Below are 42203 nucleotides of genomic sequence, written 5' to 3'. Positions count from 1 at the left end.
AGTCTCCCCTTCTCTACTCCCGCACTCACGCACTTCCGCACTCACGCACTCACTCACGCACTCCTTTCCCCTCCGCCGCGGAACGCATACATTCCCCGCGGTTTACCAACCCCATGGGGCCGTCCTCCCGGGCGGCCCTTGTCATTGGCGGAAACATCAGCAGCTGAACATGGCCGACCTTACCGAAGACCTGAACACGTACCGCAACCGGCTCGACGAGCTGGGGAGGTTTCTTTGACCTCGATGCCCGTCAGGAAAAGCTGAAGGGACTCGAGGCCCGCATGGCCGATCCGTCGTTCTGGAACGACCAGGAAAAGGCCCGCGAGATCATCAACGAAGTCAACCAGCTCAAGGGGTGGGTAGAGCCCTGGCAGCAGATGTCGGCCAAGGTAAACGACCTGGGCGAGATGCTGGAGCTGCTGGAGATGGAGCCCGACGAAGGGCTGGCGGCCGAGGTGGAGCGCGACGTCCAGGGCATCGGACCCGCGCTCGAGGCGCTGGAGCTCAAGAACATGCTTCAGCAGCCCGACGACCACCGCGACGCCCTCATCACCATCCACCCCGGCGCCGGCGGCACCGAAAGCCAGGACTGGGCCGAGATGCTGCTGCGCATGTACACCCGCTTCGGCGAGCTCAACGGCTTCGAGGTGGAGCTGCTCGACCTGCAGGAGGGCGAAGAGGCGGGGATCAAGGACGCCACGCTGGAGGTCCGCGGCCAGTACGCGTACGGATTCCTCAAGGCCGAGCGCGGCGTGCACCGGCTCGTCCGCATCTCGCCGTTCGACAGCGCCGCGCGCCGCCACACCAGCTTCGTCTCGGTGTTCGTGTCGCCCGCGGTCGACGACACCATCGAGATCGAGGTGCGCGAGGAAGACATCGAGATGGACGTGTACCGCGCGTCCGGCGCCGGCGGGCAGCACGTCAACAAGACGTCGTCCGCCGTCCGGCTGCGCCACCTGCCGTCCGGCATCGTCGTGGCCTGCCAGCAGGAGCGCTCGCAGCACAAGAACCGCGCGACGGCCATGAAGATGCTCAAGGCGCGCCTGTACCAGCGCGCGCTCGAAGAGCAGGAGGCGGAAAAGGCCAAGCTCGAGTCCACCAAGTCCGACATCGCCTTCGGCAGCCAGATCCGCTCGTACGTCTTTCAGCCGTACACCATGGTCAACGACCACCGTACCGAGCTCAAGATCCCCGACGTGCAAAAGGTGATGGACGGCGACCTGCAGCCCTTCATCCACGCGTACCTGCGGCAGTACGGGGCGGTGCACAGCGATGGCCAGTGAGCCGATGACGATGGACAGCACCCCCGAGCAGGCCGACGAGCGCCTGGCGGACGACCGCGTCGTCGCCGACCGAGTCGCCAAGCTGGCGCGGCTGCGCGAGCGCGGCGTAGAGCCGTACGCCTATTCGTACGATCCCACGCACGCCGCCGCGGCGGCGCTCGCCGCGTTCGAGGCGCACGAGGCGGAGCACGGCGAGGCGGAGCTGGCGGAGCGCGTGCGGGTGGCCGGCCGCATCGTCAGCAAGCGGACGATGGGGAAGAGCACCTTCGGGCACGTCGCCGACCGCACGGGCAGGATCCAGCTGTACTTTCGCGTCAACGACCTGCCGGACTCGTACGCGCTGCTGGACCTGGTGGACCTGGGCGACTGGATCGGCGCCGAGGGCACGCTCTTCCGCACCCGCACCGGCGAGGTGTCGCTCAAGGTCGCCTCGTTCGTCCTGCTGGCCAAGTCGCTGCGCCCCCTGCCGCTGGGCAAGGAAGAGGTGGACGCCGAGACGGGCGAGCGGCGCGTGTACAGCGGCTTTACCGACGTGGAGGCGCGCTACCGGCAGCGCTACGCCGACCTGGCCGTGAACCCCGAGGTGCGCGACACCTTCGTCCTGCGCGCAAAGGTGGTGACCGCGCTGCGCCGCTTTCTGGACGACCGCGGCTTCGTGGAGGTGGAGACGCCGGTGCTGCAGCCGCTGTACGGCGGCGCGCTGGCCCGGCCGTTCGACACGCACCACAACGCGCTCGACATGCCGCTGTACCTGCGCATCTCGGACGAGCTGTACCTCAAGCGGCTCATCGTGGGCGGCATGGAGCGCGTGTACGAGATCGCCAAGAACTTCCGCAACGAGGGGCTCAGCCGGTTTCACAACCCCGAGTTCACCATGCTGGAGTTCTACGCCGCGTACTGGGACTACGAAGACGTCATGCGGATGACGGAGGAGCTGCTGGCCCACGTGGTGGACCGGGTGCTCGGCGGCGGCCCCGTGCGCTTTGGCGAGCACGAGATCCACTTTGCCGCGCCCTTCGCCCGCTACACCATGTACGAGGCCATCCAGGCGTTCGGCGGGCCCGACGTGCCGTCGCTGGACGACGAGGGGCTGCGCGCGGCGGTGCTCGCGATTCCCGATCTCAAGGACCGCGCGAAGGTGATCGGGGAAATCCACACGATGGGGCGGGGCAAGCTGATCGACGAGCTGTTCGGCGCGTACGCCGAGCCCAGGCTCATCCAGCCCACCTTCATCACCGACTATCCGCGCGAGATGTCGCCGCTGGCCAAGCCCAAGCGGGGCGATCCCGAGCTGACGGAGCGGTTCGAGCTGATGGTGGCCGGCAAGGAATTGCTGAACGCGTACAGCGAGCTGAACGATCCCATCGACCAGCGCCAGCGCTTCGAGGCGCAGAAGCGCCTGGCCGCCGCGGGCGACGACGAGACGCAGCCGCTGGACGAGGACTTCCTGCGCGCCATGGAGTACGGCATGCCCCCCACCGGCGGGTTCGGGATGGGGATCGACCGGCTGGTGATGATTTTGGCCGGGCAGCCCTCCGTCCGCGACGTGATCCTGTTCCCCACGATGAGGCCGGAATGACGAGGGGACAGGTGACAGGGGACAGGTTACAAGGGACAGGGTACAAGGTACAGGGAAGGGGATCGGCTTCCGGGCGCGTTCCCGCTTGCTATTCCCTATTCCCTGTTCCCTATTCCCTCTCCGGAGGCCCGTCGTGAAGCTCGAATGGCGCGTCGCGCGCCGCTACCTCGCCAGCCGCCGGGGCACGCGCTTCCTGTCGCTCATCACCCTCATCGCCATCGGCGGCGTGGCGGTGGGCGTCACGGCGCTCATCGTGGTCACCGCGGTGATGAACGGGCTGCAGTCCGAGCTGCGCAAGGGCATCCTGGGCGTAAACCCGCACGTCTTCGTCCTTACCTACGGCGAGGGAATGCGGATGGACGGCTGGGAGGCGCCGCTGCAAAAGGTGCGCGGCGTGGACGGGGTGATCGCCGCCGCACCCTTCGTGCACACCGAGGTGGGGCTGCAGAACCGCGGCAAGTACGCCGAGGCCGCCGTGCTGCGCGGCCTGGACGTCTCCGCGCGCGGCGCGGCGGTCACCGACATCCCCGGCATCCTCAAGGAGAACCGCATCGACCTGCAGCGCACCCGCAGCGGCCTTCCGGGGCTGGCGGCGGGGCAGACGCTGGGCGCGCGGCTGGGCCTCATCCCCGGCGACACGGTGACCCTCATCTCGTTCACCAACGCGCGGGTGGGGGCCATGGGGATCGTCCCCAAGATGGAGATGTTCGAGTACGTCGGGGGATTCCGCACCGGGATGTGGGAGTACGACAACAAGTTCGCCTACACCTCGCTGGCGGCCGCGCAGGACCTGGCCGGCCTGGGCGGCGCCGTCAGCGGGCTCGAGGTGCGGACGGACGACCCCTACCGCGCCCGCGAGGTGTCGGCGGGGATCGAAAAGGCGCTGGGCATCCCGTACCGCACCGACGACTGGATGAACATGAACGCCTCCCTCTTCTCCGCGCTGAAGCTCGAGAAGCTGGCGCTGACGCTCATCCTGCTGCTCATCGTGATCGTGGCCGCGTTCAACATCGTCTCCACGCTGGTGATGGTGGTGACCGACAAGACGCGCGAGATCGGCGTGCTGAAGTCCATGGGGATGACGTCCAGGCGCATCCTGCGCCTGTTCATGGTGCAGGGGCTGGTGATCGGCATCGTGGGCGCGCTGATCGGCGGGTCGCTGGGCGGGCTGGTGACGTACGTGGTGGACCGCTTCAAGCTCATCAGCATCCCCGGCGAGATCTACTTCATCAGCCACCTGCCGGTGAAGATCGATCCGCTGGACCTGGTGTTCATCGTCCTGGCCACCATCGTGATCTCGTTTCTGGCAACGGTGTATCCGGCATGGCAGGCGGCCCGCATGGACCCGGTAGAGGCGATCCGCCATGAGTAGCGCGTTTCCTTCGGCCGATGCCGCGCTCCCCGCGGTGGAGGTGGCGCCGTCCATCGTCGCGCGCGGCGTGCGCAAGAGCTACGTGGGCGGCGACGGCACCCGCCTGCAGGTGCTGGACGGCGTCGATCTCGAAGTCCGCCCGGGCGAGATGGTGTCCGTCATCGGGCAGAGCGGCTCGGGGAAGTCCACGCTGCTGCACGTGCTGGGCGCGCTGGACCACGCCGACGCGGGCGAGGTGTTCGTGGGCGGGCGCAAGATCGCCAGCCTCAGGGAGGAGGCGCTGGCGGAGCTGCGCAGCCGCAACGTGGGCTTCGTGTTCCAGTTCCACCACCTGCTGCGCGAGTTCACGGCGCTCGAGAACGTGATGATGCCGCAGCTGATCGCCGGCACCGCCGAGGGCGACGCGCGGCGGCGGGCCGAGGAGCTGCTGGGGCAGATCGGGCTGGCGGCGCGCGCCACGCACAAGCCGGCGCAGCTTTCCGGCGGCGAGCAGCAGCGCGTGGCGGTGGCGCGGGCGCTGGCCAACCGCCCCCTGGCGCTGCTGGCCGACGAGCCGTCGGGGAACCTGGACCCGGAGACCAGCGAGAAGCTGCACGACATGCTGTTCGCCGTCTGCCGGGAGGAAGGGGCGGCCATGGTGCTGGTGACGCACGACCTGGGGCTTGCCGCACGGGCGGACCGCGTCCTGCGGTTGCACGGGGGGCAGCTGGTCTCGGCGGGGCCGGAGGTTTCCGGGCCCGCGCAGGCGGGGGAGTAGGAGGGGAGGGACATGGTCTGCGAGAACTGCGGCAAGAACGAGGCGGCGATCCACCTCACCCAGATCCAGAACAACGAGATGTCCACGCGGCACCTCTGCGAGCCCTGCGCCGAGCAGATGGGGCTTTCGTCCGGGGCGCCCGCCAACGCGCCCCTGGCCGACTTCATCGCGCAGATGGGCAAGGCCATCGCCACCGAGACCGTGGCGGCGGCCGGCACCTGCCCCAGCTGCGGGCTGAACCTGGCCGACTTCAAGAAGACGGGCCGGCTGGGGTGCGCGCGCTGCTACAGCGTGTTCGACACCTCGCTGCGCGGGCTGCTGCGCAAGCTGCACGGCGGCACCCAGCACACCGGCAAGGTCTACCTGCCCCCCCACCCCAGCGAGTCGGACCGCACCGCGCGGGTGGTGAGCCTGCGCCGCAGCCTCTCTCGCGCGGTCGAGAACGAGGACTTCGAGCGCGCGGCCGGCCTGCGCGACCAGATCCGCCGGCTGGAAGCCGGCCAGGAGGCCTGAGCGATGCCCGACGGAAACGGGTTCCTGGGGGCCATGCCCGACGCCGGGCTGGCGTGGCTGCGGGCCGACGGCCCCCACGCCGACATCGTGCTCTCCACCCGCATTCGCCTTGCGCGCAACCTGCAGAACTTTCGCTTCGGCACGCGGGCGGACCGCGACGACCGGCGCGAGGTGCTGCGGATGACGCTGGAGACGGCCGGCGTGACTTCGTCGCTCAGCGGCGGGCGCCAGCTGGTCGTCAGCGAGCTGCAGCAGGCCGAGCGGCAGCTGCTGCTGGAGCGGCATCTGGTCAGCCGCGAGCTGGTGGGGAGCGGCGGCCACGCCACCCCCACGCACACCGCCCTGCTGATGGCGCCGGGTGAGGCGCTGAGCGTGATGGTGAACGAGGAAGACCACCTGCGCCTGCAGAACATCGTGGGCGGCTTTCGCCTGCGCGACGCCTGGCGCGACGTGGAGCGGCTGGACGACGAGCTGGGCCAGCAGCTGCCGTACGCCTTTCACACCGAGTTCGGCTACCTGACGTCGTGCCCCACCAACGTCGGCACCGGGCTGCGCGCCAGCGTGCTGATGCACCTGCCGGGGCTGGTGCTGACGCAGGAGATCGGCAAGGTGCTGCAGGGGATCAGCCAGGTGGGATTGACCTTCCGCGGGCTGTACGGCGAGGGCTCGGAGGTGGTGGGCAACTTCTTCCAGATCAGCAACCAGACCACGCTGGGAAAGACGGAGGAGGACCTGATCGACCACCTGCAGCGCATCGTGCAGCAGGTGGTGCAGTACGAGACGCAGGCGCGCAGCGTGCTGCTGCGCGACGCGCCCGTGGTCATCGAGGACAAGGTGTGGCGGGCGTACGGGCTGCTGCGGCACGCGCGCTCCACCAGCTTCGAAGAGGTGATGAACCTGCTGAGCGGCGTGCGGCTGGGCGTGGGGCTGAAACTCATCCCCGACCTCAGTGTATACACGCTCAACCGGATCATGATCTTCACCCAGTCCGCCCACCTGGAGCAGGTCGCGGGTTCCGCGCTCCCCGAGGGCGACGCCGACGTTCAGCGGGCAGCGTACGTGCGTGCGGTGCTCAGTTCAGAAAGACCGGGAGAGAGTCCACCGACTGGCGCGAGCCATGCGTAAGGCTTGCCCTTTAGCCGTAGTGGGTCGCGTCTCGCCCGGAACCGAGGTCCTGAAAAGATGAACTACAACTTCACCGACCGCGTGCGGAAGGTGCTGGCGATGGCCCGCGAAGAGGCCATCCGGCTCCAGCACGACTACGTCGGCACCGAACACATCCTGCTGGGCCTCATCCGTGAGGGCGAGGGGGTGGCGGCCGCCGTCCTCAACAACCTGAACGTGGACCTCGACCAGGTGCAGGAAAAGGTCGAAGAGTCCGTGCGCCGCGGCAAGGCGACCATCGCCCTGGGCGAGCTGCCGTACACGTCGCGCGCCAAGAAGGTGCTGGAGTTCGCCATGGCCGAGGCCCGCGAGCTCAACCACAGCTACGTGGGCACCGAGCACCTGCTCCTGGGCCTCCTCCGCGAAGAAAAGGGGATCGCGGCCGAGGTGCTGGGGCAGCTGGGGGTAACGCTCGAGGACGCGCGCCGCGAGACGCTGAAGCTGCTGGGCAGCGAGCCGTCCGCCGCGCCCACCAGCAGCGCGCCCGCGGCCGGCGGGGCCACCGGCGGCACGGGCGCCAAGGGCGAAAAGAAGAGCAAGACCCCCGCGCTGGACCACTTCTGCCGCGACCTGACCGAGCTGGCGCGCCAGGGCGACCTGGACCCCACCATCGGGCGCGCCGAAGAGATCGAGCGCGTGATGGAGATCCTGTCGCGGCGCAAGAAGAACAACCCGGTCCTGATCGGCGAGCCCGGCGTGGGCAAGACGGCGATCGTCGAGGGGCTGGCGCAGCTGATCGCCGAGAACAAGTGCCCCGACAGCCTGCGCGACTACCGGGTGCTCAGCCTCGACATGGCCGCCGTCATCGCCGGCACCAAGTACCGCGGCCAGTTCGAGGAGCGGCTCAAGGCGGTGATGAACGAGATCAGCCAGAACAAGAACATCATCCTGTTCATCGACGAGCTGCACACGCTGGTCGGCGCGGGCGCGGCCGAGGGCGCCATCGACGCCAGCAACATGCTGAAGCCGGCGCTGGCCCGCGGCGAGCTGCAGTGCGTGGGCGCCAGCACGCTCAACGAGTACCGCAAGTACATCGAAAAGGACGGCGCCCTGGAGCGCCGCTTCCAGACGGTGAACGTGGAGCCGCCCTCGATCGACGAGGCCATCCAGATCGTGCAGGGGCTGCGCGGCCACTACGAGGACCACCACCGCATCCGCATCACCGACGAGGTGATCGAGGCGGCGGTCAAGCTGTCGGAGCGCTACATCACCGACCGGTTCCTGCCCGACAAGGCCATCGACGTGATCGACGAGGCCGGCGCCCGCGCCCGCCTGCAGACCCAGGTGCCGCCGCCCGAGGTGGAGGACCTGAAGAAGCAGCTGGACGCCATCGCCGGCAAGAAGGACGAGGCCATCCGCGACCAGGACTTCGAGCGGGCGGCGGAGCTGCGCGACCACGAGCGCGAGCTGCAGCGCAAGATCCAGGAGCGCGAGAAGAGCTGGGAGGAAGAGCGCAAGACCAACCGTCCCGCGCTCAGCGAAGAGGACGTGGCGTTCATCGTCAGCCGCTGGACGGGCATTCCCGTGACGCGCCTGAAGCAGGCCGAGACGGCCCGCCTGGTGAACATGGAGGAGGAGCTGCACAAGCGGGTGGTGGGGCAGGAGCGTGCCCTGCAGGCCATCAGCCGGGCCATCCGCCGCAGCCGCGCGGGGCTCAAGGACCCCAAGCGCCCCATCGGCTCGTTCGTCTTCGCGGGCCCCACGGGCGTGGGCAAGACCGAGCTGGCGCGCGCCCTGGCCGAGTTCCTGTTCGCCGACCGCAACGCGCTGATCCGCGTGGACATGTCGGAGTACATGGAAAAGTTCAGCGTGTCACGGCTCATTGGCGCCCCTCCGGGGTACGTGGGCTACGAGGACAGCGGAACGCTCACCAAGGCGGTGCGGCGCAAGCCCTACTCGGTGGTGCTGCTGGACGAGATCGAGAAGGCGCACCCGGACGTGTTCAACCTGCTGCTGCAGGTGCTGGACGAAGGCCACCTGACCGACAACTACGGCCGGGTGATCGACTTCAAGAACACGGTGGTCATCATGACCAGCAACCTGGGCGCCCGCGACATCGGCAAGGGGCCGGGGCTGGGCTTCCACTCGCCCAGCGCGATGACGCAGTTCGACCGGATGGAGCAGAAGGTCAAGGAGGAGATCGAGCGGGCGTTCAACCCGGAGTTCATCAACCGGCTGGACGACACCATCGTGTTCCATCCGCTGACCAAGGAGCAGATCGGGTCCATCATCCACAACCTGCTGAGGGACGTGGAGGACCGCCTGAAGGAGGAGGAGCTGACGCTGAAGCTGACCGACGAGGCCGTGGAGTTCATGGTGGAGCACGGCTACGACGAGAAGTTCGGTGCGCGGCCCCTGCGCCGGGCCATCCAGCGGTACCTGGAGGACCCGCTTTCGGAGAAGATCCTGACGTCGGAGTACAGCCCCGGCGACGAGATCGAGGTGTCCGTCGCCGAGGACAAGCAGGCGCTCGCCTTCCGGGTGCCGTCGAAAACCCAGACCGTTTGATACGCAGCGTGTCTCACTTCTTTCGGGGAAGGGCCGCCACGGCGGCCCTCCTCTCGTTCGCCCTTTGCGGCCTGAGTTTCCGCGCCGCCCACGCCCAGGACCCCGCTCCCGCTGAACAGCCCGCTCCGGCGGGCTTCGTGGTGGACACGGTGGAGGTGCGCGGGGGCCAGCGCATTCCCGACGAGGGCGTGCGCGCCACGGCGGGGGTGCGCGCCGGAAGCGTGGTGAACGCCCAGCTGGTGCAGGGCGCCATTCGCCAGCTGATGGCCACGGGCAACTACGAGTCGGTGCAGGTGTACGTGCGCGGCGCCGAGCAGGGGCGCGGCGCGCTGATCCTGGCCGTCGCCGAGCGGCCCCTGGTGGCCGAGGTGCGCTTCGAGGGGCTGCGCAGCGTCTCGGGGAGCACCGTGCGCGACTCGGCGGGGCTCAAGGAGGGCGCGCCGCTGGACCCGCAGCGGGTGGCGGCGGCGCAGAAGCTGACCCGCGACCTGCTGGCGGCCAAGGGGATCCAGCTGGTCTCCATCGACACCTCGTTTACGCCGGTGCAGGGGGGGCAGCGCCTGACCTTTACGGTGCGCGAGGGGAACCGCCTGTCGCTGGCCGACGTGGAGTTCACGGGGAACACCGCGTTCAGCGACGAGACGCTGCAGGAAGCCATCTCGACGCGGCAGGAGGGCTTCTGGTGGTTCCGCAGCGGCCGCTTCGACCGCGAGGCGTTCGAGGAGGACCTGCGCACGCGGCTGCCGGCGTTCTACGGCGAAAACGGCTACATCGACTTCGCGGTGGTGCGCGACACGCTGCTGGTGGACCCGCAGACGGGGAAGGCGCAGCTGCTGGTGGAAGTGCAGGAGGGGCCGCAGTACCGCCTGGGCGAGTTCAACGTGCAGGGCAACTCGCGGTTCCCCAGCGAGGCGCTGATGTCCATGTTCACCACGCAGCGCCGCTCGGTGCTGGGGCTGCCCTTCGGCAGCAGCCGCGAGCGCGAGGCGGGCGAGGTGTTCGACCAGCCGGCGCTGGCCAAGGCGGCGGCCGACATCGAGGCGCAGTACCGCAACGAGGGGTACCTGTTCGCGCAGGTCATCCCCACCACCGAGCGGGTGCCGGCGGCCGCGCCGGGCGAGCAGCCGCGGGTGAACGTGACGCTGGCGGTGTCGGAGCAGCAGCCGTTCTACATCCGCAGCATCTCGTTCCGCGGCAACACCACCACGCACGAGAACGTGATCCGCGAGCGGCTGTGGATCGTCCCCGGCGACGTGTACAACGAGGCGCGGCTCATCCAGAGCTACCAGGCCATCGGCGGCCTGGGCTTCTTCGAGGTGCCGATGCCGATGCCCAACATCCAGCCCGACCCGGAGTCGGGCCAGGTGGACATCGTCTTCAACATCCAGGAAAAGCAGACCGGCAGCGTGAACTTCGGCACGGTGTTCGGCGGGGGCGCGTACGGCGACCGCCGCAGCCGCTTTGCCGGGTTCCTGCAGTACGGCCAGCCCAACCTGTTCGGACAGGGCAAGCAGATCAACCTGCGCGGCGAGTACGGCTACGGCCGCAGCACGCTGGAGGCCAGCTACACGGACCCCGCCATCGGGGGCGGGCGCAACTCGGGCTCGCTGTCGGTGTTCCGCTCGGGCGACCGGTTCGTGCGCTTCGGCAACGGGCGGCGGCTGCGGACGGGCGCCTCGGTGCAGCTGGGCTTTCCGGTGCCGGGGAGCCTGCGCACGCGGGCGTTCATCGGGTACTCGCTGTCGCGGACGGAGTACCTGACCGAGGAGGAGAACTGCGAGATCGCCACCGCGAGCATCTTCTGCCTTCCGGACGCCACGGCCAGCAGCCTGTCGGGCTCGGTGTCGCGCGACACCAAGAACCACCCGCTGTTCCCCACCAGCGGCACGCGCCAGAACGTGACGCTGGAGCAGACGGGCGGCCCGCTGGGCGGCAACGGCAACTACCAGCGGCTGACGACACAGGCGGAGTGGTGGGTGCCCACGGGGCGCCTGGGCTCGGGCCCGCGGGCCAGCCAGATGGCGCTGGGGCTTTCGGCCCGGGCGGGCGCCATCTTCGGCGACGTGGGGCTGTTCCCCTTCGAGCGCTTTCACGTGGGCGGCGTGATGTTCGGCCAGCCGCTGCGCGGCTACCAGGAGTCGACCATCGGGCCGCGCGGCTACAACGCGCAGTGCGGCGACAACCTGGAGCTGGCCTGCCTGGGCGACGCGTTCTTCACCGTGTCGGGCGAGTACGCGCTGCGCCTGACGGACGCGCTGTCGGTGTCGCTGTTCGGCGACGCGGGCAACGTGTTCGGCAGCGTGGGGCAGTTCAACACGGCGCAGCTGTACCGCGGCGCCGGCGTGGGCGTGACGCTGGTGACCCCGTTCCTGGGCGCCATCGGCATCGACGCGGCGTACGGCTTCGACCGGCCCGACCCGGGCTGGGAGATCCACTTCAAGCTGGGGAACCAGTAGTTCCCCCGCGAACCCTGAGGATGTAGAGGACCGATGAAGCGTATTGTCTCGTTCGTGTTCGCGGGTGTGATGGCGGCGGTCGCGGCCGTTCCGGCCCAGGCGCAGCAGCTCAAGATCGGCTACGTGAACTCGCAGCGCATTCTGGCCCAGACGCCGGCGTTCGCCGACGTGCGCGCCACGCTGGAGCGCGAGTTCACTCCGCTGCGCGCGGAGATCGACAGCCTGGAGGCCCGCCTGGGCCGCGCCGACGAGGAGTTCCGCGCGCAGGCCGGCACCCTGACCGAGGCGGCCCGCACCCAGCGCCAGCAGGCGCTGCAGCAGCAGCTGGCCCAGTACCAGCAGCGCGGGCAGGCCATTCAGCAGCAGCTGCAGCAGCGCGAGCAGCAGCTGGTGGCGCCGGTGATGGAGCGCATTCGCGGCATCATGGAGGAAGTTCGCCGCGCGGGGAACTACTCGTTCATCATGGACCCGCCCGAAGGGCTGGTGGTGGCGGTGGACCCGGCGCTGGACGTGACCGACGACGTGATCCGCCGGCTGGGCGGCACGCCGGCGGCGAATCCGTAACGCCTTCGGACGCCAGCGGTTTGCGGGCGCAGGCGCGCTCCGCTAGCTTCGGTGCCCGCGACATTCGTGTCGCGGGCACTTTGCGTTGCGGTCACGGGGGCATGCGGGATTGCCGGATCGTGGTGCGTTCGGCTGAAGTCGGCGCGACCCGCAAGGCGCCCCCTCCGCTCGCCTGGGCTCGCACCTCCCCCAAAACTGCTGGGGGAGGTTGGGTAGGCAGGGGATTGGGTGGTGCGAGCGAGATCGGTCTGCGCCCGCAGGCGCCCCCTCCGCTCGCTTAGGCTCGCACCTCCCCCAAAACTGCTGGGGGAGGTTGCCGTGGGGCAGGGATGGGGATTGCGCTGCGTCCGCGGGCGCCCCCCTCCCCGGCCCTCCCCCGCAAACAGCGCAGGGGAGGGTGACGCGAGACACAGGCTGCCGAAGCGAGATCGAATTCTCCTCTCCCCCATGCAGTTTATGGGGGAGAGGCCGGGAGAGGGGGGGCCCTCTCGGACGCAGTTCGATTCAAGTCGCCGAGCCACGGCCCCATCGGCAATCCCAACCTCCCCCAGCAGTTTTGGGGGAGGTGGCGAGCCTAAGCGAGCCGGAGGGGGCGCCCGCGGGCGCAGATCGATGTGATTGGCTTAGCCATGAGCTCGACGATCGCTGGTCCGAAAAGCGAAACACCATCAACCACGCTGCACGCAGGACGGAATGCCGGAGCTGACGATCGCCGAGGTGGCGCGGATCGCGGAGGGGGAGGTGGAGCGCGGCGACCCGGCGCGCAAAGTGCGCGGAATGGCCCCGCTGGACGAAGCGGGGCCCGACGACCTGTCGTTCGTTGCCGAAGCCCGCTACCACGCCTACATTCACGCGTCCCGCGCCGCGGCGGTGCTGCTGGCCCGCGACGCGGCGGTGGAGATCCCGGAGGGGATGGCGGCGGTGCGGGTGGACGACCCCCGCCGCGCCCTGGCCCGCGTGCTGGGCGTCCTGTATCCGCCGCCGGCCGCGGAACCGGGAATCCACCCCACCGCCGTCGTAGGAGACGGCGCGGTCGTGGATCCCACGGCGTCCGTCGGCGCGTACGCGGTGGTCGGGGACGGGACGCGGGTGGGGGAGCGCGCGCGCATCCACCCCCACGTGGTCATTGGCCGGGGGTGCGAGATCGGGGCCGAGGTGGTGCTGCATCCCCACGTGACGCTGTACGACGACGTGACGGTGGGGGCGCGCTCCGTGGTGCACAGCGGGGCGCGGCTGGGGTCCGACGGGTTCGGCTTCGTGCCGGAGCGCGGCGGGCTGAAGAAGGTGCCGCAGGTGGGCGGGTGCCGCATCGGGGAAGACGTGGAGATCGGCGCCAACACCACCATCGACCGCGGCTCCATCGGCGACACCACGGTGGGGCGGGGAACCAAGATCGACAACCTGGTGCAGATCGGGCACAACTGCCGCATCGGCAGCCACGTGATCATCGTGTCGCAGGTGGGGATCTCGGGAAGCACGCGGGTGGGGGACGGCGCGGTGCTGGGCGGGCAGGCGGGGGTGCAGGGACACATCGAGATCGGCGCGGGCGCCAGGGTGGGGGGCCAGGCCGGGGTCACGGCCAGCGTCCCCGCGGGGGCGACGGTGTCGGGGTACCCGGCGCGGCCGCACCGCGAGGCCATGCGCATCCAGGCGGCCGTGTTCGGGCTGCCCAAGCTGGTGCAGCGCCTGAAGGCGCTGGAGAAGGCGGTTTTCGGCCGGGGCGCGGAGGGCGCCCGGGCCGGTTCGCACGCTACGGATCAGGCCGGCGGGGAGCCGCCGCGGGACGCATAGATGCCGACGACACCACCACTGCCACGACAGAACACCATCGTACGCCCGGGCGAGATCCAGGGCGTGGGGCTGCACACGGGCGCGGAGGTGCGCATGCGCATCCATCCCGCCCCGGTGGACACGGGGATCGTGTTCCGCCGCACGGACCTGCCGGGCAGCCCCGACATCCCCGCCAACCTGGCCCACGTGGTGGGCACGGACCTGGGCACCTCCATTGGGCAGGGCGAGGCCCGGCTGCACACGGTGGAGCACCTGCTGAGCGCGCTGGTGGCGCGGGAGATCGACAACGCGTTCGTGGAGGTGGACGGGGTGGAGCTCCCGGCCGCCGACGGCAGCGCGCGCGAGTTCGCGCGCATGCTGGACGGGTGCGGGCTCCAGGAGCAGGACGCGCCGGCCAAGTACCTGACGGTGGACCAGACCTTCTCGCTCTCCAAGGACCGCTCGGAGTACGTGGTGGCGCCGGCGCAGGACTACCGCGTCAGCGCGACCATCGAGTTCGACCACCCCCTCATCGGCCGCCAGTTCGCCTCGTTCCGGGTGGCGGACCCCTCGTTCGCCACCGAGGTGCTGCCGGCGCGCACCTTCGGCTTTCTGCGCGACGTCGAGGCCATGCGGGGGCGCGGGCTGGCCATGGGCGGCTCGCAGGACAACGCGGTGGTGCTCACGGAGGACGGGGTGCTCGAGGGGACGCAGCTGCGCTTTCCCGACGAGTTCGTGCGCCACAAGGCGCTGGACGTGGTGGGCGACCTGGCGCTGGTGGGCGCGCGCATCCGCGGGCACGTGATCGCCGAGCGGCCGGGGCACCTGGGGAACGTGGCGCTGGCCAAGGAACTGGTGGCGCGGGCCGAGAAAAAGGCGCTGGCGCGGCCGATCCTGAACATCGAGCAGATCTCGCAGTACCTGCCGCACCGCTACCCCTTCCTCCTCGTCGACCGGGTGGTGGAGTTCGAGGAGCGCAAGCGGATCGTGGGGCTGAAGAACGTGACCATCAACGAGCCGTTCTTCGTGGGCCACTTTCCCGGCCGGCCGGTGATGCCCGGGGTGCTGATCATCGAGGCGATGGCGCAGGTGGGCGGGCTGCTGGTGCTGGAGCAGATGGAGAACCTGGACGACAAGGTGGTCTACTTCATGTCGCTGGACAACGTGAAGTGGCGCCGGCCGGTGACCCCGGGCGACCAGATCCGGTTCGAGGTGGTGGTGCTGCAGATCCGGGGCGCCACCTGCCGCATGCGCGGGGTGGGGACGGTGGACGGGCACGTGGTGGCGGAGGCCGAGATGATGGCGCGGGTGGTGGACAAGTGAGCGTGGAGACGTCGAGCGTGCCGATGACGGGGACGCAGGTGCATCCCACCGCCCTGGTGGACGACGGGGCCGAGCTGGGCGAGGGCGTGGTGGTGGGCCCCTTCGCCATCATCGGCCCCGGGGTTACGGTGGGCGCGGGGACGCGCATCGCCAGCCACGTGCTCATCGAGCGCGACACCGAGGTGGGCGAGGGGTGCGTCATCAGCCACGGGGCGGTGCTGGGGACGGATCCGCAGGACCTGAAGTACCGCGGCGAGCCCACCCGGCTGCTGGTGGGCGACCGCACGGTCATCCGCGAGTACGCCACGCTCAACCGCGGCACGTCGGCGCTGGGCTACACGCGGGTGGGAAGCGACTGCATGCTGATGAGCTACGTGCACGTGGCCCACGACTGCCAGCTGGGCGACCACGTGATCCTGAGCAACGCCGTGAACATGGCGGGGCACGTGACCATCGGCGACTGGGCCATCATCGGCGGGATGACGCCGATTCACCAGTTCGTGCGGATCGGCGCGCACGCGTTCATCGGCGGGCAGTCGCGCATCAGCAAGGACATCCCGCCGTACGTAAAGGCGGCGGGGATCCCGGTGCAGCTGTACGGGCTGAACTCGGTGGGGCTGCAGCGGCGCGGGATCTCGGAAGAGACGCGGCGCGAGTTGAAGCGTGCGTACCGGCTGTTCTTCGGCTCCACCCACAACACCACGCAGGCGCTGGCGCGGGCGCGCGAGGAGCTGCGGGCGCTGCCGGAGGTGGAGGCGTTCCTCTCGTTCTTCGAGACGTCGGAGCGCGGGGTCTCGGTCTGATGAAGGCGGGGGTGCTGGGGGTCGGCAGCCTGGGCTACCACCACGCGCGCATCCTGCGCGAGGTGCCCGGCGCCGAGATGGCGGGGGTGTACGACGACGACGCGGCGCGGCGGGAGAAGGTGGCGGCGGAGCTGGGGGTGCACGCCTTCCGCTCCCGGGACGAGCTGCTGGAGGCGGTGGACGCGGCGGTGATCGCGGTGCCCACGACGGCGCACGCGGAGGTGGCGCTGGCGGCGATCGACGCGGGGGTGCACCTGCTGATCGAAAAGCCGATCGCCCACACGCTGGCCGAGGCGGAGGCGATCGTGGACGCGGCGGCGGCGCGCAAGCTGGTCGTGGCCACGGGGCACGTGGAGCGCTTCAACGGCGCGCTGCGGGCCTGCGAGCCGTACCTGGAGGATCCGCGCTTCATCGAGTCGCACCGGCTGGCGCCGTTCAACCCGCGGGGAACGGACGTGGCGGTGGTGCTGGACCTGATGATCCACGACATCGACCTGGTGCTGAGCCTGGTGGGGCGCGGGGTTGAGGGGGTGGACGCGGTGGGCGTGCCGGTGCTGACGCCGGGGGCGGACATCGCCAACGCGCGCATCAGCTTCGATGGCGGCGCGGTGGCCAACATCACGGCCAGCCGGGTGAGCTTCGAACGGATGCGGAAGATCCGCTTCTTCCAGAACTCGGGGTACATGTCGCTGGACCTTGCCGCTGGGACGGGCGAGTTCCTGCGGCTGAAGCCGGGCGCGAAGCTGCCGGAGGGCGAGGTGGGGGTGGCGGCGCTGCTGGGGCTGGTGGAGCGCATCGAGCTCAAGGGCGATGGCGCGGAGCCGCTGCGCGCGGAGCTGGAGGCGTGGGTGCGCGCGGTGCGTGGCGAGGCGCCGCTGGTCGTCAGCGGCGAGGACGGGCGCGACGCGCTGGCGGTGGCGCTGCGCATCATGGAGCGCATCGAGCAGCACGCGGCCGCGGGGATGGCGGTACGGGGTTGAGGCGAGTGCACATCGACCAGCCGACGAGGGTGATGGATGCCGGTCCCCGTTCGTTTCGGGCATCGTGCAGTCCGCATGCGGGAGCGAATGAATTCGCCGCTGGAACGACGCAAAGTCCGCCTGCGCGGACTCGGCGGCCCGGCTTCGTGCGGCATTCCACGCACCTGAGCGTCCGCAACCCGTGACGGAGGCGGGGTCCGGGGCGCGGCATCCCACGATTTTCATCTCGGCGGGGGAGGAGTCGGGGGACCTGCACGGGGCGGCGCTCGCGCGGGCGCTGCGGGAGCGGTTTCCGCACGCGCGGCTCATCGGGCTGGGCGGGGCGCGGATGCAGGCGGAGGGGGTAAAGCTGCTGGCGGGGCTCAACGAGCTGGCGGTGATGGGCTTCGCCGAGGTCATCCGCCACCTGCCGTTCTTCATCCGCCTGCGCAAAGAGGTGTTCGCCACCCTCGCGGCGGAGCGGGTGGACCTTGTGATCCCCATCGACTACCCCGGCTTCAACCTGCGCCTGGCGCGGCACGCAAAGGCGTCGGGCATTCCCGTGCTGTACTACATCGCGCCGCAGGTGTGGGCGTGGCACAAGAGCCGGGTGCGCGACCTGGCCCGCGACGCGGACGAGGTGGCGGTGGTGCTCCCGTTCGAGGAGGACTTCCTTCGCCGCGGCGGGGTGAACGCGCGCTTCGTGGGGCATCCGCTGCTGGACCGGCCCGATCCCCCGCAGCCGCGCGACGTGTGGGCGCGGGCGAACGGGCTCCATCCCGACCGGCCGATCCTGGCGCTGTTCCCCGGCTCGCGCGCGCAGGAGGTGCGGCGGCACCTGGAGCTGTTCCAGGCGGCGGCGGACCTCGTCGTCGCGCGGCGGCCGGATGCGCAGCCGGTGGTGGGCGTGCCGGGCGGCATCGACCGCGCGCTGTACGCGGGGGCGCGCTGGGCGCTGGTGGAGAGCGCGGGCGGGCTGCTGGCCTACGCCACGGCCGCCCTCGCCAAGAGCGGGACGACGACGCTGGAGGCGGGGCTGGCGCTGACGCCGCTGGTGGTGGTCTACCGGATGAACGCGGCCAGCTACGCGCTGGCCAGGCGGGTGGTGAAGGTGCCGCACATCGCCCTGGCCAACCTGATCGCGGAGGACCGCGTCGCCCCGGAGTTCGTGCAGGACGCGGCCACGCCGGAGGCCCTGGCGGACGCCGTGCTGCCGCTGCTGGACGCGGATTCGGACGAGCGGAAGCGGATGATCGCGGGATTCGCCAAGGTGCGCGACCGGCTGGGCGGGCCGGGGGCATCGCGGCGGGTGGCGGAGCTGGCGGGCGAGTTGCTGGCGAAGGGCGGGGCGGAGCGGTAACGCGAGCGGGTGTGTGTCGGGGCGGGTGCCGCGCGGGAGGCCACCCCGGGTTGAAACCACCCCGGGTTGAAACCCGGGGCTGGAAATGCCATAAGCCCCGCCCTGGGCTCGCGGAGCTCGCCCGGCGGGGCTTCACCCGCACGTGCGCCCCTACGCCGCCGCCACCCGCGGGTGCATCGCGCGGGAAGACTCTGTCATTCCGAGGGAGCGCCGCGATAAAACCGCCGTTCGCTCCGGGCCTTGGCGCGACAGAGGAATCTACTCACCCAACCTGGTGGATCGCCCGCGCGCACCGGTCCCGCGGTCACGAAGCCCTTCTTTCCGGATCTCGATGGCCGATCAGCCCACCCCTGACAACTCCGCCGCCGCCGCGCTGAAGGAGCTGCCGTCGGAGATGACGACGCGGCTGCCGTGGCACCAGTCGGCGCTGGCGGCGGTGGGGGGCGCGGGGCTGGACGGCATCATGGGCTCGTGCCGCTACCGCACGGAGGGCGAGGAAAACTTTCGCCAGTTCTGGAGGGAAGGGAAGCCGGTCGTGTTCACGCTGTGGCACGGGCGGCTTTTGCCGTGCACCTATCACCACCGCCACCAGGGCGTGGTCACGCTGGTAAGCCTGCACCGCGACGGCGAGTACATCACCCGGGCGGTGCGGCGCTGGGGATACACGGCGGTGCGCGGCTCCACCAGCCGCGGCGGCCTTGAGGCGCTGCGCGAGCTCATCCGCCACGTAAAGCAGGGCCGCTCGCTGGCCATCACCCCGGACGGGCCGCGCGGGCCGCGGGAAAAGATGAAGCCCGGCCCCGTCATCATCGCCCAGCGAACGGGGGCGCCTATCATCCCGGTGGCGTCGGCGGCCAGCCGCGGATGGTTCTTTGGCGGATGGGACAGGTTCCTGATCCCGCAGCCCTTTGCGCGCTGCCAGATCGCGTACGGCGAGCCCGTCTTCGTCCCCCGCCACGCCGACGAGGCGCAGATCCACGCGGTGATGCAGGACGTGGAGGCGCGGCTGGGCGGGCTGATGCGGCGGGTGGAGGAGCGGTGGTGAACGTCGGCGTCGCGTTCCCGACGGGCCCTCTCCCCCGACCAGCCTTTCGCTCGTTCCTCGCGACGGCGGTCGACCCCTCCCCCAACCCCGGGGGAGGGGTGGCGCGGGCCCGGCTTTCCGGAGCGCAATCGAATTCTCCCCCTCTCCCACGCAGCGGGGGAGGGGGCCGGGGGGAGGGGGCCCCGTCGGACGCAGTTCGATGTAGTTCGACGAACCGCAGACCTTCGGCTCCCCCAACCTCCCCCAGGGTTTTTTGGGGGAGGTGCGAGCCTAGGCGAGCGGAGGGGGCGTCCGTCGGATGCAGTTCGATGTCGTTCGACGCATGAAGCGCCCCGACGAGCTCGCGCGCGAGGTGTGGGCGGGCGGCGGGGGCGTGGCGGGGGCGGCGCTGCGGCTGCTGCTGGCGCCGGCGGAGGCGGGGTACGCGGCGGTCACCGGCGCGCGGAACGGGGCGTACGACCGCGGCTGGCTCCGCAGCGAGCGCGTGGAGGTGCCGGTGATCAGCATCGGCAACATCTCCGTCGGCGGGGCGGGGAAGACGCCGTTCGCGGCCTCGATCGCCCGGCGGCTGGTCGAGTGGGGGCGCCTCCCGGCCATCGCGCTGCGCGGATACGGCGAGGACGAGATCCTGCTGCACCGCGAGCTGAACCCCGACGTCCCCGTCTTTCGCGGCAAACGGCGCGTGGAGGCGGCGCGCGCGGCGGCCGCGGCCGGGCGCGACGTGGTGGTGCTGGACGACGCCTTTCAGCACCGGGCGCTGGCGCGGGACCTGGACGTCGTCTTGGTGCCGGTGGAAGGCTGGGAGCCGCGCCCGCGCCTGGTGCCCCGCGGACCCTGGCGCGAGAGCCCGCGGGCGCTCGCCCGCGCGGACGTGGTGGTGCTGACGCGAAAGAGCGCGGACGCGGCGCGCGCGGCGGCGGTGGAGGCGGAGGTGGCGCGGCTGCATCCGCGGGTGCCGATCGTGCGGTGCGCGCTGCTGCCCTCTCGTCTCGCTCCGCTGCACGGGGGCGATGCGCTGCACGTCGGCGCGCTGGCGGGGCGGCGGGTGCTGGCGGTGGCGGCGCTGGCGATCCCGGACCCGTTCATCCACCACCTGCGCGAGGCGGGCGCGGAGGTGGAGGCGCTCACCTATCCCGATCATCATCCCTTCGGCAATGACGATGCGGCGAACCTCATGGCGCGGGCAGGCGGGCGGATGATGGTGATGACCCACAAGGACGCGGTAAAGCTGCGCGCGCTGCTCCCGCCCTCCGCCCCGGCCTACGTGCTGGAGCAGAGCGTGGCGATGGAGAGTGGCGCGGATGCGCTGGATGCGGCGCTGCGGCGCGCGCTGGAGGCGCGCCGATGATGCGCGCGGACGTGGTGGTGGTGGGAAGCGGGATCGCGGGACTTTCGTTCGCGCTCAAGGCGGCGAAGTTCGGCACGGTGGCGCTCATCACCAAGAAAAGCCGGCCCGAAAGCAGCACCAACTGGGCGCAGGGCGGGATCGCGGCGGTGTTCGGCGAGGACGACTCGGCGGCGCTGCACATGGAGGACACGCTGGTGGCTGGCGCCGGCCTGTGCCACCCCGACGCGGTGGACGTGCTGGTGCGCGAGGGGCCGGAGCGCGTCCGCGACCTGATGGACCTGGGCGTCCGCTTTACCCGCGAGCAGGGCGACCTGTCGCTGGGGCTGGAGGGCGGCCACTCGCGCCGGCGCATCGTGCGCGCGGACGACCTGACGGGGCGCGAGATCGAACGCGCGCTGCTGGCCGCCGCGGCGGAGACAGGGAACGTGCGCGTCTTCGAGAACCACCAGGCCGTGGACCTGCTGACGGCGACGGATCCCGGCACGCTGGGCGAGCGCTGCTGCGGCGTGCTGGTGCTGGACACGGAGACGGGGGAGATGATCCCCTTTCTGGCGCGCGCGGTGATGCTGGCCACCGGCGGCTGCGGGCAGGTCTACCGCCACACCACCAATCCGTCGATCGCGACGGGGGACGGGGTGGCGATGGCGTACCGGGCGGGGGCCAAGGTGGCGAACATGGAGTTCATCCAGTTCCACCCCACGGCGCTGTATCCCGCCCGCGAGCGCACCTTTCTGATCAGCGAGGCGGTGCGCGGCGAGGGCGCGGTGCTGCGGCGCCGCGACGGCTCCACCTTCATGGACGGCTACCATCCGCTCGCCTCGCTGGCCCCGCGCGACGTGGTGGCGCGCGCCATCGACCGCGAGATGAAGCGCACCGGCGACCCGCACGTGCTGCTGGACTGCTCGGCGATCCCCGAGCACGAGATCCGCCAGCGCTTTCCCAACATCCTGCGCGAGACGGCGGAGCGGGGAACGGACATGCTGCGCGAGCCGCTCCCCGTCGTTCCCGCGGCGCACTACCTGTGCGGCGGCGTGCTGACGGACACGCACGGCCGCACCTCCGTCCCCGGCCTGTACGCCGCGGGTGAAACGGCGTGCACGGGCGTCCACGGCGCCAACCGCCTGGCCAGCAACAGCTTGCTCGAGGCGGTGGTGTTCGCCCACCGCGCCTCGGAGCGGCTGGGCCCGCAGCTGCAGGTCACCCGGCCGCTGGAGCCGGAGCAGCTTTCCCTCCCCAGCGGCACCGGTGAGGTCGATGGCGCGCTGCTGCTGCGCGACCGCGAAGAGATCACCAACGTGATGTGGGACCTGGTCGGCATCGTCCGCAGCGACGAGCGGCTGGCCATGGCCGAAGCGCGTCTGCGGCAGATCTCACTGCACGTCAACGGCATGTGGGCCGACGCGCGCCCCACGGTGGAGCTGGTGGAGCTGCGCAACCTCATCCAGACGGCGCTGCTCGTCGTCCGCTGCGCCATCCAGCGCAAGGAAAGCCGCGGCCTGAACTACAACGTGGACCACCCCTACCGCGACAACGAGCACTGCCTGGCCGACACCATCGTTGTGCGGTGAGCCTTTGTCATCTCACAAGGGATTGATCGATGAAGCGGCTCCGCATCTACGTAGATACGTCCGTCATCGGCGGGTGCCTGGAACCAAAGTTTGCGCAGGATTCACTCGCGTTGCTGGAGAATGCCAGATCTGGCTCGCTGATCCTGCTCATCTCTGCGATCACTCGCAGGGAACTGGAGCAAGCTCCTCCTGCAGTGCAGCAAATCCTTTGACGAGATTCCCGCGGACGCACGCGAGGAAGTACTCGTAACTGGTGAAGCATTGGATCTGGCGAATGCCTATATTGAGGCGAAGGTCATCGGTCCAGGGATGATGTCTGATGCTCAGCATATTGCCACGGCCACGGTGCACCACGCCGACGTCCTGGTGAGCTGGAATTTCAAGCACATCGTAAACCTGGCGCGCGTACATGGGTATAATTCCGTGAACATCGGGGAAGGATACCCACAACTTGAGATTCGCACTCCTCGCGAGGTAATTCACCATGTCGACGACAGAGAAGACGATTGATGCGGTCGGTCTCATGCGTGAGATCCGGGAGCGGATGAGCCGTGAGATGGAGGGGATGAGCAAGGACGAGATCCTCCGCTACCTCAACGAAGGCCAAGTTCCCACGACGCACGAGAAGGACGATGCGCAACGAAATCATGCCGCCTGACCATTGACATAGGCTGCGTTGTGAAGATCGTCGTGGCGGCGGTGGGGAAGGCGAAGGGCGCCGTGGGCGAGGCCATCGGAGAGTACGAGGCCCGCGCGCGGCGCTATTTTGCAGGACGGCCGACACGATCGTTGTGCGATAGCACGAAAGCTGCGAGATTTGAGTGTCCATCTTGGTCACAGCAGGAGATGATCGATGTCGCAGATGATCACGGATGAAGAACTCGCGGCTGCAGAGGCTGAGTCGGCTGTGCTGCAGCTTCCGAAAGAACATCGTGCACGGATCGCCGCCCGGCTTCTTGAAAGCCTGGAGGAAGAGACGCGTGTCGAACAAGCCTGGGCTGCTGAAATCCGTGAGCGGATCCGCGCGTTTAGAGCAGGCGAGATGAAGGCGATTCCGCTTGAGCAAGCGCTGGAGGAGGCGGAGGAACTACTTCGGTGAAGGTGCGGGTTCAACTCACTGAACCAGCGCAAGAGGAGCACCTTGAAGCACTTCGCTTCTATCGCTGACAGCCTGCAGATCGCGAAATCCTTCAATCGCGAGTTCAAGCGTGAAATAGCGCTCCTGCGGGAACGCCCCTGGATAGGTTCACCACATATCGAAGGCACGCGGCGAAAGGTGTTCGCGCACTTCCCGTACTCTTTTGTCTACGTGCTTCAGGACAGTCTGCTTACGATCCACGCGGTCGCACACCATAGCCGCGACCCTGAATACTGGCTGGACCGCGTCAGGCAGCGCCACGACCGATGAAGATCGTCGTGGCGGTGGTGGGGAAGGCGAAGGGCGCCGTGGGCGAGGCCATCGGAGAGTACGAGGCCCGCGCGCGGCGCTATTTTGCGTTCGAATCGCACGAGGTGAAGGAGGAGCAGTACCGCGGCAAGGGCGACGCGCCCCGCGTCCGCGACGAGGAGGGAAAGCGGCTTCTGGCGCGCGTCCCCGCCGGCGCGGAGATCGTGGCGCTGCACGAGACGGGGCGCGCGTGGGACTCGCACCGGCTGGCGGCGTACCTGGCGGAGCTGCAGGTGCGCGCCAGTCCCGGAACCGCGTTCCTCATCGGCGGGGCGTACGGGCTGTCGGACGAGATCCTGGCGCGCGCCAGCCACACGCTTGCGCTCGGCGCGATGACGCTGCCACACGAGCTGGCCCGGCTGGTGCTAGCGGAGCAGTTGTACCGCGCGGGGACCATCAATCGCGGCGAGCCGTACCACAAGGGCAGGGAATAGGGACTGTGCGTCGTGCGGAGACGCGAACACAAAGCAGCAGGGACTGGATGGCGGAGACGAAACTGACCGCGGAAGAAGCGCAGGCGCTCCGGACCGTGCTCTGCGCGGTGGTGGTCAAGCGCCGAACGGGTGAACTCGGAATCATTCATGGGGCGGAGCGGTTCGTGTCCACGCACCGGATCTTGAAACAGGCTGATCGGGATGCGCTCGACGGCGCCGCTCGCAAGCTCGGCCTGGGGTCCATCCGGGAGTACGCCGGATAACGCGCCTTCGAATCGGCGCGCATTTGCGCCGCGGGCCCTCTGGACCCCCGGAGGCGGGCATGGACCCTCCCGCGCCCGAGATCTTTGGTTTACGGGCATTCTCAAAAGCCGTGATTTCGGGTCGATGGACGAAAATTCGGTCCGGTGAGCGATTGGTGTTCTTCGAGGTTGCTCCGGAACCGGCGATCCTGTAATCTGTAACACGTGCGGTTGCATCTTTCCGGCGGATGAACGGTGGCCGGTGACTACTGACGGAGATGGCACCCTGACGCTCACGATCGAGGTCCGGCCGCTGGGGGGATCGCGGCTGGTGGATGACTACCGCGCCGGCAGGCCCGAGGCGGCGCGCTTCTTTTCCGGGCACCCGGGCGACCTGCGGGCGTTCCGCGCCAAGCTGGACGAGGTGGGCCGCCGCTTTGGCCGCGCCGAGCGGGAGAACGCCGCCGCGGCCGTGCGTCCCACATCCGCGAGTGCTGCGGCGCGGCTGGCGCGCTTCGTGGAAGAGGGCGGGGCGATGGTGACCACCGGCCAGCAGGCGGGGCTGTTCACCGGGCCCATGTACACCATCCACAAGATCCTCACCGCCATCCGCTTGGCCCAGGCGCTGGAGGAGCGGCTGGGCGTGGTGGTCCTTCCCGTCTTCTGGGCCGCCTCCGAAGACCACGATTTCGACGAGGCGAACCACACCTATTTCGCCGACGGGGCGGGGAGGCTGCGCCGCCTTGCCGTCGCCGCCACGGACGCGCGCCCCGTGCCGATGAGCGAAATGCGGCTGGGACCGGACGTGGAATTCCTCTCAAGTGAACTGCTGGAAGCCGTTGGCATCATTGACGGTAACAGCGTTGATCTAAGAGGGTTTCTGGCTCCCTATCAGCCGGGCAGGACGGTGGCGGAGGCGTTCCGCGGGACCATCGAGCGGCTGTTCGCGGGGTTCGACCTGCTGGTGACGGACGCGGCCGATCCGCACGTGAAGCACGGGTCGCTCCCCGTGCTGCTGGGCGACGTGGAGCGCGCGGCGGAGCATGAGCGCCTGCTGCGCGAGCGGACGGAGCAGATCGAAGCGGCGGGGTACCGCGCGCCGGTGACGGTTCGCCAGGCCGCGGCCAACGTCTTCTTTCACGGCCCCGCCGGACGCGAGCGGCTGGCGAAGACCCGCGACGGGTGGATCGCCCGCGACGCGCGGATCCGCTTTACGCCGGAAGAGGCGGCGGAGCGCATCCGGGCGGAGCCGGGGGCGTTCAGCCCCAACGTGTTCCTGCGCCCGGTGGCGGAATCGGCCGTTTTTCCCACGCTGGCGTACGTGGGCGGGCCGGCGGAGACGGCGTACTTCGCGCAGATCGCGCCGCTGTTCCAGGCGTTCGGCATCATCCCCCCCATCGCCTACCCCCGCTTTTCCGCGCGGCTGGTGCCCGGCGTAGTGGCGCAGAAGGCGGCGGAGCTGGGGGTGACGGACGAGGAGCTGCGGCTGGCGGAGGACGAGCTTGCGTCGCTGCTGGCGCGGCGCAGGCTGCCGGCGGAGGTCGACGAGCGGCTACGCGTGCTGCGGACGGCGCTGGTGGAGGGCTTCGGCGGGGTGATGGACGCGGCGCGCGGGATCGACCCGAACCTGGACGGCGCAATCGGTTCGCGGCGCAACCGGGCGCTGATCGAGGTGGCCGACGCGGAGGCCAAGATCCTGTCGCACGCGCGGAAGAACGATCGCGGCATCACCGACGACCTGCCGCTGGTGCGCAACCACCTGATGCCCCTGGGAACCCCACAGGAGCGCGTGCTGAACGTGCTTCCCTACCTGGCCATGCAGCCCACGCTGCTGCACGACATCGCGGCGCGGATGGAGGTGCGCTTCGCCGCGGGCGGAGGCGATGACGATTCGCCGCCGGGTGGCGCGGTCCATGCACCCGCCCGCGCGCAGCCGGCGGGCACCGCGTCCGACCGGATGAGCTGATCCTGAACCGCCCGCCGGGTATCTCCCCGCGCGGGCGTTCTTCCACTGGATTTCGATGAGCCGCGACCCCCAGGGGCCCACTCCGCCGTTCGATCCCCTCGCGCCGGATCCCGACGCCACGCTGCCCATGCTGCCGCCCGATCCGGAGGCCGTGGAATCGGGCGCGCTCTCGTCCGACGTGGACGACGAGGCGGTCGAGCCCGCGGCCGTGGTGCCCAAGGCGGAGCGCTCGTCCACCGCCGCGTCGGCGATGGTGGCGGCGGGCATCCTGCTGAGCCGCGTGGCGGGGCTGGTGCGGCTGAGCGTGTTCGCGCACTACTTCGGCACCTCCAAGTACGCGGACGTGTTCAGCGCCGGCCTGCGCATGCCCAACGTGCTGCAGAATCTGCTGGGCGAGGGCACGCTGAGCGCGTCGTTCATCCCCGTCTACTCCGAGCTCATCCACCAGGACCGCAAGAAGGAGGCGGGGCAGGTGGCCGGCGCCATCTTCGCCCTGCTGCTGGCGGCGGCGGGCGCGCTGGCGCTCATCGGCGTGGCGCTGGCGCCGCTGCTCGTCTCCCTCTTCCTCCCCGGGTTCGAGGGCGAGCGGCGGGATCTCACCATCCAGGTGGTGCGCATCATCTTTCCCATGACGGGAATCCTGGTGCTTTCCGCCTGGTCGCTGGGCATTCTGAACAGCCACCGCAACTTCTTTCTCTCGTACTTCGCGCCCGTCGTCTGGAACGCGGCGATGATCGCCACCCTCATCGCGTTCGGCGGGCGGCTGAGCCCGGAGCGGCTGGTGATGGCGCTGGCGTGGGGCGCGCTGGCCGGCGGGGCGCTGCAGTTCCTGGTGCAGCTGCCCCGGGTACTCAAGCTGAACCGCGAGATCAAGGTGCGGTGGGCGCCGCGCATGCCGCAGGTGCGCGAGACGCTGCGCAACGCCGGCCCCGCGGTGATGGGCAAGGGCGTGGTGCAGATCAGCGCCTACCTGGACAACGTGCTGGCGTCGTTCCTCGCCGCCGGCGCGGTAAGCACGCTGCAGTACGCGCAGACGCTGTACATCCTCCCCATCAGCCTGTTCGGCATGTCCGTCGCCGCGGCGGAGCTGCCGGAGCTGGCCCGGCAGCGCGCCAGCGGGGGCGAGGTGCTGCGGGCGCGCGCCTCGGCGGGGCTGGAGCGCATCGCCTTTTACGTGGTGCCGTCGTTCATCGCGTTCGCGCTGCTGGGCGACGTGGTGATCGCCATGCTGCTGCAGCGCGGCGAGTTCGACCGTGCCGACACGCTGCTGGTGTACCTGACGCTGCTGGGCTTTTCGCTGGGCCTGGTGGCCACCACCGCGTCGCGGCTGCTTTCGTCCACCTTCTTTGCCCTGCGCGACACAAAGACGCCGGCGCGCTACGCCACCCTGCGCGTGGCGATCTCGCTGGTGCTGGCGATCGTGCTGATGCTGCAGTTCGAGAGCATCACGGTGGCGGGGTTCCGGACGCCGGACGGCGTTTTCAGCGGGCTGCGCATCGGTGGGGCGCCGCTGGGGGCGGTGGGGCTGGCGCTGGGGAGTGGTGTGGGCGCGTGGGTGGAGTGGTACCTGCTCAAGCGCTCGCTGCGGCAGAAGATCGGGCCCGTGGGCGCCGGGGCGGGGCCGCTGGGGCGGATGTTCATTGCCGCGCTGGCCGGCGCCGCACTCGCGTGGGGAATGCGCATCCTGCTTCCCAACGACCTGCCGACGCTGATCTCGGGCGTGCTGGTGCTGGGAGTCTACGGCGCCACCTACTTCGCGGTGGCGGCCGCGCTGGGGCTGGACCAGGCCGGCGCCATCTTCCGCCGCATCAAGGGGATGCTGGGGCGGCGGTAGATTGTGGATGAGGGGTGATGCGTCGGGGCGGCATCACCTCGGCAGGGTTCGAATCGGCGGTTGTCGGCGGTTGAAACCGCGGGCGAGCCGCCGAGTCCGCTCCAGGAGCGAATGAATTCGCCGCTGGAAAAGCGCAAAATCCGCCTGCGCGGATTGTAGCCGTGGGTGCCGAGCGCCGCGGCGGACGCGGAAGCCGACGACGGTAGATTCCTCAGTCGCGCCCGGGGATCATGCCACGACAAGGCTCCGTGCGGCGCTCCTTCGGAATGACATCCCAATGCTCGCGGGTCGCGCCCGTGGACGCACCGGCGCGCGGGATGCCGCACACGGCCGGGCCGCCGAGTCCGCGCAGGCGGACGTTGTGCCGTTCCAGCCGCGATTCAATCGCCCGGGAGAGTGCCCGCGCCACGAAGTGGAGCTCGATGAACCCGGATCCGAATCACACCCTCACCCAATCCATCCGCCGCGCGTTGATCGACGCGGCGGAATCGGCGTACGAGGACGCCGGCATCCAGGGCCTGTGCGCGGAAGGGCGCTGGGAAGCCGCCGTATCCGCGATGCGCACGGTCGATCTGGAGGCGGTGGTGCAGGGGGTCGGCGCCTCCACGGAGGCCTCCTCATCGGCCGAATCTGTCCCATTCACCGCATCTCCCGCGCACTGAGGGCATCCACGGCGGCAACGTCTGTCCACGTGTGTCCAGAATCGGCCCACGTGTGACCGGAACGGCGCGGACGGTGTATCATGGAATCCTGTGATCCCGATCGTCCGCAGCCGCCTGACGCGTTGATGTCCACCGAAGCAGCCAGCCAGCTCGACGCCAAGCTCCGCACCCTGACCACGCAGCCCGGCGTGTACCTGATGAAGGACGCCGAGGGGGTCATCATCTACGTGGGCAAGGCCAAGTCGCTGCGCTCGCGCGTTCGCTCGTACTTTCAGGGCGGGGCGCAGCACGGCATCAAGACCCGCGAGATGGTGCGCCGGGTGGTGGACTTCGACACCATCGTGGTGCGCAGCGAGGCCGAGGCGCTGATCCTCGAGAACAACCTCATCAAGGAAAACCGCCCCCGCTTCAACATCAACCTGCGCGACGACAAGACCTACCCGTACATCAAGGTCACCGACGAGGCGTTTCCCCGCGTCTACGTCACGCGCCGCCTGGTGAAGGACGGCGGCCGCTACTTTGGCCCGTACACCGACGTGCGGCGCATGCGGCAGGCGCTGGAGCTGGTGAAGCGGCTGTACACGGTGCGCAGCTGCCACTACGATCTTCCGAAGGAGGTACCCGCGCGGCCGTGCCTGGACTATCACATCGGCCGCTGCAAGGCGCCCTGCGTGGCGTTTCAGACACCCGACGAGTACAGGGGGATGGTGGACGAGATCACCGAGGTGCTGGGTGGGCACACGCGGCTGGTGGCGCGGCGCCTGAAGGCCGAGATGCAGAAGGCGGCCGAGGAGATGAACTTCGAGCGCGCCGGCGAGCTGCGCGACGCCATCCGCCAGCTGGAGTCGCTGGAGCACCGCCAGCAGGTGGTGGACGTCACCGGCTCCGACCGCGACATCGTGGGGTTCGCCCGCGACGGGGCCGAGGCGTGCGGCGTGGTGCTGCAGATTCGCGAAGGCAAGCTGCTGGGCCGCGAGGCGCAGTTCCTTACCAACCTGGTGGATGAGGACGACGCGGAGGCGCTGTCGACCTTTGCCACGCGCATCTTCGCCGACCGCCTGTCGCGCGACCCGGAGGGGATGCCGCCGGAGATCTTCTTCGGGATGGACTTCGCCGACCGGCCGGTGCTGGAGGAGCTGCTGCGGGGGCAGGCCCGGCGCGCGGTGCGCCTGCACGTGCCCCAGCGCGGCGAAAAGGTGCAGCTGGTGGCGCTGGCGGACCAGAACGCGCGCCACCTGCTGGAAGAGCGCAAGCTGATGGGGAACGCCGCGGCCGAGCGGGCCCCCGACGCGCTGTACGAGCTGCAGGAGGTGCTTGAGCTGCCGCTGGTGCCGCGCACCATGGTGTGCTTCGACATCTCGCACACGCAGGGGACGGAGGTGGTGGCGTCCGCCGTCTTCTTCGAGAACGGCGAGCCCGCCAAGGGCGAGTACCGCAAGATGAAGATTCGCGGCGAGTGGGGAAACGACGACTTCGCCAGCATGCACGAGGCGGTGACGCGCTGGTTCAGCCGCCGGGTGGAAGAGGGAAAGCCGCTGCCTGACCTGGCGGTGATCGACGGCGGCAAGGGGCAGCTGAGCGCCGCCCGCAAGGCGCTGGAGACGCTGGACTTTCCGCAGCAGGCGGTGATCGGGCTGGCCAAGAAGGAGGAGGAGATCTTTCTTCCCGGCCGCTCCGACAGCATTCGCCTGCCGCGCCGCAGCCACGCCCTGCGCATGCTGCAGCGCCTGCGCGACGAGGCGCACCGCTTTGCCATCACCTACAATCGCAAGCTGCGGACGAAGCGCACCATCCGCTCGGAGCTGGCCACCATCCCCGGCGTGGGCCCGTCGCGCCAGAAGGCCCTGCTGGCCAGGTTCGGCTCCATGCGCGGCGTGGCCGCCGCCTCCGAGGCCGAGATCGCGGCGCTCCCGGGCTTCGGGGCGGGGCTGGCGAGGAAGGTGCTGGAGTCCGTGCGGGGTCCGGAACCCGGCCCCGGCGCGGGCTGATGCACGCGGGCTGAAGCCCGCGGCTGGGACGGCCATAAGCCCGCCTGGCTCGTTCCTCGCCAGGCGGGGCTCCACCTGCCCGGGTTTGTCGTCGGTCGGCTCGCCCGGCGTGGAGCGCGCGTTATGCGCCGTCGAGCCCCTTGACGATCCGTTCACTCTGTTCTACTTTGAGAGGCGTTGTGAGTCCTGGCGGCCCACTCCCGTCCGAGGGTGAGCAAATGGTGATGCTGGAATCCCTTCTCGATGAAGTACAGGCCACCAACGACCGGTTGGTCAGGTCCATCGACCAATTCCAAGCCGAGCTGACCGCCTTCGGCGATTGGGCGCGCACCGCGGGCTATCCGTATCCCACGACAACCTCTGCCGTGCGTACCGATGAGCAGCCTCTCCGACCTGGGCCAGCGCGTCGCGGACCTGTATAAGGAGATCGTGACCACGACCGTCAGGTTCGAGAGCCTGAGCCGGGAGACGACCACCGTCATTACGGAGGCCAGGACCGCGATTCAACGGATCGACGAGCGGATGCAGCAGATGCACCTGGACCATGTCCGGGAGCGCGCCGAACTGTCCAGCCAGATCAAGGCGCTCGATGCGCGTCTGGACGCGCTCAGCGAAAGCGCGCTGCACGCGGTCGCGCGTGACGCCGCGCGGCAGGCCATGCACACCATCCTGAACGACGGCGAAGCGTCTCCCGCGGCACTCCGTTCCACCCCAAATGGAGAGCCCAGAGGCGCCGGCAAACTGCTGCCCCTCGGCCAATAAGCTTCGGCCGAAACTCGAACCCCGTTCCGCGCGCGCAGGCGAGCGGAGACGGGGCTTCTGGCATTTCCAGCCGCGGGCTTCAACCCGCGTGCAACACGTGCGATGCGACGCCGGTCTACACCCCCGCGGCCGCGGGCTGGGGGACGTGCGTCAGCCAGCCGTGCGTATCGGGGACGCGGCCGCGGACGGTGTCCAGGAAGCGCTTCTGGATGGCGCGCGTCACCGGCCCCATCCGCCCTTCGCCGATGGTGATGCGGTCCACGCTGCGGATGGGCGTCACCTCGCTGGCCGTGCCGGTAAAGAACAGCTCGTCCGCCAGGTACAGCGTCTCGCGCGGCACGCCCCCCTCGCGGGTGGGAATGCCCAGGTCCTCCGCGATCTTCAGGATGCTGTCGCGGGTGATGCCGTTCAGGTTCGTCCCGTCCAGCGCCGGGGTGGTCAGCACGCCGTCGCGCACCAGGAACACGTTCTGTCCCGTCCCCTCGCTCACCAGGCCGCCGGGCCCCAGCGCAATGGCGTCCGCGTAGCCGTCCTCGATGGCCTCCAGCCGCCCCAGCTGCGAGTTCAGGTAGTTGCCCGCCGCCTTGGCGCCCGCCGGAAAGGTGTTGGGCTCCTGCCGCTGCCAGCTGCTGATCTTTACGTCCACGCCGTTCTCCAGCGCGCCCTCGCCCAGGTAGGTGCCCCACGGCCAGCAGGCGACGTAGATTTCCAGCGTGCTCCCCAGCGGCGACAGGCCCGCCGAGCCGTACCCCCGCACCACCATGGGGCGGATGTAGCACTCGCGCACGCCGTTGCGCGCCACGATCTCCAGGCACGCCTCCGCGACCTGCGGAATGCGGTCGCCGATCTCCATCCGGTAGATCTTGCTGGAGTCCTTCAGCCGCCGCAGGTGCGCGTCCAGCCGAAAGACGGCGGGGCCGTCCGGCGTGTCGTAGCAGCGAATCCCCTCGAACAGCGACGAGCCGAACTGCATGGAGTGCGCAAGGACGTGCACGGTGGCGTCCTGCCACCGGATCCATTCTCCGTCGTGCCAGATCCACTCGGTCTGCGGCATGTTGTGCGTCGCCATTGTTCTGCTCGGCTGGGATTTTCGTCTCGCCCCGCGCCCCGCGGGGTGCGACAAGTTGTGGCGCGGACGCGCGCGGGGCCAGCCCACCCCCCACGGTCTCGACAAAAGCCGCCTGAAAGTGCGAAATTGATCCGCACCCCGACGGGGCCTCGCCCGGCGATCGCGTACGCTCAACGGTCCGCGGGCGCGGCGTGTCACTGCAAGCGGCCTCGATCGTTGGAGGGAGTCAGGACGCCCGTCCCGCCGCCGGAATCCCGTCTGCCACCGTGGCGCATCCGCCCGCGTACGCTTCGTGCGGTGCGCACCCGCCGGACGCGGGAACTGACGACGAATGGACAACGGGAGAGGGCCGGGATGAAGATCGCCGTTCTGATGGGTGGGACGAGTGCGGAGCGGGACGTGTCGCTGGCGTCCGGGCTGGCCATCACAAAGGCCCTGCGCGAGCGGGGACACGAGGTATCGGTGGTGGATACCGCCGCCGGCTTCGTCGCCCAGGCAGAGGAGCAGGACCTGCTGCCGGGCGGCGTGAAGAGCGCGCCGCCGGAGAACCTGGACCGCGCGCTCCCCCTCATCGACATAGGGCAGATCGAGCAGCTTCGGAACGCGGAAATCGCCTTCCTGGCCCTGCACGGCGGCGACGGCGAGGACGGCACGGTGCAGGCGCTGCTGGAGCTGGTCGGCGTGCCGTACACGGGTTCGGGGCCGCTGGGCTCCGGCATCGCGATGGACAAGGACGTCACCAAGCGCCTGCTGCGCGACAGCCAGGTGCCCACGCTGCCGTGGCGGGTGGCCCGCTGGCCGGACTTCACCTACGATCCGGACACCATCGAGGATCTGGTGGGCATGCCCTGCATCGTAAAGCCGGCGCGCGGCGGGAGCAGCGTGGGCATCCACGTGGTCAACGACCGCGCCGAGCTGGAGGCCGCCGTGCGCGACGCCTCCCAGTACGACCGCGAGGTGATGATCGAGCGCTTCGCCAAGGGGCGCGAGCTCACGGTGGGCATCCTGGACGACCAGGCCCTGCCGCCGGTGGAGATCCGCCCCAAGAAGGGGATCTACGACTACGAGAGCAAGTACACGCCGGGGATGACGGAGTACCTGTGCCCGGCGCCGCTGGACGAGGAGGTGGTGGCGCAGGTGCAGGCCTACGCGCTGCGCGCCTTCAAGGTGCTCAAGCTGCGCGGGTACGCGCGCATCGACTTCATCCTGGCCAAGGAGCAGCTGTTCTGCCTGGAGGCCAACACCCTGCCGGGGATGACGGCCACCAGCCTGCTGCCCAAGGGCGCGGCGGCCACGGGGATCGATTTTCCCGAGCTCTGCGACCGCATCGTGCGGCAGGCGGCGCGCTGACCACGGGGCGCGGACCGGAGCGGCGGGACCGGGGTAGAGAACCACGAGCGCCGGGGAGCCCCCCGGCCGCGCCGCCTTCTTGCAAGCGCACGCCTTTCTGACGCAATGGCTTACCGGGATACGTACGGGGGCTTCGGCGGGTTTTCGATGACCCCCTGGGTAAAGCGGCTGCTGATCGCCAACACGGCCCTGTACGTGGCCGTGCTGCTGGGGCGTTTCGTCATCCCCGGCAACCTTGTCCTCGACTGGTTCGCGTTTCAGCCCGCCGATTTTCTGACCCGTCCCTGGACGGTGGTCACGTACGCGTTTTTCCACGCCGGCGTGATGCACCTGCTGGGGAACATGCTGATGCTGTTCTTCTTCGGGCCGCCGCTGGAAGAGCGCTGGGGGTCGCGCGCGTTCCTGCGCGTGTACCTGATCGCCGCCGCCGGCGGGGCGCTGTTCTCGGTGCTGTTCGCGTTCCTGGACCCCGCCACGTACATCGTGGGTGCGTCAGGGGCCACGCTGGGCCTGATGCTGGCGTTCGCCATGATCTGGCCCGACATGGAGATCCACATATGGGGGATCTTTCCGGTCAAGGCCAAGTGGCTGGTGGCGGCGCTCATCTTCATCAACCTGGCCACGGCCCTGGAGGGGTCTGGCTCGGGGGTGGCGGTGCTGGCGCACCTGGGTGGCATGGCGGCCGCCTTCCTGTACCTCAAGAGCCCGTGGGCGCCGCACGCCTGGGGCGAGCTGCCGCAGACGTCGCGCCGGCCCGCGCAGAAGCGGGGTGGAACGGCGCTGGTGCCCTGGGGCGGCAAGAAGACGGCGGCCGCGGCCTCGCAGCAGACGGCGACGGTGACGCAGGCCCGGCCGGCGGCCGCCCGCAAGGGCAAGTCGCAGGAGCGCGAGCTGCTGGACGACGTGGACCGCATCCTGGACAAGATCAGCGCCCAGGGCCTCAGCTCGCTCACCGAGGAAGAGCGCAAGCGCCTGGACGAGGTCAGCCGCCGCTACCGCACCAACTGACGGCGGGGCGGGGAACGGGGGGCTGATCCAGGCCCATCCTCCAGCTGCTCCCGGTCACAAGAGAGGCCCGCCCCTGCACACGCAGGGGCGGGCCTCTCGCCTATCCACAAAAGACTTGCCTCACGCAGCGGCGCAGAAGCGCCGAGAGAAGAGGGAAGCGGTTCTCTCTCCGCGCCTCCGCGTGAGACTGTCCTCACGAATCCTGCGACTGTTCACCCGGATTGGTAGCGATCGTGGGATTCTCGAGGTGAAATGATCCGTTGGGTGGGGCAGATCAGGGGAAGGCGAGCCGCTCGGCTCAAACGCCGTTGCGCAGGATGCGGCCGAGCAAGATAGAGCTCCGTCAACGGTGTGTTAACGCACGTTATCGGGATGCCGCAGTCTCATCAGGAGCACGGATGCCTTCGATGAGGCTGGTTAACACACGTTCACGGGACCATTCGATGCGGGTGATGCCGGCCTGGTGCAGGGCGGCGAGCCCGTGCAGCAGCGACCAGAGGGTGAGCGCGGTGCCGTCCGGATCGCCTTCCGCAACCACGCCGGCATCCATTGCCTCGCGCACGCGATCGCGCAGAAATCGCCGCACAGCCCCGCGCTGCAGGTGCACGGGAGAAGTTTCGTCTTCCGCCCCGGGCTCGAACAGCGAGCGATAGGCCTGCGGCTGCGCCAGCGCGAAGTCCAGATAGGCCATGCCCGCGGCGCGCAGGCGTTCCAGCGGGGTAGGGGCCTCCAGGGCGCGGAACAGGTGGCTGCCCAGCAGGCGCGAGCCTTCGCCCACCACCTCGCGCAGGATGGCGTCCTTGTCGGCGAAGTGGCGGTACAGCGCCGTCGCCGTCACCCCCACACGCTCGGCCACGGCGCGCATGGTGACCGCCTCCGGCCCCCGCTCGAAGTACAGCGCCCGCGCCGCGCCGAGTATCCGGCTCTTGATGTCGTCGCTCATGGTTTACAGATGTAAACCATAATTCAGGGCGTGTCAACTGCGACGGGTGAGGGCGGCTGGGGTTGATCAGGGTTGGTTAACTTAGGTTAACCGCTTTGGGCGAACCGCTCCTGCTGGGACGTTTTCCTTGGCGGGTGAACGAATGTGCGTTAGCTTGGATCTTGTCCTTTGGTGCCTTCCCATTCCCCCTCCTCAGCAGCGATCACGATGAAAAACCAACTCATCCCCCGCTTCTCGCGGCTGTCCGCTATGACCGTGCTGGCACTGGCTTCCGCCTGCACCGACAGCCCTGTGTCTCCGATCTCTACCCCCGAGCCAAGCTTCATTTCGACCGAGTACGGGTGCACGGCCGATTTCCGCGCCGGAACTCTGGAGTGTGGCCCGGTTTCCCCAACGGGAGAGAGCGGTGCGCGAATGAACCTGATGCTCTACGAGACGGCTGCGAAAGTTATAAACGCGGGTGGGGGGACGTACTCCGGAGGAGACAAGAGCAACCCGGATACGATGACATACAATCTGGCGTTGCGGAACCTGATTCCGCAGCCGATCGGAACGACGGATGGAGTGACATCTGACACCAGCCGCCTCGTCATCACCACCTTCAGGGTGACGTCGCCGCAGCCTACCGCCACAATACAAGTGGAGAACCCGGACGGGACGGCGACGTTCGTTGATTCGCTGAACAGCTTCCCAATGACGTACTCGAACGCGCCGTACATGGACTACCCGGGGCTGCTCGCGCAGAACAATAACTCCCCACCAAGGCTCCTGCGGTTCGTCTTCAGCCCCAGCGTAACGGCGATGAGGTTCACGTACCGGATCTGGACCCGCGTGCAGTACCTGTACGGCTACGTCACCATCACGCCTGGTATCCCGCCGATCCTGGAGCCGGGAGCGACAACGACGCTTACTGGCACCGTGTACAACCAGTTCGGCACAATGCAGTCGGATGCGCTCACGTGGTCGAGTTCGGACATGAGCGTGGCGACCGTCAACGCGTCCACGGGCCAGGTGACGGCGGTGGGGGAGGGGACAGCGACGATTACGGCCACCTCCAGCGTGAATGGGCAACGGACAGGGACCCGTGCGGTCATCGTCGACGCGGCGCCGGCAGTGGACAGCACAGCCCCGGCGGATGGCACCTTCAACGCGCCGCCCACCGGGAGCATCGTCGTGCACTTCAGCGAGGCGGTTAGTGTATCGGCCGGCACCTTCTCACTGGGGTGCACCAGCGGTTCGCAGCCCTTCACCATCAGCGGCTCGGGCACCAGCACGGTGACGTTGTACCCGGTCAGCAGCCTGCCGACGGGGGATACCTGCACGGTCGCCGTGCTGGCTGCGAATGTGAGCGACGTAGACGCCAACGATGGCCCGAACCAGTTGGCGGAAAACCATTCCTTCTGGTTCGTCGTGGACGGGTTTGGCGGATAGACGTGATCCGCCCACCAGACCGGCGCCGGATCGTCTTTGTTTCTACACAGCCGGTATTTGGCCCCGATCCCTGACGTGCGTCGCTAGCGGAGGACGGCGGATCTACCCACTGCGCCGCCGTGAGCGTGCGGACGCCGTTACTGCAGAACCCCAATCAGAAAGAGCCTATCCTGATGAAAACCAATCTTCGGCAGACTTGCTTGGTGCTTGGGATGCTTGTGTTGGCTTCCGCCTGCACCGACAGCCCCGTGTCTCCGAACCCTGCCCCCGAGCCGAGCTTTCTTTCGGCCGACTACGAGTGCACGGCCGACTTCCGCAACGGAACGTTTAAGTGTGGTCTCCTCTCCCCAGCGGGGACGAATGGGGCGCGACTGAACTTGATGCTTTATGGGGGACAGGCCGCAAAGATTGTGAACGCAGGCCCTAGTGTGTATTCCGGCGGCAATAAGAGCAACCCCGATACGATGACGTATACCCTCGCGCTGCAGAATCTGATTCCGCAGCCGATCGGCACGACAGACGGAACGACGCCTGACACTAGCCGCCTGGTCATCACCAGCATCACGCTGACGTCGCCGCAGACCACTGCCACGGGGCAACTCGACAATGCGGACGGGACGGCAACGTTCGTCGATTCATTGAATGGCGGGAGCCCGGTTACATACGCCAACCGGCCGTACCTGGACTACCCCGGTCTGCTGGCGCAGAACGCCATCTCCTCACCCAAGCTCGTCCGGTTCGTTTTCAGCCCGAGTGTTACGTCGATGAAGTTCACGTACCGGATCTGGACGCGCGTGCAGTACCTGTACGGCTACGTCATCATCGCGCCTGGCGCCGCGCCTGTCTTGGCGCCGGGCGCGACAACGACGCTTACTGGCACCGTGTACAACCAATTCGGCGTGGTGCAGTCGGATGCGCTCACGTGGTCGAGTTCGGACATGAGCGTGGCGACCGTTAACGCGTCCACGGGCCAGGTGACGGCGGTGGGGGAGGGCACAGCGACGATCACGGCCACCTCCAGCGTGAATGGGCAACGGACAGGGACCCGTGCGGTCATCGTCGACGCGGCGCCGGCGGTGGACAGCACAGCCCCGGCGGATGGCACCTTCAACGCACCGCCCGGCGGGAGCATCGTCGTGCACTTCAGTGAGGCGGTCAGTGTATCGGCGGGCACCTTCTCACTGGGTTGCACCAGCGGTTCGCAGCCCTTCACCATCAGCGGCTCGGGCACCAGCACGGTGACGTTGTACCCGGTCAGCAGCCTGCCAAGCGGCGATACGTGCACGGCGACCGTGCTGGCCACCGGCGTGAGCGACGTAGACGTCAACGATGGCCCGAACCAGCTGGCGGAAAACCATTCCTTCTGGTTCGTCGTGGACGGGTTTGGCGGATAGGCTACGCCCGGCCGCCGGCGTTTCCGAGTGGCTCGCGGGTCCGGAAGAGACGTTGGGCCATTTCTAAAGGTTTGTGTCATCAACCGGGTACCGGTCGAACTACATCCACCTGCCCACCGTGCCGCCGCTCCGCAGAACCGGGGCGGCGGCTCTCGCGTTGGCGTGATCTCGTGTCGGGTTCGATATGGGCACTTGTTCCGGTGATCGCGCGGGCAGCGCACCCGGTGCGGTTCGCGTTCATGCGATCTCCAGCGGCTGCGGGGGAGCTGGGGAGTGAGCCAGGCGTTCAGCCGTGTGCGGGCCCTCGCCCTTACAACTGACCCGTAACGGGCTGACCTTGACTAAACCTTGTTATCCACCTGGCTCTACGCTATTTTTTCGTGTCCAAGCTGGCCTGTCAGGATCTCCGGATCCTTCCGGAGCCCTTCGGACGCTGCCGCCAGGAACGCGGCCGTGTCCACGGCAAAGGCGCTGATCGAGGTTCCACGCGGCGCCCGCAGTCCCCGTCCCACACACATGCCGCTCCCGCCATCCTGGGGGGCAATTCCCACGGCGCGTCCCGCAACGGACGTGTGTCGGTCGTTCAGCATCGCACCACCGCGCGTGACGGACCCTGGCACTCATCCTCGAGGAATTTCACCATGTCCCGGAAAGCCGCACTCTACACCTGCCTGGCCGCCGCAGCCCTGCTGGGCAGCGGACAGGCGCGGGCCCAGACCGCCGATTCCGCGCTCGCCGTGAGCAGCGGCGGCTACAGCCTCTTTCGCGTAAACATCAACGGCGCCGCCGTCTTTGGTGGCGATTTCACCGGGAACTCCACCGGGCCGCGGTGCACGGCGGGTGGCTCCGGCGCCAACTGCATTCCCGTGGAAGGCGCGGGAACGCGGATGATGTGGTTTCCGGAGAAGGCGGCGTTCCGCGCGGGCTACATCAACGGAACGCAGTGGGACGACGCCAACATCGGCCTGTACTCGGTGGCCATCGGCCAGAACGTGCGCGCCAGCGGCGACAACGGCGTCGCCCTGGGCGTGCGCAGCACGGCCGCCAACGGCAGCTCGTTCGCCGTGGGCGAGGACAACACCGCCAGCGGCTACGGCTCGGTCGCCATGGGGTACCACGCGCACACCAACGCGCGCCGGGGAACGTTCGTGTTCGGCGACAACATCACCGGCGGAACGCAGGACTCGGTGCGGGCCGACATGGTGGGCCAGGCGACCTGGAGGCTGAGCTGCGGAATGCGCATCTACACCAACCAGGCGCTCACCACCGGCGTGGCGTTCGGCGGCCCCGCGGTGAACTCGTCGGTCTGCGGCACTTCGAACTACTTCGGCCAGGCTGGCGCGATGATCTCCACCAGCACCGGGGCGTACCTCTCCACGTCCGGCGTGTGGACCAACACGTCGGACGTGAACCGCAAGCACCTGTTCGAGGCGGTGCATGGTGAGGACGTGCTGGCGCGGCTGCGGGATCTGCCCATCCGCAGCTGGAGCTACCGCGTGGACGACGCCTCCGTGCGGCACCTGGGCCCCACCGCGCAGGACTTCCGCGCCAGCTTTGGCCTGGGCACGGACGAACTCACCATCGGCACGGTGGACGCGGACGGCGTGGCGCTGGCGGCGGCGCAGGCGCTGGAGGCGCGGACGGCCACGCAGCAGGCCCGCATCGAGGCGCTGGAGCGCGAGAACGCGGAGCTGCGCGCCCGCATGGAGCGCGTGGAGGCGCTGCTGGCGGGGCAGGGAAGTGCTCCCGCAACGCCGTAGGCCATGAGCATCGACCGCGGAGCTACGCCGCCCGCGCCCTGCACGGCCCACCAGAGACGCAGCTGGATATCTCCCGCCGTACTGGACCTGGGCGGCATGCGCGATCTGACGCTGCTGCAGGGGAGCGGTGTTGATGAGTGCTGTTGCTTCGATGATCCAGACTGCGCGTTCGACTGATCCGGCTTCCCCTTCTTTCACCCGTGATGGTGTACCATGCGATTCCCTACTTTCTTCCGCCGGACGGCGCCGCTGCTGGCCTTTGCGCTGGTGGCCGGCTGCGCGGACGCGAACAATCCGGGGAGCGGCGCCGGCGGCCTGCCGACACTGACCGAGCCGGGCATCTACAACCTGCTGTCGGCCCGCGCCGTGTCCGCCGAGGTGAGCGAGGTCACGCTGTCGCTGAAGCAGCTTCCGGGCGGGGTCGAGCTGGCGAGCGTACAGGGCGAGCTGCAGTACGATGCCGCCGCGCTGCAACTGGTTTCGACCGCCCTCCCCGAGGGGATCGAGGGCGACGTGGTGGAAGTCAGCCCCGGACGTGTGCGCTTCGTGGCCACGCTGGTGCAGGGGACGGCCGAGCCCGCGATCCTGCGGCTGCAGTTCCGCGGGCGTGAGGCGCCGGTCGCGCTCGCCCGTGAGATGTTCAGCGTGCGCCTGGAAGAGGTCTCCGGTGGCGCCGACCTGGCGGACGTGACGTCCACCGTTCGCTCCGAGCGCCTGCTCTTTGTCCAGGGACAGTAGGCTGGCCCGACTGCTCACGGATTCGTCTCCCTTCTCGCCACTCCGGGCCGCGTCGAGGCCCGGAGTGGGGACTCCCTCGGGATTGCATTCCGATGCCGCACTTGAACTCTCGGCTCTGCGCGCTGCTTGCGATGGGCCTTTCGCTGGTGGCCGTGCCGGGTCTTAATGCCCAGGACGCATCGTCCGCCGCCGCCCCGGAATCGGCCGCGATCCGCGGCGACGTGAACGGCGACGGCCGCGTGACGCGCGCGGACGCTGATGCCGTACGGGCGTGGCTGGTTCGCGGCACCCTGCCGGATGGACGCAGCATCCTTCCCGCGGGCGACGCCAACGGCGACGGCCGGGTGACCGCGGCCGACGCGGCGCTGATCTCCCGCTTTGCGGCGGGCGTGGACGTGTCGCGCTTTCCCGTGGGGCGGCCAGTGGGCGCCGGCGGCGAGCGGATGGCCGGGAGCCTCGTATCGACGGAATACGAGTGCACGGCCGATTTCCGCTCGGCAATGCTGGCGTGCGACGCTGCTTCCCCTGCCGCGGACGGTGGCGCGCGGCTGGACGTGATGCTGTACACCACGGCCGCAAAGATCGTGAACACCGGTGGCGGGGCGTACTCCGGGGGCGACAAGAGCAACCCGGACACGATGACGTACAACCTGGCGCTGCTGAACCTGATCCCGCAGCCGATCGGCACCACGGACGGCACCACGCCCGACACCAGCCGCCTGGTCATCACCAGCTTCCGGCTCACGTCGCCGCAGACCACCGCCACCGCGCAGCTGGACAACGCGGACGGAACGGCGACGTTC

General features: G+C 69.3%; 38 protein-coding genes (1 of these 38 cut by a window edge). 34 read left to right on the top strand and 4 right to left on the bottom strand.

Translation table 11 applies throughout. From position 1 onward, the window contains the following. Positions 1-169: 169 nt before the first annotated feature. The 17 genes from prfB to nadB all read left to right on the top strand — a co-directional run bounded on the left by prfB (position 170) and on the right by nadB (position 22372). A protein-coding gene (gene prfB, locus VGC13_RS11975) for a peptide chain release factor 2 (RefSeq protein ID WP_333783777.1) occupies positions 170-1283 on the top strand; the annotation gives its coding sequence in 2 pieces (ribosomal slippage) (positions 170-223 and positions 225-1283; 1113 coding nt in all). 10 nt (positions 1284-1293) lie between these two features. Next, entirely contained in the window at positions 1294-2862 is a 1569-nt protein-coding gene (lysS, locus tag VGC13_RS11970) for a lysine--tRNA ligase (protein ID WP_331125496.1), read from the top strand. Between the two features lie 133 nt (positions 2863-2995). Next, positions 2996-4234 (top strand): FtsX-like permease family protein, encoded by a 1239-nt coding sequence (locus tag VGC13_RS11965; protein WP_331125495.1) that lies wholly within the window; start codon positions 2996-2998, stop codon positions 4232-4234. Then, positions 4227-4991 (top strand): ABC transporter ATP-binding protein, encoded by a 765-nt coding sequence (locus tag VGC13_RS11960; RefSeq protein WP_331125494.1) that lies wholly within the window; start codon positions 4227-4229, stop codon positions 4989-4991. The genes VGC13_RS11965 and VGC13_RS11960 overlap by 8 nt, the downstream gene beginning before the upstream one ends. 12 nt (positions 4992-5003) lie before the next feature. Beyond that, positions 5004-5504 (top strand): UvrB/UvrC motif-containing protein, encoded by a 501-nt coding sequence (locus VGC13_RS11955; RefSeq protein WP_331125493.1) that lies wholly within the window; start codon positions 5004-5006, stop codon positions 5502-5504. Between the two features lie 3 nt (positions 5505-5507). After that, complete coding sequence (locus tag VGC13_RS11950; protein WP_331125492.1) at positions 5508-6629, top strand: protein arginine kinase; 1122 nt, start codon at positions 5508-5510, stop codon at positions 6627-6629. Positions 6630-6686: 57 nt separating this feature from the next. Next, on the top strand, positions 6687-9176 hold the full coding sequence (locus VGC13_RS11945; RefSeq protein ID WP_331125491.1) for an ATP-dependent Clp protease ATP-binding subunit: 2490 nt from the start codon (positions 6687-6689) through the stop codon (positions 9174-9176). Positions 9177-9184: 8 nt separating this feature from the next. Beyond that, on the top strand, positions 9185-11632 hold the full coding sequence (gene bamA, locus VGC13_RS11940) for an outer membrane protein assembly factor BamA (RefSeq protein ID WP_331125490.1): 2448 nt from the start codon (positions 9185-9187) through the stop codon (positions 11630-11632). Positions 11633-11665: 33 nt separating this feature from the next. Continuing rightward, on the top strand, positions 11666-12196 hold the full coding sequence (locus tag VGC13_RS11935; protein ID WP_331125489.1) for an OmpH family outer membrane protein: 531 nt from the start codon (positions 11666-11668) through the stop codon (positions 12194-12196). Between the two features lie 693 nt (positions 12197-12889). Continuing rightward, positions 12890-13987 (top strand): UDP-3-O-(3-hydroxymyristoyl)glucosamine N-acyltransferase, encoded by a 1098-nt coding sequence (gene lpxD, locus VGC13_RS11930; RefSeq protein WP_331125488.1) that lies wholly within the window; start codon positions 12890-12892, stop codon positions 13985-13987. Further along, positions 13988-15289 (top strand): bifunctional UDP-3-O-[3-hydroxymyristoyl] N-acetylglucosamine deacetylase/3-hydroxyacyl-ACP dehydratase, encoded by a 1302-nt coding sequence (locus VGC13_RS11925; protein WP_331125487.1) that lies wholly within the window; start codon positions 13988-13990, stop codon positions 15287-15289. 2 nt (positions 15290-15291) lie between these two features. Next, positions 15292-16092 (top strand): acyl-ACP--UDP-N-acetylglucosamine O-acyltransferase, encoded by an 801-nt coding sequence (gene lpxA, locus VGC13_RS11920; protein WP_331125486.1) that lies wholly within the window; start codon positions 15292-15294, stop codon positions 16090-16092. Beyond that, positions 16092-17072 (top strand): Gfo/Idh/MocA family oxidoreductase, encoded by a 981-nt coding sequence (locus VGC13_RS11915; RefSeq protein ID WP_331125485.1) that lies wholly within the window; start codon positions 16092-16094, stop codon positions 17070-17072. Before lpxA ends, VGC13_RS11915 begins: the two co-directional genes overlap by 1 nt. A 181-nt stretch (positions 17073-17253) precedes the next feature. Then, a complete protein-coding gene (lpxB, locus tag VGC13_RS11910) occupies positions 17254-18411 on the top strand; it encodes a lipid-A-disaccharide synthase (RefSeq protein ID WP_331125484.1) in 1158 nt (385 codons plus the stop codon). Between the two features lie 331 nt (positions 18412-18742). Further along, on the top strand, positions 18743-19456 hold the full coding sequence (locus VGC13_RS11905) for a lysophospholipid acyltransferase family protein (RefSeq protein WP_331125483.1): 714 nt from the start codon (positions 18743-18745) through the stop codon (positions 19454-19456). A 322-nt stretch (positions 19457-19778) separates the two neighbouring features. Beyond that, positions 19779-20804 (top strand): tetraacyldisaccharide 4'-kinase, encoded by a 1026-nt coding sequence (gene lpxK, locus VGC13_RS11900; protein ID WP_331125482.1) that lies wholly within the window; start codon positions 19779-19781, stop codon positions 20802-20804. After that, positions 20801-22372, top strand: a complete 1572-nt coding sequence (gene nadB, locus VGC13_RS11895) for an L-aspartate oxidase (RefSeq protein WP_331125481.1) — start codon at positions 20801-20803, stop codon at positions 22370-22372. The genes lpxK and nadB overlap by 4 nt, the downstream gene beginning before the upstream one ends. Before the next feature lie 159 nt (positions 22373-22531). On the opposite strand, the gene VGC13_RS11890 is transcribed toward nadB, so the two are convergent. Further along, a complete protein-coding gene (locus tag VGC13_RS11890) occupies positions 22532-22783 on the bottom strand; it encodes a hypothetical protein (RefSeq protein ID WP_331125480.1) in 252 nt (83 codons plus the stop codon). A 73-nt stretch (positions 22784-22856) separates the two neighbouring features. Between VGC13_RS11890 and VGC13_RS11885 the strand changes: the two genes are divergently transcribed. The 10 genes from VGC13_RS11885 (at position 22857) to VGC13_RS11840 (ending at position 31707) form a co-directional block, all read left to right on the top strand. After that, positions 22857-23030, top strand: coding sequence for a hypothetical protein (locus VGC13_RS11885; RefSeq protein WP_331125479.1), 174 nt, complete (start codon positions 22857-22859; stop codon positions 23028-23030). Positions 23031-23225: 195 nt separating this feature from the next. After that, positions 23226-23471 carry an addiction module protein gene (locus tag VGC13_RS11880; protein ID WP_331125478.1) on the top strand — a complete coding sequence of 82 codons (246 nt, stop codon included), beginning with the start codon at positions 23226-23228 and terminating at the stop codon, positions 23469-23471. A 42-nt stretch (positions 23472-23513) separates the two neighbouring features. After that, positions 23514-23780 carry a hypothetical protein gene (locus tag VGC13_RS11875; RefSeq protein WP_331125477.1) on the top strand — a complete coding sequence of 89 codons (267 nt, stop codon included), beginning with the start codon at positions 23514-23516 and terminating at the stop codon, positions 23778-23780. Further along, positions 23777-24253 (top strand): 23S rRNA (pseudouridine(1915)-N(3))-methyltransferase RlmH, encoded by a 477-nt coding sequence (locus VGC13_RS11870; protein ID WP_331125476.1) that lies wholly within the window; start codon positions 23777-23779, stop codon positions 24251-24253. Before VGC13_RS11875 ends, VGC13_RS11870 begins: the two co-directional genes overlap by 4 nt. A gap of 47 nt (positions 24254-24300) precedes the next feature. Then, positions 24301-24516, top strand: coding sequence for a hypothetical protein (locus VGC13_RS11865; protein ID WP_331125475.1), 216 nt, complete (start codon positions 24301-24303; stop codon positions 24514-24516). Between the two features lie 241 nt (positions 24517-24757). Then, entirely contained in the window at positions 24758-26461 is a 1704-nt protein-coding gene (gene bshC, locus VGC13_RS11860; protein WP_331125474.1) for a bacillithiol biosynthesis cysteine-adding enzyme BshC, read from the top strand. 55 nt (positions 26462-26516) lie between these two features. Next, positions 26517-28295, top strand: a complete 1779-nt coding sequence (gene murJ / locus VGC13_RS11855; RefSeq protein WP_331125473.1) for a murein biosynthesis integral membrane protein MurJ — start codon at positions 26517-26519, stop codon at positions 28293-28295. Between the two features lie 422 nt (positions 28296-28717). After that, a complete protein-coding gene (locus tag VGC13_RS11850; RefSeq protein WP_331125472.1) occupies positions 28718-28957 on the top strand; it encodes a hypothetical protein in 240 nt (79 codons plus the stop codon). 125 nt (positions 28958-29082) lie between these two features. Next, entirely contained in the window at positions 29083-30945 is a 1863-nt protein-coding gene (gene uvrC, locus VGC13_RS11845) for an excinuclease ABC subunit UvrC (protein ID WP_331125471.1), read from the top strand. 375 nt (positions 30946-31320) lie between these two features. Next, the gene (locus tag VGC13_RS11840) at positions 31321-31707 is read left to right on the top strand and encodes a hypothetical protein (RefSeq protein WP_331125470.1); all 387 of its coding nucleotides are present in this window, start codon (positions 31321-31323) and stop codon (positions 31705-31707) included. Between the two features lie 115 nt (positions 31708-31822). Here the strand turns inward: VGC13_RS11840 and VGC13_RS11835 are convergent, their stop codons facing one another. Beyond that, on the bottom strand, positions 31823-32776 hold the full coding sequence (locus tag VGC13_RS11835; RefSeq protein WP_331125469.1) for a branched-chain amino acid transaminase: 954 nt from the start codon (positions 32774-32776) through the stop codon (positions 31823-31825). A gap of 354 nt (positions 32777-33130) precedes the next feature. Here VGC13_RS11835 and VGC13_RS11830 point away from each other — a divergent pair, with 354 nt between their 5' ends. Both VGC13_RS11830 and VGC13_RS11825 read left to right on the top strand, forming a co-directional pair. Beyond that, positions 33131-34126, top strand: a complete 996-nt coding sequence (locus tag VGC13_RS11830) for a D-alanine--D-alanine ligase (RefSeq protein WP_331125468.1) — start codon at positions 33131-33133, stop codon at positions 34124-34126. A 105-nt stretch (positions 34127-34231) separates the two neighbouring features. After that, positions 34232-35134, top strand: a complete 903-nt coding sequence (locus VGC13_RS11825) for a rhomboid family intramembrane serine protease (RefSeq protein ID WP_331125467.1) — start codon at positions 34232-34234, stop codon at positions 35132-35134. Positions 35135-35498: 364 nt separating this feature from the next. Here VGC13_RS11825 and VGC13_RS11820 read toward each other — a convergent pair whose 3' ends face one another. Both VGC13_RS11820 and VGC13_RS11815 read right to left on the bottom strand, forming a co-directional pair. Further along, entirely contained in the window at positions 35499-36077 is a 579-nt protein-coding gene (locus tag VGC13_RS11820) for a TetR/AcrR family transcriptional regulator (protein ID WP_331125466.1), read from the bottom strand. A 149-nt stretch (positions 36078-36226) separates the two neighbouring features. Further along, positions 36227-36424 carry a hypothetical protein gene (locus VGC13_RS11815; protein ID WP_331125465.1) on the bottom strand — a complete coding sequence of 66 codons (198 nt, stop codon included), beginning with the start codon at positions 36422-36424 and terminating at the stop codon, positions 36227-36229. 67 nt (positions 36425-36491) lie between these two features. On the opposite strand from VGC13_RS11815, the gene VGC13_RS11810 reads away from it, so the two are divergent. The 5 genes from VGC13_RS11810 to VGC13_RS11790 all read left to right on the top strand — a co-directional run. Then, complete coding sequence (locus VGC13_RS11810) at positions 36492-37508, top strand: Ig-like domain-containing protein (protein WP_331125464.1); 1017 nt, start codon at positions 36492-36494, stop codon at positions 37506-37508. A gap of 464 nt (positions 37509-37972) precedes the next feature. Next, positions 37973-38902, top strand: a complete 930-nt coding sequence (locus VGC13_RS11805; protein WP_331125463.1) for an Ig-like domain-containing protein — start codon at positions 37973-37975, stop codon at positions 38900-38902. Between the two features lie 641 nt (positions 38903-39543). Then, positions 39544-40662, top strand: a complete 1119-nt coding sequence (locus tag VGC13_RS11800; RefSeq protein ID WP_331125462.1) for a tail fiber domain-containing protein — start codon at positions 39544-39546, stop codon at positions 40660-40662. 213 nt (positions 40663-40875) lie between these two features. Then, positions 40876-41400 carry a hypothetical protein gene (locus VGC13_RS11795; protein ID WP_331125461.1) on the top strand — a complete coding sequence of 175 codons (525 nt, stop codon included), beginning with the start codon at positions 40876-40878 and terminating at the stop codon, positions 41398-41400. A 101-nt stretch (positions 41401-41501) separates the two neighbouring features. Continuing rightward, a protein-coding gene (locus VGC13_RS11790; protein WP_331125460.1) for an Ig-like domain-containing protein crosses the window boundary here: on the top strand, positions 41502-42203 show its start. 852 nt of this gene lie beyond the right edge of the window; the window shows 702 of its 1554 coding nt (coding positions 1-702); the start codon lies at positions 41502-41504; the stop codon falls past the right edge of the window.

This window comes from Longimicrobium sp., from assembly GCF_036399255.1.
Taxonomy (GTDB): domain Bacteria; phylum Gemmatimonadota; class Gemmatimonadetes; order Longimicrobiales; family Longimicrobiaceae; genus Longimicrobium.
This window is presented reverse-complemented; position numbering and strand designations above follow the sequence as displayed.

Excerpts from the sequence above, each read along its gene's own strand:
- lysS (WP_331125496.1), top strand. The coding sequence starts at position 1,294 with ATGGACAGCACCCCCGAGCAGGCCGACGAGCGCCTGGCGGACGACCGC.
- VGC13_RS11960 (WP_331125494.1), top strand. The coding sequence starts at position 4,227 with ATGAGTAGCGCGTTTCCTTCGGCCGATGCCGCGCTCCCCGCGGTGGAG.
- VGC13_RS11955 (WP_331125493.1), top strand. The coding sequence starts at position 5,004 with ATGGTCTGCGAGAACTGCGGCAAGAACGAGGCGGCGATCCACCTCACC.
- VGC13_RS11950 (WP_331125492.1), top strand. The coding sequence starts at position 5,508 with ATGCCCGACGGAAACGGGTTCCTGGGGGCCATGCCCGACGCCGGGCTG.
- VGC13_RS11945 (WP_331125491.1), top strand. The coding sequence starts at position 6,687 with ATGAACTACAACTTCACCGACCGCGTGCGGAAGGTGCTGGCGATGGCC.
- VGC13_RS11935 (WP_331125489.1), top strand. The coding sequence starts at position 11,666 with ATGAAGCGTATTGTCTCGTTCGTGTTCGCGGGTGTGATGGCGGCGGTC.
- lpxD (WP_331125488.1), top strand. The coding sequence starts at position 12,890 with ATGCCGGAGCTGACGATCGCCGAGGTGGCGCGGATCGCGGAGGGGGAG.
- VGC13_RS11925 (WP_331125487.1), top strand. The coding sequence starts at position 13,988 with ATGCCGACGACACCACCACTGCCACGACAGAACACCATCGTACGCCCG.
- VGC13_RS11915 (WP_331125485.1), top strand. The coding sequence starts at position 16,092 with ATGAAGGCGGGGGTGCTGGGGGTCGGCAGCCTGGGCTACCACCACGCG.
- VGC13_RS11905 (WP_331125483.1), top strand. The coding sequence starts at position 18,743 with ATGGCCGATCAGCCCACCCCTGACAACTCCGCCGCCGCCGCGCTGAAG.
- lpxK (WP_331125482.1), top strand. The coding sequence starts at position 19,779 with ATGAAGCGCCCCGACGAGCTCGCGCGCGAGGTGTGGGCGGGCGGCGGG.
- nadB (WP_331125481.1), top strand. The coding sequence starts at position 20,801 with ATGATGCGCGCGGACGTGGTGGTGGTGGGAAGCGGGATCGCGGGACTT.
- VGC13_RS11890 (WP_331125480.1), bottom strand. The coding sequence starts at position 22,783 with ATGTACGCGCGCCAGGTTTACGATGTGCTTGAAATTCCAGCTCACCAG.
- VGC13_RS11885 (WP_331125479.1), top strand. The coding sequence starts at position 22,857 with ATGTCGACGACAGAGAAGACGATTGATGCGGTCGGTCTCATGCGTGAG.
- VGC13_RS11880 (WP_331125478.1), top strand. The coding sequence starts at position 23,226 with ATGTCGCAGATGATCACGGATGAAGAACTCGCGGCTGCAGAGGCTGAG.
- VGC13_RS11870 (WP_331125476.1), top strand. The coding sequence starts at position 23,777 with ATGAAGATCGTCGTGGCGGTGGTGGGGAAGGCGAAGGGCGCCGTGGGC.
- VGC13_RS11865 (WP_331125475.1), top strand. The coding sequence starts at position 24,301 with ATGGCGGAGACGAAACTGACCGCGGAAGAAGCGCAGGCGCTCCGGACC.
- murJ (WP_331125473.1), top strand. The coding sequence starts at position 26,517 with ATGAGCCGCGACCCCCAGGGGCCCACTCCGCCGTTCGATCCCCTCGCG.
- VGC13_RS11850 (WP_331125472.1), top strand. The coding sequence starts at position 28,718 with ATGAACCCGGATCCGAATCACACCCTCACCCAATCCATCCGCCGCGCG.
- uvrC (WP_331125471.1), top strand. The coding sequence starts at position 29,083 with ATGTCCACCGAAGCAGCCAGCCAGCTCGACGCCAAGCTCCGCACCCTG.
- VGC13_RS11840 (WP_331125470.1), top strand. The coding sequence starts at position 31,321 with ATGAGCAGCCTCTCCGACCTGGGCCAGCGCGTCGCGGACCTGTATAAG.
- VGC13_RS11835 (WP_331125469.1), bottom strand. The coding sequence starts at position 32,776 with ATGGCGACGCACAACATGCCGCAGACCGAGTGGATCTGGCACGACGGA.
- VGC13_RS11830 (WP_331125468.1), top strand. The coding sequence starts at position 33,131 with ATGAAGATCGCCGTTCTGATGGGTGGGACGAGTGCGGAGCGGGACGTG.
- VGC13_RS11825 (WP_331125467.1), top strand. The coding sequence starts at position 34,232 with ATGGCTTACCGGGATACGTACGGGGGCTTCGGCGGGTTTTCGATGACC.
- VGC13_RS11820 (WP_331125466.1), bottom strand. The coding sequence starts at position 36,077 with ATGAGCGACGACATCAAGAGCCGGATACTCGGCGCGGCGCGGGCGCTG.
- VGC13_RS11810 (WP_331125464.1), top strand. The coding sequence starts at position 36,492 with ATGAACCTGATGCTCTACGAGACGGCTGCGAAAGTTATAAACGCGGGT.
- VGC13_RS11805 (WP_331125463.1), top strand. The coding sequence starts at position 37,973 with ATGACGTATACCCTCGCGCTGCAGAATCTGATTCCGCAGCCGATCGGC.
- VGC13_RS11800 (WP_331125462.1), top strand. The coding sequence starts at position 39,544 with ATGTCCCGGAAAGCCGCACTCTACACCTGCCTGGCCGCCGCAGCCCTG.
- VGC13_RS11795 (WP_331125461.1), top strand. The coding sequence starts at position 40,876 with ATGCGATTCCCTACTTTCTTCCGCCGGACGGCGCCGCTGCTGGCCTTT.